Origin of the sequence: Stenotrophomonas sepilia (assembly GCF_003244875.1) — a bacterium.
In the GTDB taxonomy this organism is placed as follows: domain Bacteria; phylum Pseudomonadota; class Gammaproteobacteria; order Xanthomonadales; family Xanthomonadaceae; genus Stenotrophomonas; species Stenotrophomonas sepilia.
The window spans coordinates 1-41,291 of record NZ_LXXZ01000085.1; the positions used below are offsets into that span (position 1 = coordinate 1).

Consider the following 41,291-nt stretch of genomic DNA (forward strand, 5'->3'; position numbering starts at 1 on the left):
TTGCGGGGGTGTCAGCCGCATGGGCCCGAGGCATGCCTCGGGCGGGTTGGGCAGGACGCCCAACCCCGGTCTTGCCGTTTGCGCAGGACAGCGCAAACACGCAAGCGCGGCCAAGCCTACACGGACGTACTTGCGGCGTCCCCCGCAATCCCCACTCGCCTGACCCACCCCATGACCGGCTCTCCGCGGCCAACCGCAACGCGTTCCCCTATGCTCCAACGCACACCCCTCGGACACCCCGCATGCCGCCCCTGCTGAAGATCCGCACCGAGCGCGGGCAGATGTCGGCCATCGAGCGCCGCATCGCCGACTTCATCCTCGACAACGCCCACCTGCTGCGCGACTACTCGTCGCAGCAGCTGGCCAGTGCGCTGGGCATCAGCCAATCCAGCGTGGTGAAGTTCAGCCAGAAGCTCGGCTTCAAGGGCTACCCGGACCTGAAGTACTCGATCGGCCAGGACGTGGCTCGCGTCGGTGCCGATCCACAACAGCCCCCCAGCGAACCCGACAGCGGCGATGACTACCTGCGCCTGGGCGAGGCCCTGCGCCGCAGCAAGGCGCAGGCCGAGGAGGAAACACGCCAGGCCAATCCGCGCGAGGAGATCGAGCGCATCGTGCAGCTGCTCGACGGCGCACCCAAGCTGTTCGTCCATGGCCTGGGTGACGACGGCCTGTATGCCCGCGAGTTCGCCATGCGGCTGTCGCTGCTCGGGCTGCTGGTGGTGCCGCACACCGACCCGATCCTGATGCTGGCCAACCTGTCGGCCGCACGCCCCGGCGATGCGCTGCTGGTGTTCTCCGAATTCGGCAACCTGCCACAGCTTTCGCAGCTGTCGCGGCAGTTCCAGGACATGGGTGGCAAGGTGATTTCCATTACCCGCCACACTGCCAACCCGCTGCGCGCGCATGCTGATGCGGCACTGGTGGTCTGCGCGCACGACCGCACGCCGCAGGTCGCGCAGCTGCTGTACCGTAGCGCCATGCACGCCCTGCTCGATTTCCTGTTCGTGCTGCTCTGCCACACCAATCCGGACCGCCAGCAGCAGCTGGCGGTGAACCTGGAGCGGATCGACCACCTGCTGGATTCCTGACCGGAGCACCTGTTGATGAAATCGCTGGTTCGCCTCGCTACCGCTGCGCTGCTGCTTGCTGCGACGGTGTCCGTTCACGCGGCGCCGCTGGATGGCGCGCGCCAGCTGATCGTGGTCACCAGCGAAGGCTGGGACAGCACCCAGGGGCAGCTGCAGGCCTATGTGCGCGATGGCAAGGGCTGGCACGCACATGGACAGGCGTTCCCTGTGGCGCTCGGCCGTACCGGCAGCGCCTGGGGCCTGGGCCTGCATCCGGCGCAGGCCGACGGCCCGCAGAAGCAGGAAGGCGATGGCCGCAGCCCGGCGGGCGTGTTCGCGCTCGGCAGCGCGTTCGGCTATGCCGTCACACGCCCCGGCACCGCGATGCCTTACCAGCCGATGCTGAACAGCAGCTACTGCATGGACGTGCCCAGCTCGCCGTTCTACAACCGCATCGTCGATGAGAAGAAAGTCGGCAGCGCAGCGGTCAAGGGCTCCACCGAGCCGATGCGGCTGGATCTGCACAACAAGGGCGACGTGCGTTACCAGGAAGGCTTCGTCATCGCCCACAACCCGGACAACCAGCCCGGCAAGGGCAGCTGCATCTTCGCCCATCTGTGGCGCCAACTCGGTGAGGCCACGGCCGGCTGCACCGCCATGCCGCAGGCCCGCATGCAGGCGCTGCTGGACTGGTTGCGGCCGCAGGATGCGCCGCGCTTCGTGCTGCTGCCGCGCGCCGAGTACACGCGCCTGCAGGCCCAGTGGCAACTGCCCGCACTGCGCGGAGACGCCCGTTGAGCGCGCAGGACGAACCGCAGCTGCAGCGCGCGGTCAGCCGCTGGCAGATCGTCGGCCTGTCGATCAACGATGTGATCGGCAGCGGCATCTACCTGCTGCCGGCCGCCACCGTCGCCCTGCTCGGCCCCTTCAGCCTGTGGGGCGTGGTCGCCGCCGGTATCGTCGTGGCGCTGCTGGTGCTGTGCTACGCGCAGGCCGCCAGCTATTTCGACGAGCCCGGTGGCAGCTACCTGTATGCACGCGAGGCGTTCGGGCGCTTCGCCGGGTTCGAGATCGGCTGGATGATCTGGCTGACCCGCATCAGCTCGGCGGCCGCACTCAGCAACGCGCTGGCCGATGCGGTCGCGCGCTTCTGGCCATGGGCCGGCGCCGGCATGGGCCGCATCGCGGTGATCGTGGTGTCGCTGGGCTTCCTGACCGGCGTCAACATCATCGGCGTGCGCTCGGCCGCGCGCACCGGCGTGGTACTGGTGATCGGCAAGATGCTGCCGCTGCTGCTGTTCGTGGCTGTCGGTGCGTTCTATATCGATCCACAGCTGGCCTTCTCCGGCCAGCGCCCGGACCCGCATGACCTGCAACGGATGGGCGAGGCCGCCTTGCTGCTGCTGTACGCCTACGCCGGCTTCGAGAACATCCCGGCCGCCGCCGGCGAGTACCGCAATCCACGCCGCGATATTCCGTTCGCGCTGATCACCATGATCATCACCGTCACCGTCATCTATGGCGCGGTGCAGGTGGTGGCGCAGGGTACGCTGGCCGGCCTGGCCAGCTCGGCCACGCCGCTGGCCGACGCCGCAGCCGGTTTCGGCGGCGAGGCCCTGGCACTGATCCTCACCATCGGCGCGACCATCTCCATCCTGGGTACCAACAGCAACACGATGATGATGGGCCCGCGTTTCCTGTTCGCACTTGCCCGCGATGGCTATGGGCCGAAGATCCTGGCGCAGGTGCATCCGCGCTTCCACACGCCGGCCGCGTCGATCCTGTGCCAAGGCCTGATCGCGCTGGGCCTGGCCCTGTCCGGTTCGTTCGTGCAGCTGGCCCTGCTGTCGATGACCACGCGCCTGTTCGCCTACATCGGAACGGCCGCTGCGGTACTGGTGCTGGCCAAGCGCTATGCGGACCGGCCGGGCGCACTGAAACTGCCGGGTGGCCCGCTGATTCCGGTGCTCGCGCTGCTGCTGTGCCTGGCCCTGTTCGCCAGTGCCAGCTGGCAGAACATCGCCGCGGCACTGGTGGCGTTTGCCATCGGCGCGGTGATCTACAAGCTGCCGCGCAAGGACGCCGACGCCGGATGACCGGTAGCGCCGGGCCATGCCCGGCGGATTGATCTGGCGATCACGCTGCCGGACCGGGCCGTTAACCGCCACACAGGCAGGATCAGGCTTCGTCCACAACGGAGCCTTCCATGACCGAGTACCAGATCCCCGGCCGCGTACCGGACGACAGCACGCCGCGCGATGCGGTCAGCAGCTACTGGCGCGAGCGCTACACCGCCGAGCCGTACTACGACGACCAGCTGTTCTTCGAGGACTACGAGCCGGCCTACCGGATCGGCCACGCCGCGCGCGCGCAGGACATGATCCGCGCGTACGAGCAGGTCGAAGCCGAACTGGAATCGCGCTGGGCCAACGAACGTGGCCGCAGTCGCCTGGACTGGGCGCAGGCACGTAACGCCGTGCGCCGCGGCTGGGACGAAGCGCAGCTGGCAGATCCGCGCTTGAAGCGATAGCGCCAGGCTGCTGTAGAGCCGAGCCTACGCTCGGCTCCCGCACCACGTCTGTAACGTCGAGCCATGCTCGACTGAGCCGAGCATGGCTCGGCTCTACACCGGCTCGATCATTCCTGTTCCGGCAGCGGCGGCACGATCGCGCTGCGCTTGCGCTCGCCACCACCGGCGGCGATCAGGTCGCGGGTGTTCTTCTGCACAGCCACTGCACCGAACAGCGACAGCGCATATGCCATGCCGTAGAAGCCCTTCTCGCTCGGTGCCAGCGTGGCATTCCACAGGCCAATCAGCAGCAGCATCAGCGCCGACAGCAACGCGAACCAGCACAGCGCGTAGTACAGGCCACTCACCGGAATGCCTTCGACGCGGTCGCGCACGCTCTTCTGCAGCGACACCGCCGCGAACAGGCCGAACAGCAGCAGGGTCAGGTAGTAGCCCTTCTCGTTGAGCGCCATCGTGGCATTGAACAGGCCGATCAGGTACGCCGCCGCACCCAGCAGCAGGGCCACCCACGAGGCAGCGATGAAGGCGGTGGAGGGCTTGTGGGGCATGGCAGTATTCATTGCAGGTCCTTGGCAGGCAGACGGGCATGCTTTGCCCGGGCGTGCCCACCCTAGACGATCCCGCCGCTGTCGCACAGGGGGGCGCAGGACCTTCGGGCCACGACGGTCACGGCTGCGGTGGTATACAAGGGGCAGCCCGGCCATCCGCATCCCCGCCCTGGAGATACCCATGACCCGTACGCCCCTGCTGCTCGCCCTCGGCCTCGTGCCGATCCTCGCCACCTCCGCCTGCAACGCCGCCGATCCTGGCGCCAACGGCGCCCAGACCGCAGCGCCCGCAGCCTCCTCCGCCGCCGACCAGCGTCCGTTCACCGCCACCGAAGTCAGCCGTTTTGACCAGCCTTGGGCGATGACCTTCCTGCCTGACGGCAGCCTGCTGGTCACCGAGAAGCGCGGCAAGCTGCAGCACCTGGATCTGGCCAGCGGCCAGAAGCATGAGATCACCGGCGTTCCGAAGGTCGCCTACGGTGGCCAGGGTGGCTTCGGCGACATCATCCTGCACCCCGACTTTGCCCGGAATCACGTCGTTTACCTCAGCTATGCCGAGGAAGGCACGCTGGATACCCGCGGTGCGGCCGTGGCCCGGGCCACGCTGGCGCTGGATGCGAACGGGGGTGGCCAGCTGAAGAACCTGAAAGTGATCTGGCGGCAGAGCCCCAAGGTCAGCGGCGAGGGCCACTACGGGCATCGCCTCGCGTTCGGCCCGGACGGCAAGCTGTGGATCAGTTCCAGCGAGCGCCAGAAGTTCGATCCGGCCCAGGACATGGGCGGCAACCTCGGCAAGATCATCCGCCTCAACGACGATGGCAGCCTGCCCGCCGACAACCCGTTCGCCTCACAGGGCGGGGTTGCCGCACAGGTGTGGTCGCTGGGCCATCGCAACATCCTGGGCATGGCCTTCGACGCCAACGGCAAGCTGTGGGCGCATGAGATGGGGCCCGCCGGTGGCGACGAGTTGAACCTGATCGTGCGTGGCGCCAACTACGGCTACCCGATCGTTTCCAACGGTGACCACTACGACGGTCGTCCGATTCCCGACCACGACACCCGCCCGGAATTCGCCGCCCCGAAGGTGACCTGGACGCCGGTGATCTCGCCGGCCGGCTTCATGATCTACAGCGGCAGCCTGTTCCCGCAGTGGAAGGGCAGCGGCTTCATCGGCGGCCTGTCGTCGACCTCGCTGGTGCGCGTGGCCTTTGATGGCGACAGCGCGCGCGAAGCCGAACGCTTCAACATGGGCGAGCGCATCCGCGAAGTGGAACAGGGCCCGGATGGCGCCCTGTGGCTGCTGGAAGACGGCAGCAAGGCGCGCCTGTTGAAGCTGACGCCGAAGGCATGAGGTGCCGCCGGCCGCTGGCCGGCACGTTTTTCCGCGACGGCCCCGCGTGCGGGGCCGTCTGCGTTCACTGGATGGTGATGACCTTCACCTCGGTCTGCGTGCAGGCCTTGTCCAGGCACTTTCCGTTCAACCACACCTGTCCATCGCCAATCATCACGCCCTGCTGGTTGACGAAGACCTTGCCGAAGTCCTGCCCGGACACCGCCTTGACCACCGCCGGGGTGATGATCTTCTCGTAGTTGCGCTGGAACTCACCGGGGCCGGAGATCTTCTTTCCGCCGCTGATGTTCAACGGGAAGCGCACTTGCTCGACCACCGCAGCACGATCACCGCCGACCACGGCGGTCTTGAACGCGTTGAAGACCTTCTCGAACTGCGCGGCATCGCCGAGCAGCGATTCGATGCGCGCACGCGCGTCCTCGGCGGGCGCCTCCGCGGCCGGTGCCGCCGGTGCGGCGGCGGCAGGTTCGGCGGCCGGCGCCGCCGGCTCAGCGGCAGGCGTCGCTGCCGCGTTCGCTTCCATCGGCGGCGGCGCATCCGCCGCAGGCTGCGCCGGGGGCTCAGGCTGCGAACAGGCCGCCAGCAGCAGAGCGGGAATCAGGTAGGCCATCCGGCGCATACGCGCACTCCATCGAAACAGGAAGCCCGATGGTAGCGCCGCCGCAGTGACGGCAACAAAAAGGGGACGGAGGGGATCAAGTCGTTAGTGGCACAAACGACTTGATCCCCTCCGTCCCCTTTTTCTGATCAGGCCTTCAGCAGTTCGAACTGCACGGCTTCGCCGGCGGCCGACGAGGCGCAGACCCACAGGTCGAACTGGCCCGGTTCGGCACGCAGCACGCCATCGCGGCCGGTGAACGCCAACTGCTCGCGGGTCAGGGTGAACACCACGTCGGTCGACTCGCCCGGCTGCAGTGCCACCTTGCGGAAGTCCTTCAGTTCGCGCACCGGACGCACGCGGCTGGCCACGCGGTCGTGGATGTACAGCTGCACCACTTCCTCCCCGGCCACATCACCGCTGTTGGTCAGCGTGGTGGTGATGGTCAGGGTGTCGTCCCAGCCGAGCTGCACAGCACTCAGCTGCGGCACGCCGTAGGCGAAGGTGGTGTAGCCGATGCCGTGGCCGAACGGGTACAGCGGCTCGTTCGGAATCTCGCGCCAGCGGGCCTTGAACTCCGACATGGTCGGCAGCTCCGGACGGCCGGTGCGCGGGTGGTTGTAGAAGTACGGCTGCTGGCCGGACACCTGCGGGAAGCTGACCGGCAGGCGGCCGGACGGGCTGTAGTCACCGAACAGCACATCGGCCACGGCATGGCCGGTCTGCGTACCCAGGTACCAGGTCACCGCCACGGCCTGCGCATTGCGCACCGCGCCCTGCAGCGCCAGCGCGCGGCCATTGCGCAGCAGCACCACCAGCGGCTTGCCGGTCATCGCCACGGCCTCGGCCAGTGCCTGCTGTGCCGGCGGCAGGGTGATCTCCACGCGCGATTGCGCTTCACCGCTGTAACGCTGCGGTTCGCCCAGCGCCAGCACCACCACATCGGCGCGCAGCGCGGCAGCCACCGCCGCTTCGGTACCGCCCGGAATGGCCGCTTCCAGTTCGCAGCCCGGCACGATTTCCAGCAGCGCTTCGTCGCCGATGGCGGCACGCACGCCGGTTTCCAGGTCGACGTAACGCTGCTTGTCGCCGAACAGCGTCCAGCAGCCTTCGATGTTCTCGCGGTCCTGCACGAACGGGCCGATCAGCGCGATCTTCTGCCCGGTCTTCTGCAGCGGCAGCACGTTGTCGCGGTTGTTCAGCAGCACGATCGAACGGCGCGCGGCATCGCGCGACAGTTCATCATGCGCAGCGATATGCGAGGTATCCGCTTCGCGCGCCGGGTCCAGCGAACGGTACGGGTCGTCGAACAGGCCGATGGTTTCCTTCAGCCACAGGATGCGGCGCACGCCTTCATCCAGCACCGCCATCGGCACTTCGCCGCTCTCGACCAGGCCCGGCAGGTGCTCGGCGTAGAAGCCGCTCTGCATGCTCAGGTCCAGGCCGGCGGTGAACGCCTTGGCGGTGGCATCGCGGTCGTCGGCGGCATAGCCGTGCGCGACCAGCTCCATGTCGGCGGTGTAGTCGGAGATCACCACGCCCGGGAACTTCCATTCGCCGCGCAGGATGTCGGTCAGCAGTTCGGCATTGGCGCTGGCCGGCACGCCGTTGATGTCGTTGAACGAGGACATCACGGTGATCGCGCCGGCCTCGAAGGCGGCCTTGAACGGCGGCAGGTGCACATCGCGCAGGGTCTGCGGCGAGATGTCCACCATGTTGTATTCCATGCCGGCCATCACCGCGCCGTAGGCGGCGAAGTGCTTCGGCGTGGCCAGCAGCGAATCGGCGGCGCGCAGGTCGCTGCCCTGGAAGCCACGCACGCGGGCGGCAGCGAACGCACAACCCAGCACCACGTCCTCACCGGCACCTTCGGCGCCACGGCCCCAGCGCTGGTCGCGGGCGATGTCCACGGCCGGGGCATAGGTCCAGTGCAGGCCGGCAGCGGTGGCTTCGATGGCGGTGGCGCGCGCGGTGCGCTCGGCCAGGTCCGGCTCGAAGCTGGCGGCCTCGCCCAGCGGGATCGGGAACACGGTACGCATGCCGTGGATGACGTCGGCGGCCAGGATCACCGGGATGCCCAGGCGGCTCTCCTCGGTGGCGACCTGCTGGATGCGACGGCCCAACTCGGCGCCCACGCCATTGAACAGCGAGCCGACCTTGCCCTCGCGCACCTGCTGCAGCACCTGGTCGGCATTGCGCACGTTGGCTTCCGGGTTCACGTCCGGGGCGAACGGGCGGACCATGTCCGCGAAGACACCCAGCTGGCCGACTTTTTCCTCGACGGTCATCTGGGCAATGAGGGATTCGATGCGATCGGAGGCCACCGGCAGTCCTTGATGAAAACGTTTACAAGCCCGGCATTCTAGCGATCCCGAGCCATTTGGCGAGAGGTTTCTTCGTTCAGTTTCAGCCAACAGCGGGGCCCGTATGGTCCCGCCGGGGGCACCGCAGCTTACTCCGAGCCGGCCAACTGGCGCTGCCCGGCCATCAACATGGCGTCGCTGGAGGCCTGGAACACCCGCAAGCCAAACGCCGGCAGAATCGCCAGCAGGTGGTCGAAGATGTCCGACTGCACGGCCTCGTACTCGCTCCAGGCGGTGCTGCGGGTGAAGCAGTACAGCTCCAGCGGCAGGCCTTCGGTGGTGGGCTGCAGCTGCCGCACCAGCAGGGTCATGTCGGTATGGATGCCCGGATGGCTGCGCAGGTAACGCTCCACATAGGCACGGAAGGTACCCAGGTTGGTCACCCGGCGGCTGTTGACCTCGGCCACGCCCTGCTCGCGCAGGCGCCCGTTCCACTGCCCCAGTTCCTGCTCCTTTTCACGCAGGTAGTCACGCAGCAGCGCGAATTCGCCGAGAAAGGCCAGGTCGCCGTCGTCGAGGAAACCGACGCTGTGCTGGTCCAGGTACAGCGCGCGCTTGATCCGGCGGCCACCGGCCTCCTGCATGCCGCGCCAGTTCTTGAACGACTCGGTCACCAGCTTCTTGGTCGGGATGGTGGTGATGGTCTTGTCGAAGTTCTGCACGGTGATGGTGTGCAGGGCGATGTCGATGACGTCACCGTCGGCGTTCTGGCTGGGCATCTCGATCCAGTCGCCGATGCGCACGCGGCCATCGCCACTGATCTGCACGCTGGCCACCAGTGACAGGATGGTGTCCTGGAAGATCAGCATCAGCACCGCCGTGGCCGCGCCCAGGCCAGTCACCAGCGGGCCCAGCTTCACCCCAAGCAGGGTGGCGACGATGGACAGGCCGGCGGCCACGAACACCACGATCTTGACCACCTGCAGGTAGCCCTTGATCGGCTTGTTGCGCGCATCGGGCTTGCGCTCGTACAGGCTGTTGGCCGCGTCCAGCGCATGCGAGAACGCCATCGACACCGTCAGTACGGCCCACACGATGCACAGCTTGATGATGACGTTGACCAGGCTGGGCGGCAGGTCGGGGATGAGGGTGATGCCCGAGGCGATCACCTGGCTGGGTACCACGTTGGACAGGCGCGAAATCACCCGCATCAAATGGCTGCCACGGCCGGACTCGGCACCTGGCAGGCGCTGCAACAGGCGCCGCAGGCCACGCAGCAGGATGCGCTTGGTCACCCAATTGGCCAGGCCGGCGGCGATCAGCAGCGCCGAGATCATCAACGCCAGGTAGGCGCCGGGATAGGGTTCCAGTGTGTTCTGCAGCCGTTCCAGCCACTGTACCGCCACCACCGCGTCCACCATCAGTTGTCTCCTGTCTGTTTCGTTGTTGCCAAGGTTGCCGGCCAGCGGCCGGCACTACCGGGGTTTCCGGCCGGCGGCCGGATTTACCGGGTCATTCCCGCGTGCGTTCGATGATCACACCCACCGCGCGCGCGCCGCGCACCGCGCCCGGCTTGCTCAGCTTCAGGCGCAGCCACTTCACGTCGAATTCGTCCAGCACGATCTGCGCGCAGCGCTCGGCCAGCGTCTCGACCAGGCCGAACTCCGACTCGCGCACGAACTGCTCCAGGCGCTTGCTCACCGCCTTGTAGTTCAGGGTGTGGGCGATGTCGTCGGTGGCCGCAGGGCGACGGTTGTCGAAGCCCATTTCCAGGTCGAACACCAGGTCCTGGCGGATCCGTCGCTCCCAATCGTAGATACCGATCAGGGCGTCGATCGTCAGCCCCTCGATGAAAACCTTGTCCATTCCGGTTACCAGCGCCAATACAGGCGGCCATGGTAACGGCACGGCGGTGACCCTGCCCGGAACGGGCGACGGGTGGCCGGCACGGGGCGGCCCGGAAAAAACAAAGGGCCCCGCTAGCAGGGCCCTTTGGTACTACCGTTTGTCCCCGGGGGGAGCTGTTGAACAGCCGCGGGTCCGGTGGCGCAGGCTTTGAAATTGAAGCAGGTCAGGCCTGCTGATCAAGAGGCGATTACGACTGTGCCGGTGTCTCAAAAGACAAAGGGCCCTGCTAGCGGGGCCCTTTGGTACCTCTCAACGTCCCCAGGGGAAGCTGGAATCCAGCCGCGAGTCCCGGAGCACACGCCGCAAGGTTAGGAGTGCCCCCCAGACCAGTCAATTGGCAAATGCGTCACGGCAGACGACCGGCCGAAAAACCGAGCCGATCCACGAAAAAACACTGACGATCATGATGCCGTTTTCTGATGTTCCTGCCTCGTTCCCAGGGTCAACGTGAAACCACGTTCCCTGGGAGTGAGTTGATGAAGGAAAGCAGGATCCTGCAGGCAGCACTATCCCGGCAGAGATGGTCGACCTACGAGCGCATCGCTTCTCGTTGCGTATCCGATCCCGCCACGCTCTATGCCTGGAACATGCAGATGTGTGCTGCTCTCCTGCCACCGTTGCACATCTGTGAAGTTGTGATCCGCAATGCAGCCGCTACGGCGCTGGTGCATCGTTATGGTCGATGCTGGCCCTGGCATCCAGCGCTGCTGCGCAGCCTTCCTGCCGAAGGCGCCCTTGCCTCGCTATGCAAAGTCCGCGGCAGCGCCGGAGCTCCGCGGGATGTACCGGAGGTCATCGCCAAACTGCGATTCGGCTTCTGGCAGCAATTGTTCGCTCGACGGTTCGAGCATTCGATCTGGGCCGGGACCATGGGCCTGGCGCTGCCACACGCACCCTCGGTGCCGCTGTCCGTCCTTCGTCGGTCCATCCATGCCGACCTCGACCGCATCCGCCACCTGCGCAACCGCATCGCCCATCACGAGCCCATCCTCGAGCGCGACATCGGCGCCGATCTGGCCGCGATCGGGCGGCTGATCCATGCGCGCTGCCCGCACACCCTGGGGTGGCTGCAGCGCCATGAGCGGGCGACAACCGTGCTGGCGACCTCGCCGTTGGCTGGTCGTCCGTAAAGCGTCCGCCGGGCGTGGCCCGGCGCCACCGGTTCACACCGCGGGCAGGGTCGCCATGTCCCAGCGCGGGGTCACATCCACCTTCGGCGGGCTGTGCTGGCCAGCCTGCAGCCGCAGCGCCCCAGCAAAGGCGATCATCGCGCCGTTGTCGGTGCACAGTGCAGGCCGCGGGAAGCAGGCGCGGCCGCCGAGGCGCTCGGCCATCTGCTGCAGGCGCGCGCGCAGGCGCTTGTTCGCGCCGACACCGCCGGCCACCACGATCACATTGGTCCCGGCCGCTTCCAGCGCGCGCTCGCACTTGATCGACAGGGTCTCGACCACCGCGTCCTCAAAGCCCCGGGCAATGTCGGCGCGGGTCTGCTCGCTCTGGTCGCTGTCGCGCCAGGCCATCAGGACCTGGGTCTTCAGGCCGGAGAAGCTGAAATCCAGCCCCGGGCGGTCGGTCATCGGCCGCGCGAAGCGGTACACGCCCGGCGTGCCCTGCTCGGCCAGCCTGGCCAGCTGCGGGCCGCCGGGGTACGGCAGGCCCATCAGCTTGGCAGTCTTGTCGAAGGCCTCGCCGGCCGCATCGTCCAGGGTTTCGCCCAGCAGGCGGTACTGGCCGATCGCATCCACCGCCACCAGCTGGGTATGGCCACCGGACACCAGCAGCGCCACGAACGGTGCTTCCGGCGGGTCGTCTTCCATCAGCGGAGCCAGCAGGTGGCCTTCCATATGGTGTACGCCGACGGCCGGTACCTCCAGCGCCCAGGCCAGCGATCGGGCCACGCCGGCGCCGACCAGCAGCGCGCCAACCAGGCCAGGACCGGCCGTGTAGGCCACCCCATCGATGTCGCCTACACCCAGACCGGCTTCGGCCAGGGTCTGGCGCACCAGCGGCAGCAGCTTGCGGACGTGGTCGCGGCTGGCCAGCTCGGGCACCACGCCACCGTATTCGGCGTGCAGGGCGATCTGGCTGTAGACCGCATGGGCGCGCAGGGCCGCGCTGCCGGCCAGGTCGGTGTCATACACCGCCACGCCGGTCTCATCACAGGAAGATTCGATGCCAAGGACTCGCATGCCTGCTATTATGACGCCCCTGCCGTCCCCTCGGGGGACGTGCAGGTCTCACTGCTTTCGAACCGCCGGCCCGTATTCAGGGTTGGCCGCTTGCAGTTTGTCGATTCGCCGCTATAATGTGCGGCTCGCCGGGCGTGACCCGGTTCTACTGTGTCCCGGAGATTCCATGCCCAGCGTCAAAGTCCGCGAGAACGAGCCCTTCGAGTTTGCTCTTCGCCGCTTCAAGCGCACTTGCGAAAAGGCCGGTGTGCTGGCCGAAACCCGCAAGCGCGAGTTCTACGAAAAGCCGACCCAGGAGCGCAAGCGCAAGGCCGCCGCTGCTGTGAAGCGTCAGCTGCGCCGCTCGTCGCGCGACGTCACCAAGCGTCAGCGCCTGTACTGATCGGACGCATCTTCATTGCGGCGGGCCTGCCCGTCGCGATGGAGCCGAAGCCGGCACGCGCGAGCGTCGCCGGCTTTTTGCGTTTCCGGGTTCGGGCATCCGCCCCGCCCCACCTACCACCACGAGGTTCCTCATGAGCATGAAGCAGCAGCTCACCGAAGACATGAAGGCCGCCATGAAGGCGGGCGAGAAGCACAAGCTGGGCGTGATCCGCCTGATCAATGCCGCCATCAAGCAGCGCGAAGTGGACGAGCGCATCGAGCTGGATGACACCGCCGTGATCGCCGTGCTCGACAAGATGGTCAAGCAGCGCAAGGACTCGGTCAGCCAGTACGAAGCGGCCAACCGCGAAGACCTGGCCGAGATCGAGCGCGCCGAGATCGTGGTCATCGAAGCCTATCTGCCGGCCAAGATGGGCGAAGCCGAGATCGTGGCCGCCATCCAGGCCACCATCGCCGAGACCGGCGCCTCCGGCCCGGCCGACATGGGCAAGCTGATGGGCGCACTGAAGCCCAAGCTCGCTGGCCAGGCCGACATGGGCCTGGTGTCCAAGCTGGTCAAGCAGCAGCTGGCGTAATCCGGCACACGGGGGCGGATCCCTTTCGCAACGCGAAAGGGCTCTGACCCCATTGATGCACCCGCTTCACCGCACCTTCGTTGGCCGCCTGCTACAACCACACCCATGGTTGAACCCGAGCCCAACGTTCCCGTGTCCCTGCACAAGTACCTCAAGCGCCTGCAGGACAGCTTTCCGATGGCGGTGGCCAAGCGCTTCATCGACGTCGACGTGCTGACCCAGGCCGCCTCCGTTTCCTTCTACGCCCTGCTGTCGATGGCCCCGCTGCTGGTGCTGCTGCTGTGGTTGACCGCTTCGCTGTACCCGCCGGCACAGCAGGCGCTGATCGACCAGATCAGCTCGGTGGCTGGCAGCAGCGCGGCTACGGTGGCCGAAACCGTCCTGAAGAACGCCGACAACCAGCCCGACGTCGGCTCGCTGGCGGGGCTGTGGAGCACGCTGCTGCTGTTCGTCGGCGCCACCGCCGTGTTCGCGCAGCTGCAGAACGCGCTCAACCTGATCTTCCGCACCAGTGGCGAGCGCCTGGAGGGCATCAAGGCCTGGCTGCGCAAGCGTGTGTTCTCGTTCGGCGTGGTGCTGGCCCTGGGCTTCCTGCTGATCCTGTCGATGACTGCCACCACGGTACTGCAGGTGGCCTTCGCGCAACTGCCCTCGATCCTCCCCGCGCTGGGGTACGTCACCAGCCTGCTGCTGTACGCGGTGGGGTTCGCCTTCATGTACCACTACCTGCCCGACCGCCGCGTGGCATGGCGCCAGGCCTTCATCGGCGGCGTCATCACCTCGGCACTGTTCGCACTGGGCCGCTACGGCATCGGCGTCTACATCGCCACCGTGGCCCCCGGCAGTGCCTACGGCTCGATGGGCGCGCTGGTGATCTCGCTGGTCTGGATCTATTACGCGACCGTGGTCTTCTTCGTTGGCGCGCTGATGACCGCGGTGATCGATGAGCGCCTGCGCGCGCGCCATCACCTGGCCGCCGCCGGCATCGATCCGGCCACCGCCAGCCAGGTGCCCGACAGGGGGTAAACTAGGGCAACCGCCCCCGGTTCCGTCGCGTGGTCCTGTACCGCGCCCTGCCCTGTTGCCCATGGCCCGTATCCCCGACGCTTTCATCGACGACCTGCTGGCCCGCACCGACATCGTCGAGGTGGTGGGCAGCCGCGTGCCGTTGAAGCGCCAGGGCAAGGAATACGCCGCACGCTGCCCGTTCCATGACGAGCGCTCGGCCTCGTTCACGGTCTCGCCCACCAAGCAGTTCTATCACTGCTTCGGCTGCGGCGCGCACGGCACCGCGATCAGCTTCCTGATGAACTACGACCGCCTCGAGTTCCTCGACGCGGTGGATGAACTGGCCAAGCGTGCCGGCATGGACGTGCCGCGCAACGAAAACCCGCGCAGCCCCCAGCAGCAGGACGACAGCCGCGAGCTGTACTCGGCGCTGGACGCCGCCACCAGGTTCTTCCAGAAGAATCTGGAAGGCAGCGAGAAGGCACGCGCGTATCTGGAAAGCCGTGGCGTGGACGAAGCGAACCGCGCGCGCTTCCAGATCGGCTACGCACCGGATGGCTACAGCGGCCTGCGCGATGCGCTGGGCAAGGACGAGCGCCGCATGAAGCTGCTCGACCGCGCCGGCCTGTTCTCCAAGAACGATCGCGGCCACGTCTACGACAAGTTCCGCGACCGGGTGATGTTCCCGATCTTCGACCGTCGTGGCCGGGTGATCGCCTTCGGCGGCCGCGTGTTCGAGAAGGACGACGGCCCCAAGTACCTCAACTCGCCCGAGACCGCGCTGTTCCACAAGGGCCGCGAGCTGTACGGCCTGTGGCAGGTGCGCCAGGCCAACCAGAAGATCGAGCGGTTGATCGTGGTCGAGGGCTACATGGACGTGGTCTCGCTGTTCCAGTTCGGGGTTACCCACGCGGTGGCGACGCTGGGCACGGCGACCACGCCGGACCATGCCGAGCTGCTGTTCCGCAACGCGCCGGACGTGTTCTTCTGCTTCGACGGCGATGCCGCCGGCCGCCGCGCCGGCTGGAAGGCCCTGGAGTCGGTGCTGCCGCGCATGAAGGATGGCCGCCAGGCGTTCTTCCTGTTCCTGCCCGATGGCGAGGACCCGGACAGCATCGTGCGCAAGGAAGGCGCCGAGGCCTTCAACGAGCGCCTGAAGCAGGCCACGCCGCTGTCGCAGTTCTTCTTCGATGAACTGACCCGCGAGATCAACCTGGGCACGCTGGACGGCAAGGCACGCCTGGCCGAACGCGCAAAGCCGATGCTGGCGCAGATTCCCGACGGTGCCTTCGGCGACCTGATGAAGCAGCAGCTGGCGCAGCTGACCGGCCTGGGCGGCACTGCCCAGGCCACGCGCGCGCCGATGCCGCAACGCCAGCCACAGCGGACGATCCAGCCGGTGGCCAAGCGCAGCCTGGTGCGCGGCGCGATCGCCGTGCTGCTGCAGCAGCCGTCGCTGGCGCTGACCCTGGGCGGAAAGCATCACTTCCAGGGCCTGCGACTGCCGGGCGTGGAGCTGCTGCTGGAACTGCTGGGGCTGGTCGAACAGCGCCCGGACATCAGCACCGGCGCCCTGCTGGAACACTTCGACGGCCGCGAGGAACAGGCGTCGCTGCATACGCTGGCCGCTCAGACGCTGCCCGGCACCGAGGCCAGCTGGACCCAGGAACTGCACGACGCGGTGGCACAGCTGGAGAAACAGCTGCTGGTGCAACGTCTGGAGGAGTTGTTGGCAAAGCAGCGCCAGCAGGGCCTGGACGATACTGACAAATACGAACTGCGCGAGCTGCTGAAGGCCCGCGCCGGGCTGCGCCTGTAGCGGCAGAACGTTTTCACGGAGAGGACCATGCTGCTGCGCCTGACCTGCCTGCTGTTGTTGTCGCTCTGCCTGCCACTGGCGGCCCTGGCCACAGATGGCCCGCTCAATGAAGTCCGCCCGGGCCTGTATGCCGGCGGCCAGCCCTCCGCCGCACAACTGCGCGAACTTGCCGCGCAGGGCGTGCGCACCGTGATCGACCTGCGCCAGCCCGGCGAGGACCGGGGTTTCGACGAAACGCGCGTTGCCGAATCATTGGGCCTGCGCTACGTGCGCATTCCGGTGGCCGGTGCCGAGGGGCTCGATGCCGCCAACGTGCGCGCCGTGCACCAGGCCCTGCGGCAGAGCCAGGGGCCGGTGCTGCTGCACTGTGCGTCCGGCAACCGCGCTGGCGCCGTGCTCGGCCTGGTCAACGCACGCTACGAACATGCCAGCCCCGAACAGGCCCTTCAGCTGGGCCAGCGTGCTGGCCTGACCTCGCTGGAAGCCGCCACCCGCCAACGCCTGGCCACGCCGGTCATCTCGCCCTGAACTCTCCGCACCAAGGACTCTGCCCACCATGACCCGCTGGTGGTCGCGCCTGCGACCGGACAACTTCACCCTCGCCCTGCTGTGCACGGTTGGCCTGGCCTCGCTGCTGCCGATGAAGGGCGCCGCCGCCATCGTCCTTGATGACGTCACCACCGTCGCCATCGCCGCGCTGTTCTTCCTGCACGGCGCGCGCCTGCCGCGCGAGTCGATCATTGGCGGCATGCTGCACTGGCGGCTGCACCTGACCATCCTGGCCTGCACCTTCCTCCTGTTCCCGCTGCTGGGGCTGATGTTCAAGCCGCTATCGGGCTGGCTGCTGACCCCGGAGCTGTACCTGGGCGTGCTGTTCCTGTGCACCCTGCCCTCCACCGTGCAGTCGTCCATCGCGTTCACCTCGATGGCGCATGGCAATGTGCCCGCAGCGGTGTGCAGTGCTTCGTTGTCGAGCATCCTCGGCGTATTCCTGACGCCGCTGCTGCTGACCGCGCTTGCGGGCACCTCCGGTGGCGTGCACGACCCGCTGCATGCGATCGGCGGCATCATGCTGCAGCTGCTGGTGCCGTTCGTGGCCGGCCACCTGCTGCGGCCGTGGATTGCCGGTTGGGTGGAAAAGCAGCGCGCGCTGCTGCGTTACACCGACCAGGGCACGATCCTGCTGGTGGTGTATTCGGCGTTCGGTGAAGCGGTGACTGAAGGCCTGTGGAGCAAGACGCCGCTGCTCTCGCTGCTGGCCGTGGCGGTCGTGGCCGCCGTGCTGCTGGGCATCGCCATGCCGCTGATCACCTTCATCGCCCGCCGCCTGCGTTTCAACCGCGAGGACGAGATCGCCATCGTGTTCTGCGGCTCGAAGAAGAGCCTGGCCACCGGCGTGCCGATTGCCAAGGTGCTGTTCGCCGGCGGCAGCCTCGGCGCCATCGTGCTGCCGGTGATGATCTACCACCAGATCCAGCTCATCGTCTGCGGCGTGATCGCGCAGCGGTACGCGAAGCGCGCGCCCTGACCCGACGGGAGGACATCCACGCATGGCGTGGATCTACTGTAGAGCCGAGCCCGCGCTCGGCTGACACCTGTGATCCGGAGTAGATCCACGCCATGCGTGGATGGTTTGCCTGACGCTACGGATCCACCAGCGTCCCGACGCTCAGTTCCGGCATCCATACCCATAGGTCGTACGGCCGTTCCGCACCGGCAGCGACCCGCGGCCCCGTGGCAACCTGCTCTCGAAGTGGCCGCGCCATGCAACCGCCCGCGCATCCCCACGTCTGACCACGTTGCGCGCCCAACCGTACGCTGTAGATATCCAAGTCCCGCAGCTGCGACGCCATCGGATGCATCTGCATTTCTGGCGGCATACCTTGCGGCCTTTGCAGCATCGCGTGCACGTTACCAGTCAGCACCAGCATGCGCGCATTGGCCGGTAGGCCTCGATAGAGCCGCCGCAACTCGGCTGCCATGAGGTCATCGCGTACCTGGTTTCCGCCCTTGCTGGCGTTGACGTCATAGCCAACGACGTCGATCACACGTCCCTGCGACTTCAGCACGCGCAGGCTTTCGATCATTGCCAGCATGTCGCGGCTGCGACGGCCGTCATGCTGGTCATCGCGCAGGGTCCAGAACGCACGCCCGCGCAGATGCTGGCGTGCCTTCTCCCCGCCATCGGAAGCCAGGTAATCGCGCAGCGTGGGGGTTTCCCCGCGTGGCAGTTCCAGCGCCAGCAGGACCGGCCCGGTGCGGCTGTAGCCGTCCACCAGCTGCCGCACCAGCAGCGGCGTCTCGCGGGTTCCATGGAATTCGCCCAGCACCAGCAGGCGATGGTCAGCGGCGTATTGGCGGATCTGCGCGGTAGTGTCGTCGGCATGCGCGGTCACGGCCATGCCCAGCGCCAGCATCAGCGCGGTGGTCCAACGGAAGAACGAGTGCATCCCTGCTGCTTCCTTTCCCTGGGGTCAGGAACAGCAATGGCGACGCCACTGGAAGAGATCAAGTGTAGAGCCGAGCCCACGCTCGGCTGCTCTTCCAATCCCCCCTCAGCCGAGCATGGGCTCGGCTCTGCAGGTGGCGCTTCACAACCAGGGCAGGATCCAGTGGTCGACCAGCAGGAAGGCGAACAGCGCCATCAGGTACACGATGGAGTAATAGAACATCTTCATCGAGAACAGCTCATCCGGCGGGTTGAGCATGCGCCAGGCATACCAGAGGAACACCGCGTTGAGCACGATCGCGCCGCCCAGGTAGAACGCACCGCTCATGCCCACCAGGTACGGCAGCAGGCAGACCAGCGCCAGCACCACCGAATACACCATGATCTGCTTGCGGGTATGCACCACGCCGTGGGTCACCGGCAGCATCGGGATCTCCGCCTTGGCGTAATCCTCGCGGCGGAAGATCGCCAGCGCCCAGAAGTGCGGCGGCGTCCAGATGAAGATGATCAGCACCAGCAGCGACGAGTACGCCCAGTCCGACGAGCCCTGCATGCCGGTCACCGCAGCCCAGCCCAGCATCGGCGGCATCGCGCCGGCCAGGCCACCGATGACGATGTTCTGCGAGGTCGCGCGCTTCAGGTACACGGTGTAGATCACCGCGTAGCCGATCAGCGAGGCGAAGGTCAGCACTGCAGTGATCAGGTTCACCCACAGCACCAGGATGGCCATCGACAGCACGATCAGCACGCCGGCGAACACCAGCACCTGCCATGGCTTGACCTTGCCGACCACCAGCGGGCGCCACGACGTGCGTGCCATCTGCGCATCGATGTGCGCATCCAGCAACTGGTTGATCGCGGCGGCCGCCGAAGCGGCCAGCCAGATGCCGAGGAAGCCGAGCAGGCCGGCGCGCACCTGCTCCCAGCTGGGCACGCCCGGAATAGCCAGGACCATGCCGACCAGGGCAGTGAAGACAATGAGGGCGACGACCTTGGGCTTGGTCAGGTCCCAGTACTGGCGGTAGTTGGAAAACATGGAATCAGTCCGGGGCGCGCAGGCGGGCCAGCAGGCTGACCAGCACGAACAACAGGGCAACGGCCACGCCGTTGTGGGCCACGGCCACTTCCAGTGGCAGCGCCAGCTTCACATTGAGGATGCCGAGGGTGACCTGCAGCACCAGCAGCGCGATCAGCGCGCTGGCCCAGCCGCGCATGCTCGGCAACCGGAACAGGCGCACGCCCAGCCACAGCAGGTAGATGGCCACCACCGCCGCGAACAGGCGGTGCGCCATCTGGATGGCGATACGCGAGGCGCCATCCAGCACGCCGCCTTCGTAGTCCACGCCGATGCCACGCCACAGGGTGAAGCCTTCAACGAAGTTGTGCTGCGGCCACCACTGGTTGGCACAGCGCGGGAAGTTGTCCAGCGATGCACTGCCGCCGCCGCAGGCCAGCGCCGCGTAGTTGGCACTGACCCAGCCGCCCAGTGCGATCTGGGTGACCAGCACCGCCAGGCCGATGCGCAGCAGCCACTTCAGCTTCGGTGCCTCGGCCAGGGTGATCGGCATGTGCGTCGCACGCCAGGCCATCCAGGCCAGCAGCGCGAACATCAGCATGCCGCCCAGCAGATGGCCCATCACCACGATGGGTTTGAGCAGCAGGGTCACCGTCCACATGCCCAGCAGGGCCTGGAAGATCACCACCGCCAGGGTCAGCAGTGCAGCGCGTGCCAGGTCGATGTTGCTCCAGCGCAGCGCGGCGATCAGCAGGATCGCCTCGCCGACCAGAGCCAATGCGCTGGCGGTGCCATGCCAGCCCATCATGTACAGCGGTATGCCAGCGGCCACCAGTACGCAGGCGGTCACCACTGCCGTGGTCCCAAAGCGGCGCTTGCGCGTGGCCAGCAGGGCCAGGGTCAGGATCTCGATGCCCAGCGCGCCGGCCAGGAAGCGGTGCACCTGCTCACGCCAGGCCTTGTGGGTCTCCAGCGGGCGGATCTCCGCCGCCGGGTGGCCGATGGTCTCTTCCACGTGCTGCGGCCAGGTGGCCTGGCCATAGCAGGTCGGCCAGTCCGGGCAGCTCAGGCCGGCATCGGACAGGCGTACGAACGCGCCGAACATGATCGTGCTCGCGGTCATGATCATGGCGAACCACGCCAGGCGGTGGAAATTGCGGTGCAGCGCCGGACGCGCGGAAAGGCTCATCAAACGGGACTCACTTCAGTTTCAGCAACGTGGCCATGTCCTTGCGCAGGCCACCCAGGTCACTGCCGGGGGCATGGCGCATGATCACGAAGCCGTTCGGATCGATCACGTAGACCGGCAGTCCCGCCGGATCATCGACGCCCGGCAACGCCGCGCGCAGGGCTGGCGACGGAGCCAGCGGCCGCAGCGCGGGCAGCGAGGCGATCGACGCCGGTGGCGTACCCAGCCACAGGATCTCGACATTATCGGCGTTATGGCCGAACAGCTGCCACACCTTGCCCAGCCCCTGCGACAAAGTGACGCACTGCGCGTCGCAGGCACCGGCCGGTGCCACCAGCAGGCGCCAGGTGCGGGCCTCGGGGTTCCAAGGATAGGGCTGGCCACTGGCCAGGGTCGGCGCCTGCTGGCGCAGATCGACCGGCGGCTTCAGCAGCTGTCCCGCATTGCGGTGGCCGGTGGGCTGCCAGCCGGAGAAGCGCAATACCGCGGCCAGCGCCATCGCCCCGAAGAACACGGCAAACAGCAGCACCAGGGTCCGGCGGCCGGAGCCGCGCGCCTGCGGGGACGTAGCAGTGTTCATGCGGGGCATTTTCTCATGGTTGGGTAAACGATGCCGGTAGTGCCGGCCGCTGCCCGGCATCCAGGAATCCGGGAATCCGGGGATTGCCGGCCAGCGGCCGGCACTACCGGGCGATGGGCCGTCTCCTGCGCCGCTCCAGCACCAGCGCCACCACCAGCACGGTCAGGGCCAGGCCGAACCACTGCACGGCGTAGCCCAGGTGTCGCTGAGGCGGCAGCGTGTTCGGCAGCAGGTCCAGATCGCGCTCGTCGCCGAAGGGCAGCGCCGGGTCCAGTCGCAGGACCCGCTCGGGCAGCGTTGGCAGGCCCAGCGCTGCGGCGAGGCCCTCGGCCGGCAAGCGGCTGGCCAGCCAGCGCCCGGCCTCACCGGTGGCGGAGAACGCCGGGCCCAGTACCAGCCCCGCCGAAGGCGGTGGCGCCAGCAACCCGCGCACCGCCACCGGCGAAGGCGGCGCCGGTATGTCCGGCAGCGTGCGATCCGGCGGCAGCGCGCGCCAGCCAAGATCGACCAGCAGCACGCTGCCTTCGTCACTGCGGAACGGGCGATAGATCTTTACGCCGGCACGGCCATGCCGGGTCTGGTTGTCCAGCAGCACCACGCCAGGCAGGAAGCGGCCGTGATCGGCCACACCGTGCAACGCGCCGGGGGCTGCCAGGGCCTGCGCCAGCGGCAGCGCCTGAGCCACCGCTGGCCCCTGCGCATCCAACATTGACTGTTTGGCATGCATGCGCTGCAGCTGCCACAGCCCCAATGCAGTGAAACCGGCCATCGCCAGCACGGCCAGCAACCATCCGATCACGCGTGTGTGCTGGCGCATCATGACAAGTCCGCGCAAACGCGGTCAGATAGGCGCACCCACCCTGCCCTCGAGCCGCGCATGAGTGATTCGCTGAAGACCCTGCTGGTAATCGCGTTTCTGATCGTCATCGTCTGGAACCTGGGCGCCGGCCTGTATTACCTGCTGGTCGACCGCGGCCAGACCAAGCGCACGGTCAACGCACTGACACGTCGCATCGCGGTGTCGGTGGCGTTGATCGTACTGGTGATCGTGAGCATCTACATGGGCTGGATCAAGCCGCACGGCGTCGGCGGCTGAGGCCACCGATGCGTGCGTGGTCAAAGCACGTAGACGAACAGGAACAGCATCAGCCACACCACGTCGACGAAGTGCCAGTACCACGCGGCCGCTTCGAAACCGAAATGGTTGTCGCGGGTGAAGTGTCCCTTGGCCGAACGCAGCCACATCACGATCAGCATGATCGTGCCCAGCAGCACGTGCGCGCCGTGGAAGCCGGTCAGCATGAAGAATGTCGAACCGTAGATACCCGAACCGAGCGTCAGGTTCAGTTCCTTGTAGGCGTGGATGTACTCCTCCGCCTGCAGGGTCAGGAAACCGAGGCCGAGCACCACAGTCAGGCCCAGCCAGATCAGCAGCTGGCGGCGGTTGCCGGCCTTCAACGCGTGGTGGGCGATGGTCAGGGTCACGCCGGAGGTGAGCAGGATCAGCGTATTGATCAGCGGCAGGCCCCAGGCCGGGATGGTCTGGAAGGCACCACCGATCGCCGCAGGGCCATTGGTCGGCCATCCGGCGGAGTAGCCCTGCCAGAGCAGCTCGTTGGTCATCACCCCGCGGCCTTCGCCGCTCAGCCACGACAGGCCCAGGTTGCGGGTGTAGAACAGCGCGCCGAAGAACGCGCCGAAGAACATCACCTCGGAGAAGATGAACCAGATCATCCCCATCCGGAACGAGCCATCGACCTGGTGGTTGTAGTTGCCGGCCTGCGATTCGCGCACCACGTCGCTGAACCACCAGAACAGGGTCAACACCAGCATCGCGATGCCGATGTAGAACGTCCAGCGCCCCCAGCTGGCGTCGTTGAGCCAGCTGGCCACGCCCACCATGGTCACCATCATCGCGATGGAGCCCACGAAGGGCCATTTGCTCTGGGCCGGGACGAAGTACACGTTGGCGTCGGTCGGTGTCTGGGCCATGTCGGTATCCGGGTCAGGGTGCGGCGTGCGCGCCGTCCGAGGTGGCGGCCGGGGCCAGCCGATCGGACAACGCGTCGTTGCGGTAGAAGGTGTAGGACAAGGTGATCGTCTTGATTTCCGGCGGCAGGTCCGGATCGACGATGAAGCGCACCGGCATGTCGCGCTTCTCGCCGGCCTGCAGCGTCTGCGCGGTGAAACAGAAGCACTCGGTCTTGCTGAAGAAGCCCGACGCGCGTGCCGGCGCCACCGAAGGCACCGCGCTGCCAACGACTGCCTGCTGGCTGTCGTTGCGGGCGAAGTAAAGCGCCTCGTTGAGTTCGCCGGGCACCACGTCCATGGTCAGCTGCTCGGGATGGAACGACCACGGCAGGCGCGAATTGACGCCGCCATCGAACTCCACCCGCACGGTGCGCTTGCCAGCTGCGGCACCCGTACTGGCTTCACCACCCGGGCCGCGTTCCAGGCGCACGCCGAATACCTTCTCGCAGGCAATGCGGTACAGCGGCACCAGCGAGAAGGTCAGCAGGAACACCGCCACTGCCACGCCGATCAGGCGCGGCAGCCCGGCACTGGGTGACCGCGTGCTGGCCGGTGCCTCGCTCATCGGCCGATCACCCCGCTGAGGATGAAGCCGACGTAGACCAGCACCGCGATGGCGCCGACCCACATCGCCGTGCGCCGGGCACGCTGGCGCTGCTGTTCGATGCTTCCGCCCTGGTAGAGCCGACCGCTGGTCGGCTGCTCTTCGTAGTTGTAGAGCCGAGCCATGCTCGGCTGCTTTTCGTCAGCCGGGCATGGCTCGGCTCTGCAGGTCTGTAGTGGGCTCTCGTTATGCATGCCCCACCTCAATGCGTGATGTCGTCATGCGCCAGATCCCCCGGACGGATGGTCGGCGGCGTGGTGAAGGTGTGCGCCGGTGCCGGCGATGGCAGCGTCCACTCCAGCCCGCGTGCACCTTCCCAGCTGCGTGCTTCGGCCTTCTCGCCGTTGCGCAGCGAGGACAGCAGGATCGCGGCCATCATGAACGGCGTGACGAACATGCCGAACGCACCGATCGAGCTGATCAGGTTCCAGTCGGCAAACGCTACGCTGTAGTCCGGAATGCGGCGCGGCATGCCGGCCAGGCCGAGGAAGTGCTGCGGGAAGAACAGCAGGTTGACGAACACGATCGACCACCAGAAGTGCACCTTGGCCCACTTCTCGCTGTACATGCGCCCGGTCCACTTCGGCCACCAGTAATACACCGCCGCGATCAGCGCGAACACCGCGCCGGTCACCAGCACGTAGTGGAAATGCGCAACCACGAAGTAGGTGTCGTGGTACTGGAAGTCGGCCGCCACGATCGCCAGCATCAGGCCGGAGAAGCCACCGATGGTGAACAGGATGACGAAGGCCACCGACCACAGCATCGGCGCCTCGAACGTCAGCGAGCCCCGCCACATGGTGCTGACCCAGTTGAACACCTTCACGCCGGTCGGGATCGAGATCAGCATGGTGGCGAACATGAAGTAGATCTCGCCGCCCAGCGGCATGCCCACGGTGAACATGTGGTGGGCCCAGACGATGAACGACAGGAACGCGATCGCGGCGGTGGCGTACACCATCGCCTGGTAGCCGAACAGCGGCTTGCGGCTGAAGGTCGGGATGATCTCGCTGACCACGCCGAAGGCGGGCAGGATCATGATGTAGACCTCGGGATGGCCGAAGAACCAGAAGATGTGCTGGTACATCACCGGGTCACCGCCACCGGCGGCGTTGAAGAAACTGGTGCCGAAGAACTTGTCGGTCAGCAGCATGGTCACCGCACCGGCCAGCACCGGCATCACCGCGATCAGCAGGAAGGCGGTGATCAGCCAGGCCCAGCAGAAGATCGGCATCTTCAGCAGGTCGATGCCCGGCGCGCGCATGTTCAGCACGGTGGCGATGATGTTGATCGCACCCATGATCGAGCTGATGCCGGCCACGTGGATTGCGAACACGCTGAAGGCCACGTTGTAGCCGCCCTGCAGCGACAGCGGCGGATACAGCGTCCAGCCACCGGCCGGTGCACCACCCGGCAGGAACAGCGTCAGCAGCAGCAGGCTGAAGGCCACCGGCAGCAGCCAGAACGACCAGTTGTTCATGCGCGGCAGCGCCATGTCCGGCGCACCGATCTGCAGCGGGATCATCCAGTTGGCCAGGCCGACGAACGCCGGCATCACGCCGCCGAAGATCATCACCAGCGCATGCACGGTGGTCATCTGGTTGAAGAACTCGGGCTTGACGAACTGCAGGCCCGGCTGCGCCAGCTCGGCGCGGATCACCACGCTCATCGCCGCACCGATGATGAACATGATGAAGCTGAAACCCAGGTACAGCGTGCCGATGTCCTTGTGGTTGGTCGAGAAGAACCAACGCTCGAAGAAGCTCTGGTGGTGATGGTGATCGTCGTGCCCAACTGCCGAGTGCGCCATTGCAAAACACCTCTCAGAATCGGTTGTCACCGCGGCCGCGAGCGGCCGCGGGCTTTACATCACGCGCCGCTGGCCGCAACCGCAGGTGCGCTGCCGGCTTCGGCAGCAGCAGGTGCCGCCGGTGCTTCGATCGCAGGGGCAGCCGGTTCTGCAGGTGCCGCAGGGGGGGCGGGTTCGGCAGCCGGCGCCGGCTTGCGCTGCGCCAGCCACTGTTTGAAGTCCTCCTTGGACACCGCCTCGACCACGATCGGCATGAAGCCGTGGTCCTTGCCGCACAGCTCGGCGCACTGCCCGCGGTACACCCCGGGCTGCTCGATGCTGGTCCAGGCTTCGTTGATGAAGCCGGGGATGGCGTCCTGCTTCCAGCCCAGCGCCGGTACCCACCAGGCGTGGATCACGTCGTCGGAGGTGATGACGAAACGCACCTTGGTATCGACCGGCAACACCAGCCGGTTGTCGACGTCCAGCAGGTAGTGCGGATGGCTTTCGCGGGTCGGCACGATGCCACTTTGCCGCACGCGGTCGGACTCGCGGTCCAGGCGGCTGGTGAAGGTGACGTTCTCGCCGAGGTATTCGTACTTCCACATCCACTGGTAGCCGGTGACCTTGACCGTCATCTCGGCATCGCGGGTGTCGTACATCTTGATCAGGTTGGCCGTGGCCGGCCACGCCATCACGATCAGGATGATCACCGGGATCACCGTCCAGATGATCTCGGCCTTGGTGTTGTGGCTGAAGGTGGCCGCGACCGCGCCCTTGGATTTGCGGAACTTGAAGATGGCGTAGGCCATCGCCCCGAACACGATGACGCCGATCACCGTGCAGATGATCAACGACAGGTTGTTCGATTCCCAGGCCAGGCGCGAGGTCTGGGTCACCCCCTTGCCCATGTTCAGCTGCCACGGCTTGGGATCGGCCGCCTGGGCCCAGGCCGACGCCGGAATCAGTCCCCCGGTCGCCAGCATCGCGGCGACCGCGTTCACGCACTTCGTGCCCCACCTGCTGCTTTGCTTCATTGCCTAGACCCTTAGCGTCGTCGGTTGCCGCCATCGCTGGCGGCGAGCAAGCTTTCAAGTGTCTCTGCGAGCGTCTGGCGTTCGGCCGGCGCGAGGAAACTCCCCACCTCCACCTGCCGGCCGCTGGATGCCAGCCGGACCCTCTCATCGTCGGTGAGCAGGCGCACCCAGTGCGGGTGGGCCCGGAACACCGGCGATCCACCGGGTACGGGGATGACCTCCACGTACGCCGGCACTACCCGGATCTCCTCCTGCCGTTCACCGCTGCGCCACAAGGCACGCAGCGCCGCTGCCAGCACCAGGCTGTACAGCAGCGCGAACAGGGGGGCGAATGCATTGCCGGCCCACCACCCGAGGGCGGACACCAGCCACATCGCACCCGACAACACGGTGAACAACAGGACGAACTGCCGGGCATCGAGCGCCCGTGGGGGACGCAGCCGCAGCTGCGTACCTGACCCATCCGGAGCTGGAAGCACCTCGATCATGTCGCAACCGCGTTCCTGCCGCGGGAAACGTCTCGATGGTAGCCCCGCCCTCTCGCAGGTAGCAAGGGTGCATTCACACATTTTCCGATGCTGCAACACAGCATGAGGTCGGCGGCACGAATGACGAATTCAGCACAAATTTTTCCGGGTTTGCTGAACACGCCGAATCCACCACGGTTAATAGCTATCAGCCCTTCATGAAGGTGTCTGCGGGGCACTTCCGGAACCCGCAAAATTGATTAAAATCGCCAAGTTTTCCACTGGCCGGACCGGCATGAACGCACCTTCCTCCTCCCCTGCCGCCCACGACGCCCCGCGTCCGGGCGCGCTGCTGTCGCCGGAACTGCCGGCGCCCCCCAACCCGTTCCGCCAGGCCATCACCGATGCCTGGTTGAAGGACGAGGCCAACCACGTCCGCGAGCTGCTGGCGCAGGCGCGCCTGCCCGCCGAGGAACAGGCCAGGGTGCAGGCGCTGGCCGCCGACCTGGTCGGCCGCGTGCGCGTGCGTGCCAAGGACCAGGGCGCGATCGAAGCCTTCATGCGCCAGTACGACCTGGGCAGCGAAGAAGGCGTGCTGCTGATGTGCGTGGCAGAGGCCCTGCTGCGCATTCCGGACCAGGACACTGCCGACAAGCTGATCCGCGACAAGCTGGCCGATGCCGACTGGGAAAAGCACCTGGGTGGCAGCGACTCGGTGCTGGTCAATGCCTCCACCTGGGGCCTGATGCTGACCGGCAAGCTGGTGCAGATGAACGACGCCACGCGCGCCGATGCGCCCAGCGCATTCAAGCGCCTGGTCGGCCGCGTCGGTGAGCCGGTGGTGCGCCTGGCCGTACGCCAGGCGATGAAGATCATGGGCCACCAGTTCGTGATGGGCCGCACCATCAGCGAAGCGCTGTCGCGCTCGCACAAGGGCGACAACGCCAGCTACCGCTACTCGTTCGACATGCTCGGCGAAGGCGCGCTGACCATGAAGGATGCACTGCGCTACCTGGAAGACTACCGTCGCGCGATCCACGCCATCGGCAGTGATCACAAGGCCCGCGGCGGCCGCCCGGACGGCGACGTCAACAACGCTCCGGGCATCTCGATCAAGCTGTCGGCGCTGTACCCCCGCTACGAGCACGCCAAGCGCGAGCGCGTGCTGAAGGACCTGGTGCCGGGCGTGCTGGAACTGGCACAGCTGGCCAAGAGCTACGGCATCGGCTGCACCGTCGACGCCGAAGAGTCCGACCGCCTGGAACTGTCGCTGGACATCATCGAGCAGGTGTTCTCCGACGCCTCTCTGGCTGGCTGGGATGGCTTCGGTGTGGTCGTACAGGCCTACCAGAAGCGCACGCCGTACACGATCGACCACCTGGCCGACATGGCACGCCGTGCCGGTCGCCGCCTCCAGGTGCGCCTGGTCAAGGGCGCCTACTGGGATGCCGAGATCAAGCGTGCGCAGATCGAAGGCTACCCGGGCTACCCGGTGTTCACCCGCAAGCAGAACACCGACGTGTCCTACCTGGCCTGCGCCAAGCGGCTGTTCACCCATGCGGACGCGATCTACCCGATGTTCGCCACGCACAACGCGCACACGATCGCGGCCGTGCGCAGCATCGCCAACGGCGGCGTGTACGAGCACCAGAAGCTGCACGGCATGGGCGACGACCTGTACGCCGAAGTGGTGCCGGCCGACCGCTTGAACCTGCCCTGCCGCGTGTACGCCCCGGTCGGTTCGCACGAAGACCTGCTGCCGTACCTGGTGCGCCGCCTGCTGGAAAACGGCGCCAACTCCAGCTTCGTCAACCGCATCACCGACGAGCGCGTGCCGATCGCCGACCTGATCCGCGATCCGGTCGAGATGGTCGCCTCGTTCGAATCGATTCCGCATCCCAAGATCCCGCTGCCGGTTGACCTGCTGCGCAGCCAGAACCGCGACAGGAAGAACTCCATGGGCGCCAACCTCGCCAACGACAACGAACTGCGCGCCCTGGCCGAGCAGCTCAACGCCGCCGTGAAGCCGTGGCAGGCCTCGCCGCTGGTACCGGGTGCCAACCCGGCCGGCGCCGCGCTGCCGGTGACCAACCCGGCCGACACCCGCGAGGTGGTCGGCCAGTGGCTGGCCGCCGATGCCGCCACCGTGCAGAAGGCCCTGGCCAACGCCGTGGCTGCGCAGCCGGCCTGGAACCGCACCCCGGCCGCCAGCCGCGCCGCCATCCTCGAGCACGCTGCCGACCAGCTGGAAGCGCGCATGCCGGAGTTCATGGCGCTGTGCGTGAAGGAAGCCGGCAAGAGCCTGCCCGACAGCATCGCCGAAGTGCGCGAAGCCGTGGATTTCCTGCGCTACTACGCCAAGCAGGCGCGCGAGCAGTTCAGCCACGCCGAGAAGCTGCCCAGCCCGACCGGTGAATCCAACGAGCTGCAGCTGCACGGCCGCGGCGTGTTCGTCTGCATCAGCCCGTGGAACTTCCCGCTGGCGATCTTCCTGGGCCAGGTCGCCGCTGCTCTGGCCGCCGGCAACAGCGTCATCGCCAAGCCGGCCGAGCAGACCAACCTGATCGGCTACTACGCGGTGAAGCTGCTGCACGATGCCGGCGTACCGGCCGAGGTGGTGCAGTTCCTGCCGGGCGACGGCGCCACCGTGGGTGCGGCGCTGACCGCCGACCCGCGCGTGGCCGGCGTGGCCTTCACCGGCTCCACCGAGACCGCCCGTGCGATCAACCGTGCGATGGCCGCGCGTGACGCCGCCATCGGCGTGCTGATCGCCGAGACCGGTGGCCAGAACGCCTTCATCGCCGACTCCTCGGCGCTGCCGGAACAGCTGGTCAAGGACGCGATCGGTTCGGCCTTCACCTCCGCCGGCCAGCGTTGCTCGGCCGCGCGCGTGCTGTTCGTGCAGGACGACATCGCCGACAAGGTGATGACCATGCTGGCCGGCGCGATGAAGGAGCTGAAGGTTGGCAACCCGGGCCTGCTGTCTACCGACGTCGGCCCGGTGATCGATGCCGACGCGCTGAAGATCCTGCAGGACCACGCCGAGCGCATGGACCGCGAAGCGCGCCTGATCGCCGCCGCCGAGCTGTCCGCCGAAGCCGCCAATGGCACCTTCTTCGCACCGCGCGCGTATGAACTGAAGGACCTGGGCCAGCTGCAGAAGGAAGTCTTCGGTCCGGTTCTGCACGTGATCCGCTGGAAGGGCGACCAGCTCGACGCGGTGATCGACCAGATCAACGCCACCGGCTACGGCCTGACCCTGGGCGTGCATTCGCGCATCGACGAGACCGTTGACCGCATCAGCAACGGCGTCCATGTCGGCAACGTGTACGTCAACCGCAACCAGATCGGCGCGGTGGTCGGCGTGCAGCCGTTCGGCGGCCAGGGCCTGTCCGGCACCGGTCCGAAGGCCGGCGGCCCGCACTACCTGCTGCGCTTTGCCACCGAAAAGACGGTGACGGTGAACACCACCGCCGCCGGCGGCAACGCCTCGCTGCTGACCCTGGGCGACTGATCGCCTGCTTGATGCGGCAAACAAGAAACCCCGCGAACGCGGGGTTTTTTGTGCTTTGCTTCCTGTAGAGCCGAGCCCACGCTCGGCTTTTCCGGCACAGCCGAGCGTGGGCTCGGCGCTACAGAGGCAGGGCCACACTGAACCGGTTGTCCGCCCGCTTCGCCAGCTCACGCTGTACGCGCGCGATGCGCGTCTCCAGATCGCCTTCCAGCAGCACGTATTCGACGCCCCGCGCCTGCAGCTCGCGCACGTACCACGCATGCTGCTGCGCCCGGAATGCTTCGCCCACCCGTGTGCCGTCCTGATCGAACGGAATATCCGGCGCGCACACGAACAGCAGGTCATATGGCCGCAATGCAGCCTGCCGCAGTGCCTCCGGCGCCGTACCAGACATCCAGCCGCTGTAGCCCAGCGTCACCAGCGGCGTGGTATCGCAGAACAGCCAGCGATGCGCCCGCCGCGCGCCCTCGTCTTCATGCTGCGGCTGGGTCATTGCGATGTGAAGCAGATCATCCGGCATCAGGTCGCCGCCCTGCTGCTCCCAGAGCGTGCGGCCATACTCCGGCACCCAGGCGGTCTGCAGGCGCTCGGCCATCACCCGCGCCAGCGTGGTCTTGCCACTGGACTCGCCACCAATGAAGGCCACGCGCTGCACGTATCCGGCGTACACCTCCGGTGCGAGACCATGGCGGTGCGCGTGCGGATCGGCGCGCAGCTGGGTGCCGCACGCCTGCCCGGCGTCCAATGCGCGTTCGAGCCGCTCATGGCGTACCGGCGCACCGAAGTGCGTGGCCAGCGCCTGCGCGAAGCCGTCACCGTAGTCCTCGCCAGTGAATACCGCCTGCACCGGGCCACCGAACAGGTGCTGGCACAGCCAGGCGGTGAACTCGCGCTGCACGTACTCGCTGTCGCTGTCGTGCGGCAACACGCGTGGCGGCACGCCATGTTCGGCACACAGCGCTGCCAACCGCGCATCATCCAGCACCGCCACCGTTGCCCGGGGGAAGCGCGCACGCAACCAGCGTTCGCGGCGAGCAGCGCTGTAACCGGCAAAACCCGGCTGCGACCAGCCGATCACCAGCAGCTGCGTGCAGCGCGTGGCGGCGAAGTCGATCAGGCGTTCGTGGCCGAGGTGCAGCGGGCAGAACTTGCCCACCACCAACCCCCGCGCGACGCGCTCAGGCGGCGGCATCGGCTGCCTTGGCCTCGGTCCGCATCAGATGGCGCCAATGGCGCAGGGCGACCAGCGCGTTTATCCAGAAACCGATGTAGAGGATCGAGGTCAGATGCAGGCCACGGCTGTAGTACAGCGGCACTGCCACGGTGTTCACCAGCAGCCACACCCACCACGATTCCAGCTTGCGCCGCATCATCAGGATCTGCGCGATCACGCTCAGCACCAGCACCGCCGAATCGATGTAAGGCGCATAGGCGTTGGTCAGTCGGGTCAGCATCCAGCCGTAGCCGAACGTGGCCACCATCGCCAGCGGCGCCAGCCAGGCCCACGCACGCGGCCGCAGCGCAGTGATCGGCAGCGGCGCGCCATGGTCGCCGCGCAGCCACTGCCACCAGCCCAGCACGCTGATGGCGATGAAGAAGAACTGCAGCACCATGTCTGCATACAGGTGCGAGCGCTCGAACACGGCCGCAAACAATGCGCAGCCGACGATGCCCAGCCACCAGGTGTGCACGTTGTTGCGACCAGCCAGCAGGATCGAGCCGGCGACGGCGATATTGGCGGCCAGCTCCAGCTGGAAGTTCGGGTCGGACAGGTTCATCGCACCATTGTCGCGTAGATCCACGTCCTGCGTCGTCGGACCCGTAGATCCATGCCATGCGTGGATACCCTCCGCAAAAAGAAAGCCCCGCTTGCGCGGGGCTCTCCTCGTACTGCTTCAGGCAATCGCCCGAATCAGAACTTGTACTGCATCGACGCCGCCAGCACGTCGCCGCTCACCTTGTACTTGCCGGTCACGGTGTTGGCAGTGGCCGAGGTCGAGGTGATGTTCGGATCCTTGGTGAACAGGTGGGTGTAACCCACGCTGTATTCCATCTTGTCCGAAGCGGCGTAGGTCAGGCCCAGCGACAGCCACTTGCGGGTGGTGTCCGGCACGCGCACGTCACGGTGGGCGTCGGTGGTCGGGGTCTGGTCGTACGCCAGGCCGCCACGCAGGGTCAGCTTGTCGTTCACGCGGAAATCGGTACCGATCGACGCGAAGGTGGTGTCGCGGTAGTGGAACGGCAGCACGCTGTCCGGCTGGTTGGAGTCATAGTCGACGGTGACCTGGTCGAACTTGCTCCACGCCGTGCGCGTGACCTCGGCCATGATCTGCCACTGGTCGTTCACGCGGTGGGTGAAGCCCATGGTGGCGCTGGCCGGCAGGGTGATGGTGGCGCGGCCGTTGCTGTCGATGAAGGTACCCGGGGCGGCAGTGGCCAGGAAGGCGGCAGCGTTCTGCGGGATGGTGAAGTCGGCCTTGCCGTCGGTGATCTTGTGCTCGACCTTCGAGCGGTAGCTGAAGGCGATGTTGGTGCCTTCCACCGGGGTGACCGTCATGCCCAGGGTGTAGCCGACCGACACTTCGTCGCCCTTGATGCGCAGGTAGCCATCGGCGGTGCCCGGCGAGAAGCCGAGCTGGGCGGCCTGGCGTGCAGCGGCCTGCGACGCCGCCGCAGCCTGGGCTGCGGTGCCGCCTGCAGCCAGCACACGCGCCGCAGCGGTGCGCTGGGCCGTGGCGTTGATCGCGGTGCCGGTATCGACAGCGTTGGTCAGGTCGACGTTCAGGCGCTCGGCGAACACCGAAGCACCGAACGACAGGTACGGGTTGACGTCATAGGAGAACGCCACGCCCAGGTCGATGGCCTGCAGCTCGGTCTTGACGCCGTTGTAGCGGCCGACCCAGTCGCGGTCGTATTCGGTCTTGAAACCGAACGGCACGGTCAGCGAAGCACCGAAGTGCATGTTGTCGTTCTCGCCGAACGGCACGTGGAAGTACGCGGCCGGAACCGGGGCGATCATGCCGGCGTCGCCGCCGTTGCCACCGGAAATCGGCGCGCCGTTGCCGTACTGGCCCTGGCCGCGGAACTTGGCGCCGAAGCTGATGGCGCTGACGTCGCCCTGGACCAGGGTGCCGTCGAGCAGGCGCATGGAGGCCGGGTTGGTGGCGATGACCGAGGCGTCACCTTCGGTCGAGGTGGAGCCGGCGAACGCGCGGCCCAGGCCCTTGGCGCTGTTTTCCTTCAGCTGGAAGGCGGCAGCATTGGCATCGGCGGCGGCCAGCGCACCGGCAACGCCGACGGCCAGCAGGGTCAGTCGGGCAATGGTGGAAGCGGTTTGCATCGTAGTTCTCTCTCTCCGGTAAGCGGTGATGGTGCTCTGAGTGCGCCTGCGCCCGCCGGGTCCTGGGACCCATCGGAGCGCGCCGGATTCCCCTCCCGACATACGACGCCGTATGCGAGTATTACCCAGACCTGTTAATGAAACAATAACAGCGCAGGCGGTTTTTTCGTCTCAAAAGCTGAACAGGACCATCCCCACCGAAAGTGGCCGCACGCTAGGCTATTGGCATGTTCGTCTCGCTCCCGTCCCGCAAGAAGGCGGCCCTGCGCTGGGCCACGCCCGTGCTGTTCGCGTCATTGTGGCTGGCATTCCTGTGGTCGATCTCGCGTCCGGACGATGCCCGCGGCAGCCTCTGGCTGGACTGGGGCGCCCTGTCCACCGGTCTGACCCACCCGCTGGACTGGTGGGCGACCCTGCAGGACGGCAGCGTGCTGCGCCTGTTCACCGCCCTGTTCCTGCACGCCGACTGGTCACATCTGCTGGGCAACCTGGTGTTCCTGCTGATCTTCGGCCTGCCCGCCGAGCGGGTGCTGGGGCCGTGGCGGCTGCTGCTGCTGTTCCTGGTCGGCGGCGCAGTGTCGAACCTGGTCGCGATCTACACCATGGGCAGCCCGGACCAGATCATCATCGGCGCCAGCGGCGCGGTGTCGGCCCTGATCGGCGCCTATCTGGCCCTGTTCCCGGGCGCGCGGCTGGGCGTGGTGATCCCGCTCGGCCTGTTCCTGGAGTTCGTGCGCGCCCCGGCGTACCTGCTGATCGGCGTCTGGGCGGCGCTGCAAGTGGTGTTCGCCCACATCGGCCCAAGCTTCGGCATGGTGGCCTGGTGGGCGCACATCGGCGGCTTCGTGTTCGGCGTCGTGTACGGGGTCTATGTACGCGCCGCGATCGCGCGCCGCCTGCGCAAGCGGCACGGCTTCTGATCCAGGTAGAGCCGGCCGCTGGCCGGCTCCACGCTCACCCGCTCGTTCGTAGACCAGGAATCAAGGGTTGGCCGGCACAGGAGCGGGCTTGGCTTCCGGCGTGCTGTCTGCCTTCGGTTCGACCTTCGCCTCCGGCTTGGCTTCGGGCTTCACCGCAGCGGCCTTCGCGGCCTCGGCCTTCAACCGTGCGGCCACCGAACCGGGGTTCTTCAGCTCGGCCAGCGCGTCGTTGATCGGGCCGTCGCCCGGCAGCACCGCACCGGCGTGGTAGCCCTCGGTGCCTTCGTCATCGCCGCGCAGATGGCCCGGCAGTGTCGCTTCGCTGTAATCGCTCAGACTGGCCGGCAGGGCATCCTCCGCCGGAGTGGCGGCGGGCTTCAACTCAACATCCGGCACGATGCCGGTGGCCTGGATCGACTTGCCGCTGGGCGTGTAGTAGCGCGCGGTGGTCAGCTTCACCGAATCGCCGTTGTCCAGCGGCAGCACGGTCTGCACCGAGCCCTTGCCGAAGGTGCGGCTGCCCACCACGCGGGCGCGCTTGTTGTCGCGCAGCGCGCCGGCCAGCACTTCCGAGGCGCTGGCCGAACCGGCATCGGCCAGTACCACCACCGGTGCGCCCTTCAGCAGGTCGCCCGGGGTCGCGTCGAACCGGGCATCGCTGATGCTGATGCGGCCACGGGTGCTGACGATGTTGCCCTTGTCGAGCAGATCGTCGGCGACCTGCACGGCGGCCGTCAGCAGGCCACCCGGGTTGCTGCGCAGATCCAGCACCAGGCCCTTGAGCTGGCCACCGGACTGCTTCTGCAGCTGCTGCACGTGCTTCTGGAAGTCCGAGCCGGTATCGGCCTGGAAGGTGCTCAGGCGGATGTAGCCATAGCCCGGCTCGAGCAGGCGGCTGCGCACGCTGGTCACGCGGATGGTCTGGCGGGTCAGGCTGACATCGAACGGCTTCGGCTTGCCGTCACGCACGATGGTCAGCACCACCTTGCTGCCGGCCGGGCCGCGCAGCGGTTCACTCGCATCGATCGCGCTGATCGGCTTGCCGTCGATGGCGATGATCAAATCGCCGGCAAGGATGCCGGCCTTGGCTGCCGGCGTGTCGTCGATCGGCGCGATCACCTTCATGCTGGCGTTGTCCGGCTGCTGCTGCAGCTCCACGCCGATGCCCTCGTAGGCACCGTTGGCCTGCTCGTCGAAGGCCTGCGCGTCTTCCTTGTTGAAGTAGGTGCTGTGCGGATCAAGGTCGAGCAGCAGGCCACGCACGGCTGACTGCATCAGCTTCTTGTCATCGACCGGGTCGACATAGGCGGCGCGCACCGCGTTGTACACGGCCACGAAACGGCGGATTTCCTCCAGCGGCACCTTCGAGGTCACCGCCTCCTCGCTGTTCGCTGCCTGCCCGCTGGTTTCCTGGCTTGGGGCGGGCGCGGTCTGCTGCGCCCAGGACAGCGCTGGCAACAGGGCCAGCAAGAGGGTGGCGGTACGGGCTGCGCGCATGGATCACTCCTGTCGACGGTGGCATGGTGCCCAAGGCACATGCACCGATTATGCGCGAAGCACAGCTAAATTCCCGTTGAATCCGGCCCGCATTCGGCGGGCCAGGATTCAGCGCCGCTGCAGCCAGCTGTCCGGGTTGACCGGCTGCCCGCCACGGCGCAGCTCGAAGTACAGCGCGGTGACGCCCTGGCCGCCGGAATTGCCGACCTTGGCCACGGCATCGCCGCGGCTGACCCGCGCGCCAGCATCCTTCAGCAGGGTGTCGTTATGCGCGTAAAGGCTCATGTAGCCGTTGCCGTGGTCGACGATCAGGATCATGCCGTAGCCGGTCATCCAGTCGGAGAACACCACGGTGCCATCGGCCACGGCCGTGACCGTGCTGCCGGCTGGCGCGCCGATCAGCACACCGTTGCTGGTGCGCCCATCGGGCAGCTTGCCGCCATAGCGGGCCAGCAGGTTGCCGGACAACGGCCAACCCAGGCCGCCGACCTTCGGCGCCGGTGCCGACGCCACCGCAGGTGGAACCTTGGAGGGCGGCGGTGGACGGCCCTGCGCGGCGGCCTGGCGTGCGGCGCGCTCGGCAGCGGCTTTCTCGGCGGCGGCCCGGCGTGCAGCGGCGCGCCGCTCGGCTTCGGCCCGCGCGGCAGCGGCACGCAGGTTGGCCAGCAGCGTTTCCAGTGCTTTGGCGTCCTGGCCCAATGCCTGTTCCTTCTCGCGCTGGTCCTTGAAGCGCTCTTCCAGCGAGGCAACGGTCTTTGCGCGATCGCGGCGGTCCGCTTCCAGGGCGGCTGCCTGCTGTTTCTGGTCCTGCTGCGTCCCCTGCAGCTTCTGCTTGCGCTCGGCGATCTGCGCCTGCAGCGCTTCCAGTTCCTTCAGGTCGGCGGTCAGCGTGGTGATCCGCTGCGCACGCTCGCGCTGCAGGTAGCGATGGTAGGCCAGGGCGCGGTTGGCATCGGCCACCGTGTCCTGCGACAGCAGCAGCTTCAGTGGTGCGTGGTTGCCCAGCTGATACGCCGCGCGCAACAGCCCGGCCAGTTCGCGGTGCTGCTGGGCCAGGTTGCCCTGCAGCGTGCTGCGGCGCTGCTCGGCTTCGGCCAGGGCGCGGCCCTGCTCACGCAGCGCGGCTTCCGTCTGCGCAAGTGCACGGCCAGTGCGGGCTACCTTCTCGTCGGCCTCGCGCAGCTGCCGCGATGCCTGCCCGCGCTGGCCCTCGATCTGCCGTCGCTCCTGCGCCACGCCCTTCAGTTCGGTACGCAGTTTCTGCAGCTTGCGCTCGGTCTCGCGGGTGGTCTGCGCACCGCTGGGCAGCGGCAGGGCCAGCGCCAACGCCAGCCCCAGCAGCAGGCAGCGACCGCCGCGGGCAGCGGCGATGTGATGTCGGCGTGATGGGAAGACGTTGTCGCGCAAGGGCTTTCCAGTGACTTCAGGCAGTTGCGGGGGTTACCGGGGAATGGTGACATCTCCGCACGCGGCCTGCCAGCCGCACATCCATCGAGGTCGCCATGAAAACTCTTTCCATTCCGCTGCTGTTGGGCGTACTGCTGGCCACCGGGCCGGTCTGTGCGCAGGAGAACATCAGCAAGGTCAACGGCAGCATCAGCGCCGAACCCGGGCAACGCTACGGCAAGCTGGACACCGTCAACGGCGGCATCCGCGTCGGCGAGGGCGTCGAGACCGGCAGCATCGACACCGTCAACGGCGGGGTGAAGGTCGCCGACCGCGCGCGCACCGGCAAGATCGAAACGGTCAACGGTGGTGTGCGCCTGGGTCGTGAAGTGATCGCCAGTGGCGGCGTCAGCACCGTCAACGGCAGCATCTTCACCGATCGCGGCAGCCAGATCGAAGGCGGCGTCGAGACCGTCAACGGCGGCATCGGCCTGGTCGAGAGCCGCGTCGGCAAGGACGTGGAGACCGTCAATGGTGACATCACCGTCGGTATCGGTTCGCAGGTCAACGGCGGTGTGCATGTGCGCAAGCCGAACTTCAGTGTCTCGCTGACCGCCAGCCGCAAGCCGCGCGTGATCATCGGCCCGAATGCGGTGGTCACCGGCCCCCTGCAGTTCGAACGCGAAGTGGTGCTGTACGTGCATCGCTCCGCTCGCATCGGCCCGGTGACCGGCGCCGAGCCAATCCCGTTCGACACCGATACCGCCCCGGCGGACTGAACCCGCCGGACCTGCCGGTTCGGTAATACTCACTGTTACCGGTCGCGCATCAGGTGCGGCCGCCCTTTGTTCTCCAGGAATCGACGATGCCCCGCAAACTCCTCCTGTGCCTGGCCGCCGCGGCCGCGCTCAGTGCCTGCAAAGGCGAAAACACGCCCGCCGCCGCGCCGGCCACCGACACCGCTGCGGCGAAGCCGGCCGCCCATTCGTTCTCCCCGGAGATCAATGCCGGCGACTTCGCCGAGATGGTCAAGACGCTGGCCTCGGATGAGTTCGAAGGCCGCGCGCCGGGCAGCAAGGGCGAAGAGCTGACGGTCAACTACATCCGCGACTAGATGCAGCGCATCGGCCTGCAGCCCGGCAACGGCGACAGCTGGTTCCAGGATGTGCCGATGACCGAGACCACGGCCGACGAATCGACCGTGCTGAAGATCACCCAGGGCGGCAAGACCACCGAGCTGAAGTTCGGCACCGACATGGTGGTGGGTACCCGCACCGGCCAGGCCGAGGTAAAGGTCGATGCCAGCGACCTGGTGTTCGTCGGCTATGGCGTCGATGCGCCGGAGCAGAAGTGGAACGATTACGCCGGCCAGGACTGGAAAGGCAAGACGGTCGTCATGTTCGTCAACGACCCGGGCTTCCACGTCGAGGACGAGAAGCTGTTCGACGGCAAGCGCATGACCTACTACGGCCGCTGGACCTACAAGTTCGAGGAAGCCGCGCGCAAGGGCGCCGCTGCTGCACTGATCGTGCACGACACCGCCGGCGCCTCCTACGGCTGGGACGTGGTGAAGAACTCCTGGGCGGGCCCGCAGTACGACCTGCCGGCCAAGGATGACCCGGAAGCGCGCATTCCGGTGCAGGGCTGGCTGAGCGCCGACGCGGCCAAGGCACTGTTCGCCGGTGCCGGCCTGGACCTGGCGCAGGCCTACAAGGACGCCAGCAAGCGCGGTTTCAAGCCGGTGCCGCTGAAGGCCACCGCTGCGGTCGACCTGAAGAGCCAGATCGCACAGAAGCAGTCGCGCAACGTGGTGGGTGTGCTGCCGGGTAGCAAGCGCGCTGACGAGGCGGTGCTGTACATGGCGCACTGGGATCACCTGGGCAAGCATGAGGGCGAGACCGGCGACAACATCTACAACGGCGCCGTCGATAATGCGACCGGCGTCGCCGGTATTCTCGAAGTGGCCGAAGCCATGGCCCACCAGGACCCGAAGCCGGAGCGTTCGGTGGTGTTCCTGGCCGTGACCCTGGAAGAATCCGGCCTGCTGGGTTCGAAGTACTACGTCGCCCACCCGACCTTCCCGCTGGACAAGATCGCCGGCGTGATCAACATCGATGCCATGTCGGTGGCTGGCCGTGCCAAGGACGTGACCGTCACCGGGTTCGGCAGCTCGGAGCTGGAGGACATCCTCAAGCCGTTGGCCGCCGCCCAGGACCGTACGCTGCACGGTGAGACCTCGGTGCAAAGCGGCTTCTACTTCCGCTCGGATCACTTCAACTTCGCCAAGGCCGGTGTGCCAGCCCTGTACGCCGATGGCGGCGAGGACCTGCGCGAGGGTGGCGTGGAAGCGGGCCGCAAGGCCGCGGCGGACTACGGCGCCAACCGCTACCATGGCCCGAAGGACGAGTTCGACGCCGCCACCTGGAAGCTGGATGGCACCGTCGAAGACCTGCAGCTGATGTACGGCGTGGGCAAGGAACTGGCCGGTGGTGATCGTTGGCCGAACTGGTATGCAGGCAACCCGTTCAAGGCGGCCCGCGACGCGATGATGAAGGACAAGGCTTCGGCCAAGTAAAGTCGGGCCATGCTCGACTGAGCACTCTTGAGAGCAGAGCGGCGCCCCACGGGGCGCCGCTTTTCTTTTGCGTACCGTCGGCGGCAGATCCACGGCTGGTGTGGATCTGCCGGTAGTGCCGGCCGCTGGCCGGCAATCGATTGGTAGCGGCCAACCTTGGTTGGCGCCATGCTTCCTCGTGGACGGCATCCACGCAGGGCGTGGATCTAGCGGGCGATGTAACGCCATCGGGTTGCCGGCCAGCGGCCGGCACTACCCACGTTTCCTGCGCCCAAAGAAAAACCCCGCTGCGTCAGCAGCGGGGTTTTGGGTGTAAACCCTGGCGATGACCTACTCTCGCATGGCTTGAGCCACACTACCATCGGCGCAGCTGCGTTTCACTTCCGAGTTCGGGATGGGATCGGGTGGTTCCACAGCGCTAATTTCACCAGGGAGACGGTTGCAGCAGCGCTTGCAGCGCCAGCTTCGCGATCTTGCCCATGGGCGGAAGGTATCCAGAAAAGCAATGCCTTCACTTAATAAGAAAAACCCCACTGCGCCAGCAGCGGGGTTTTGGGTATAAACCCTGGCGATGACCTACTCTCGCATGGCTTGAGCCACACTACCATCGGCGCA

General features: G+C 67.0%; 38 protein-coding genes, 1 rRNA gene and 1 pseudogene. 17 read left to right on the plus strand and 23 right to left on the minus strand.

The features are described from left to right. The first annotated feature begins 242 nt into the window (after window positions 1-242). The 4 genes from A7X97_RS17055 to A7X97_RS17070 all read left to right on the plus strand — a co-directional run bounded on the left by A7X97_RS17055 (window position 243) and on the right by A7X97_RS17070 (window position 3,600). The gene (locus tag A7X97_RS17055; RefSeq protein ID WP_088496620.1) at window positions 243-1,091 is read left to right on the plus strand and encodes a MurR/RpiR family transcriptional regulator; all 849 of its coding nucleotides are present in this window, start codon (window positions 243-245) and stop codon (window positions 1,089-1,091) included. 15 nt (window positions 1,092-1,106) lie between these two features. Then, on the plus strand, window positions 1,107-1,868 hold the full coding sequence (locus A7X97_RS17060; RefSeq protein ID WP_088496621.1) for a L,D-transpeptidase family protein: 762 nt from the start codon (window positions 1,107-1,109) through the stop codon (window positions 1,866-1,868). Continuing rightward, entirely contained in the window at window positions 1,865-3,166 is a 1,302-nt protein-coding gene (locus A7X97_RS17065) for an APC family permease (protein ID WP_061478555.1), read from the plus strand. The genes A7X97_RS17060 and A7X97_RS17065 overlap by 4 nt, the downstream gene beginning before the upstream one ends. Before the next feature lie 110 nt (window positions 3,167-3,276). Further along, on the plus strand, window positions 3,277-3,600 hold the full coding sequence (locus A7X97_RS17070) for a hypothetical protein (protein WP_088496622.1): 324 nt from the start codon (window positions 3,277-3,279) through the stop codon (window positions 3,598-3,600). A gap of 107 nt (window positions 3,601-3,707) precedes the next feature. On the opposite strand, the gene yiaA is transcribed toward A7X97_RS17070, so the two are convergent. Then, a complete protein-coding gene (gene yiaA / locus A7X97_RS17075) occupies window positions 3,708-4,160 on the minus strand; it encodes an inner membrane protein YiaA (RefSeq protein ID WP_088496623.1) in 453 nt (150 codons plus the stop codon). Between the two features lie 169 nt (window positions 4,161-4,329). Between yiaA and A7X97_RS17080 the strand changes: the two genes are divergently transcribed. Further along, window positions 4,330-5,499: a PQQ-dependent sugar dehydrogenase gene (locus tag A7X97_RS17080; protein WP_111008234.1), complete on the plus strand. Its 1,170-nt coding sequence runs from the start codon at window positions 4,330-4,332 to the stop codon at window positions 5,497-5,499. 64 nt (window positions 5,500-5,563) lie between these two features. Here A7X97_RS17080 and A7X97_RS17085 read toward each other — a convergent pair whose 3' ends face one another. From A7X97_RS17085 to folB, 4 genes are all read right to left on the minus strand, one after another. Further along, window positions 5,564-6,118: a hypothetical protein gene (locus A7X97_RS17085; RefSeq protein WP_088496625.1), complete on the minus strand. Its 555-nt coding sequence runs from the start codon at window positions 6,116-6,118 to the stop codon at window positions 5,564-5,566. A 128-nt stretch (window positions 6,119-6,246) separates the two neighbouring features. Further along, window positions 6,247-8,421: a glycoside hydrolase family 3 N-terminal domain-containing protein gene (locus A7X97_RS17090; RefSeq protein WP_053498698.1), complete on the minus strand. Its 2,175-nt coding sequence runs from the start codon at window positions 8,419-8,421 to the stop codon at window positions 6,247-6,249. Window positions 8,422-8,549: 128 nt separating this feature from the next. After that, the gene (locus A7X97_RS17095) at window positions 8,550-9,821 is read right to left on the minus strand and encodes a mechanosensitive ion channel family protein (protein WP_072169029.1); all 1,272 of its coding nucleotides are present in this window, start codon (window positions 9,819-9,821) and stop codon (window positions 8,550-8,552) included. Window positions 9,822-9,912: 91 nt separating this feature from the next. After that, on the minus strand, window positions 9,913-10,266 hold the full coding sequence (folB, locus tag A7X97_RS17100; RefSeq protein ID WP_088496626.1) for a dihydroneopterin aldolase: 354 nt from the start codon (window positions 10,264-10,266) through the stop codon (window positions 9,913-9,915). A gap of 518 nt (window positions 10,267-10,784) precedes the next feature. Here folB and A7X97_RS17105 point away from each other — a divergent pair. Then, window positions 10,785-11,438 carry a hypothetical protein gene (locus A7X97_RS17105; RefSeq protein ID WP_088496627.1) on the plus strand — a complete coding sequence of 218 codons (654 nt, stop codon included), beginning with the start codon at window positions 10,785-10,787 and terminating at the stop codon, window positions 11,436-11,438. A 33-nt stretch (window positions 11,439-11,471) separates the two neighbouring features. Here the strand turns inward: A7X97_RS17105 and tsaD are convergent, their stop codons facing one another. Further along, on the minus strand, window positions 11,472-12,497 hold the full coding sequence (gene tsaD / locus A7X97_RS17110) for a tRNA (adenosine(37)-N6)-threonylcarbamoyltransferase complex transferase subunit TsaD (RefSeq protein WP_088496628.1): 1,026 nt from the start codon (window positions 12,495-12,497) through the stop codon (window positions 11,472-11,474). Between the two features lie 166 nt (window positions 12,498-12,663). Between tsaD and rpsU the strand changes: the two genes are divergently transcribed. The 6 genes from rpsU (at window position 12,664) to A7X97_RS17140 (ending at window position 17,811) form a co-directional block, all read left to right on the plus strand. Beyond that, complete coding sequence (gene rpsU / locus A7X97_RS17115) at window positions 12,664-12,879, plus strand: 30S ribosomal protein S21 (RefSeq protein ID WP_002808376.1); 216 nt, start codon at window positions 12,664-12,666, stop codon at window positions 12,877-12,879. Window positions 12,880-13,012: 133 nt separating this feature from the next. Further along, the gene (locus tag A7X97_RS17120) at window positions 13,013-13,456 is read left to right on the plus strand and encodes a GatB/YqeY domain-containing protein (RefSeq protein ID WP_088496629.1); all 444 of its coding nucleotides are present in this window, start codon (window positions 13,013-13,015) and stop codon (window positions 13,454-13,456) included. A gap of 105 nt (window positions 13,457-13,561) precedes the next feature. Continuing rightward, window positions 13,562-14,482, plus strand: a complete 921-nt coding sequence (locus A7X97_RS17125) for a YihY/virulence factor BrkB family protein (RefSeq protein ID WP_005415012.1) — start codon at window positions 13,562-13,564, stop codon at window positions 14,480-14,482. Between the two features lie 61 nt (window positions 14,483-14,543). Beyond that, a complete protein-coding gene (gene dnaG / locus A7X97_RS17130; protein WP_088496630.1) occupies window positions 14,544-16,283 on the plus strand; it encodes a DNA primase in 1,740 nt (579 codons plus the stop codon). 27 nt (window positions 16,284-16,310) lie between these two features. Then, a complete protein-coding gene (locus tag A7X97_RS17135) occupies window positions 16,311-16,811 on the plus strand; it encodes a protein tyrosine phosphatase family protein (RefSeq protein WP_088496631.1) in 501 nt (166 codons plus the stop codon). 28 nt (window positions 16,812-16,839) lie between these two features. Further along, complete coding sequence (locus A7X97_RS17140; RefSeq protein WP_065179432.1) at window positions 16,840-17,811, plus strand: bile acid:sodium symporter family protein; 972 nt, start codon at window positions 16,840-16,842, stop codon at window positions 17,809-17,811. Between the two features lie 115 nt (window positions 17,812-17,926). On the opposite strand, the gene A7X97_RS17145 is transcribed toward A7X97_RS17140, so the two are convergent. The 5 genes from A7X97_RS17145 to A7X97_RS17165 all read right to left on the minus strand — a co-directional run bounded on the left by A7X97_RS17145 (window position 17,927) and on the right by A7X97_RS17165 (window position 22,336). Next, window positions 17,927-18,733 carry a calcium-binding protein gene (locus A7X97_RS17145; RefSeq protein WP_088496632.1) on the minus strand — a complete coding sequence of 269 codons (807 nt, stop codon included), beginning with the start codon at window positions 18,731-18,733 and terminating at the stop codon, window positions 17,927-17,929. 141 nt (window positions 18,734-18,874) lie between these two features. Then, window positions 18,875-19,768, minus strand: a complete 894-nt coding sequence (gene cyoE, locus A7X97_RS17150; RefSeq protein WP_088496633.1) for a heme o synthase — start codon at window positions 19,766-19,768, stop codon at window positions 18,875-18,877. A 4-nt stretch (window positions 19,769-19,772) separates the two neighbouring features. Beyond that, entirely contained in the window at window positions 19,773-20,936 is a 1,164-nt protein-coding gene (locus tag A7X97_RS17155) for a COX15/CtaA family protein (RefSeq protein WP_065179434.1), read from the minus strand. 10 nt (window positions 20,937-20,946) lie between these two features. Next, on the minus strand, window positions 20,947-21,516 hold the full coding sequence (locus A7X97_RS17160) for a hypothetical protein (protein WP_069140018.1): 570 nt from the start codon (window positions 21,514-21,516) through the stop codon (window positions 20,947-20,949). Between the two features lie 103 nt (window positions 21,517-21,619). Beyond that, on the minus strand, window positions 21,620-22,336 hold the full coding sequence (locus tag A7X97_RS17165; RefSeq protein ID WP_072169022.1) for an SURF1 family protein: 717 nt from the start codon (window positions 22,334-22,336) through the stop codon (window positions 21,620-21,622). Between the two features lie 57 nt (window positions 22,337-22,393). On the opposite strand from A7X97_RS17165, the gene A7X97_RS17170 reads away from it, so the two are divergent. Next, window positions 22,394-22,612 (plus strand): twin transmembrane helix small protein, encoded by a 219-nt coding sequence (locus tag A7X97_RS17170; RefSeq protein WP_049416782.1) that lies wholly within the window; start codon window positions 22,394-22,396, stop codon window positions 22,610-22,612. Window positions 22,613-22,632: 20 nt separating this feature from the next. On the opposite strand, the gene A7X97_RS17175 is transcribed toward A7X97_RS17170, so the two are convergent. The 6 genes from A7X97_RS17175 to A7X97_RS17200 are packed head-to-tail and all read right to left on the minus strand — an operon-like array spanning window position 22,633 to window position 27,465. Next, window positions 22,633-23,508 (minus strand): cytochrome c oxidase subunit 3, encoded by an 876-nt coding sequence (locus A7X97_RS17175; protein ID WP_005407793.1) that lies wholly within the window; start codon window positions 23,506-23,508, stop codon window positions 22,633-22,635. A 13-nt stretch (window positions 23,509-23,521) separates the two neighbouring features. Continuing rightward, window positions 23,522-24,112 carry a cytochrome c oxidase assembly protein gene (locus A7X97_RS17180; protein ID WP_053498717.1) on the minus strand — a complete coding sequence of 197 codons (591 nt, stop codon included), beginning with the start codon at window positions 24,110-24,112 and terminating at the stop codon, window positions 23,522-23,524. After that, window positions 24,109-24,345: a hypothetical protein gene (locus A7X97_RS17185; protein ID WP_088496634.1), complete on the minus strand. Its 237-nt coding sequence runs from the start codon at window positions 24,343-24,345 to the stop codon at window positions 24,109-24,111. Before A7X97_RS17185 ends, A7X97_RS17180 begins: the two co-directional genes overlap by 4 nt. Window positions 24,346-24,353: 8 nt before the next feature. Continuing rightward, complete coding sequence (gene ctaD, locus A7X97_RS17190; RefSeq protein WP_005407790.1) at window positions 24,354-25,961, minus strand: cytochrome c oxidase subunit I; 1,608 nt, start codon at window positions 25,959-25,961, stop codon at window positions 24,354-24,356. Window positions 25,962-26,020: 59 nt separating this feature from the next. Then, window positions 26,021-26,977 (minus strand): cytochrome c oxidase subunit II, encoded by a 957-nt coding sequence (gene coxB, locus A7X97_RS17195; protein WP_111008235.1) that lies wholly within the window; start codon window positions 26,975-26,977, stop codon window positions 26,021-26,023. Window positions 26,978-26,988: 11 nt separating this feature from the next. Next, on the minus strand, window positions 26,989-27,465 hold the full coding sequence (locus A7X97_RS17200; protein ID WP_021202927.1) for a DUF2244 domain-containing protein: 477 nt from the start codon (window positions 27,463-27,465) through the stop codon (window positions 26,989-26,991). Between the two features lie 274 nt (window positions 27,466-27,739). Between A7X97_RS17200 and putA the strand changes: the two genes are divergently transcribed. Then, entirely contained in the window at window positions 27,740-30,958 is a 3,219-nt protein-coding gene (putA, locus tag A7X97_RS17205; RefSeq protein ID WP_111008236.1) for a bifunctional proline dehydrogenase/L-glutamate gamma-semialdehyde dehydrogenase PutA, read from the plus strand. A 118-nt stretch (window positions 30,959-31,076) separates the two neighbouring features. On the opposite strand, the gene A7X97_RS17210 is transcribed toward putA, so the two are convergent. From A7X97_RS17210 to A7X97_RS17220, 3 genes are all read right to left on the minus strand, one after another. Beyond that, window positions 31,077-32,150 carry an AAA family ATPase gene (locus tag A7X97_RS17210; RefSeq protein WP_111008237.1) on the minus strand — a complete coding sequence of 358 codons (1,074 nt, stop codon included), beginning with the start codon at window positions 32,148-32,150 and terminating at the stop codon, window positions 31,077-31,079. Beyond that, entirely contained in the window at window positions 32,137-32,736 is a 600-nt protein-coding gene (gene pnuC, locus A7X97_RS17215) for a nicotinamide riboside transporter PnuC (protein ID WP_072169014.1), read from the minus strand. The genes A7X97_RS17210 and pnuC overlap by 14 nt, the downstream gene beginning before the upstream one ends. Before the next feature lie 134 nt (window positions 32,737-32,870). After that, window positions 32,871-34,298: an outer membrane protein transport protein gene (locus tag A7X97_RS17220; RefSeq protein WP_111008238.1), complete on the minus strand. Its 1,428-nt coding sequence runs from the start codon at window positions 34,296-34,298 to the stop codon at window positions 32,871-32,873. Window positions 34,299-34,525: 227 nt separating this feature from the next. Here A7X97_RS17220 and A7X97_RS17225 point away from each other — a divergent pair, with 227 nt between their 5' ends. Next, complete coding sequence (locus A7X97_RS17225) at window positions 34,526-35,218, plus strand: rhomboid family intramembrane serine protease (RefSeq protein ID WP_053498727.1); 693 nt, start codon at window positions 34,526-34,528, stop codon at window positions 35,216-35,218. A gap of 60 nt (window positions 35,219-35,278) precedes the next feature. Here the strand turns inward: A7X97_RS17225 and A7X97_RS17230 are convergent, their stop codons facing one another. Next, complete coding sequence (locus A7X97_RS17230) at window positions 35,279-36,715, minus strand: S41 family peptidase (RefSeq protein ID WP_088496637.1); 1,437 nt, start codon at window positions 36,713-36,715, stop codon at window positions 35,279-35,281. 108 nt (window positions 36,716-36,823) lie between these two features. After that, on the minus strand, window positions 36,824-38,122 hold the full coding sequence (locus tag A7X97_RS17235) for a murein hydrolase activator EnvC family protein (RefSeq protein WP_088496638.1): 1,299 nt from the start codon (window positions 38,120-38,122) through the stop codon (window positions 36,824-36,826). Between the two features lie 95 nt (window positions 38,123-38,217). On the opposite strand from A7X97_RS17235, the gene A7X97_RS17240 reads away from it, so the two are divergent. Both A7X97_RS17240 and A7X97_RS17245 read left to right on the plus strand, forming a co-directional pair. Further along, entirely contained in the window at window positions 38,218-38,880 is a 663-nt protein-coding gene (locus A7X97_RS17240) for a DUF4097 family beta strand repeat-containing protein (RefSeq protein ID WP_088496639.1), read from the plus strand. A gap of 86 nt (window positions 38,881-38,966) precedes the next feature. Further along, window positions 38,967-40,676 (plus strand): annotated as a pseudogene (locus A7X97_RS17245) (M28 family metallopeptidase). Between the two features lie 317 nt (window positions 40,677-40,993). On the opposite strand, the gene rrf reads toward A7X97_RS17245, so the two are convergent. Next, window positions 40,994-41,108 (minus strand): 5S ribosomal RNA (gene rrf / locus A7X97_RS17250). Window positions 41,109-41,291: the final 183 nt, after the last annotated feature.

Bases quoted from the DNA above. Each gene is read 5' to 3' on its own strand.
- pnuC (WP_072169014.1), bottom strand. From the start codon at position 32,736: ATGAACCTGTCCGACCCGAACTTCCAGCTGGAGCTGGCCGCCAATATC.
- A7X97_RS17055 (WP_088496620.1), top strand. From the start codon at position 243: ATGCCGCCCCTGCTGAAGATCCGCACCGAGCGCGGGCAGATGTCGGCC.
- A7X97_RS17105 (WP_088496627.1), top strand. From the start codon at position 10,785: ATGAAGGAAAGCAGGATCCTGCAGGCAGCACTATCCCGGCAGAGATGG.
- tsaD (WP_088496628.1), bottom strand. From the start codon at position 12,497: ATGCGAGTCCTTGGCATCGAATCTTCCTGTGATGAGACCGGCGTGGCG.
- A7X97_RS17225 (WP_053498727.1), top strand. From the start codon at position 34,526: ATGTTCGTCTCGCTCCCGTCCCGCAAGAAGGCGGCCCTGCGCTGGGCC.
- A7X97_RS17145 (WP_088496632.1), bottom strand. From the start codon at position 18,733: ATGCACTCGTTCTTCCGTTGGACCACCGCGCTGATGCTGGCGCTGGGC.
- folB (WP_088496626.1), bottom strand. From the start codon at position 10,266: ATGGACAAGGTTTTCATCGAGGGGCTGACGATCGACGCCCTGATCGGT.
- rpsU (WP_002808376.1), top strand. From the start codon at position 12,664: ATGCCCAGCGTCAAAGTCCGCGAGAACGAGCCCTTCGAGTTTGCTCTT.
- putA (WP_111008236.1), top strand. From the start codon at position 27,740: ATGAACGCACCTTCCTCCTCCCCTGCCGCCCACGACGCCCCGCGTCCG.
- A7X97_RS17200 (WP_021202927.1), bottom strand. From the start codon at position 27,465: ATGATCGAGGTGCTTCCAGCTCCGGATGGGTCAGGTACGCAGCTGCGG.
- A7X97_RS17240 (WP_088496639.1), top strand. From the start codon at position 38,218: ATGAAAACTCTTTCCATTCCGCTGCTGTTGGGCGTACTGCTGGCCACC.
- A7X97_RS17140 (WP_065179432.1), top strand. From the start codon at position 16,840: ATGACCCGCTGGTGGTCGCGCCTGCGACCGGACAACTTCACCCTCGCC.
- ctaD (WP_005407790.1), bottom strand. From the start codon at position 25,961: ATGGCGCACTCGGCAGTTGGGCACGACGATCACCATCACCACCAGAGC.
- yiaA (WP_088496623.1), bottom strand. From the start codon at position 4,160: ATGAATACTGCCATGCCCCACAAGCCCTCCACCGCCTTCATCGCTGCC.
- A7X97_RS17120 (WP_088496629.1), top strand. From the start codon at position 13,013: ATGAGCATGAAGCAGCAGCTCACCGAAGACATGAAGGCCGCCATGAAG.
- A7X97_RS17160 (WP_069140018.1), bottom strand. From the start codon at position 21,516: ATGAACACTGCTACGTCCCCGCAGGCGCGCGGCTCCGGCCGCCGGACC.
- A7X97_RS17080 (WP_111008234.1), top strand. From the start codon at position 4,330: ATGACCCGTACGCCCCTGCTGCTCGCCCTCGGCCTCGTGCCGATCCTC.
- dnaG (WP_088496630.1), top strand. From the start codon at position 14,544: ATGGCCCGTATCCCCGACGCTTTCATCGACGACCTGCTGGCCCGCACC.
- A7X97_RS17175 (WP_005407793.1), bottom strand. From the start codon at position 23,508: ATGGCCCAGACACCGACCGACGCCAACGTGTACTTCGTCCCGGCCCAG.
- coxB (WP_111008235.1), bottom strand. From the start codon at position 26,977: ATGAAGCAAAGCAGCAGGTGGGGCACGAAGTGCGTGAACGCGGTCGCC.
- A7X97_RS17210 (WP_111008237.1), bottom strand. From the start codon at position 32,150: ATGCCGCCGCCTGAGCGCGTCGCGCGGGGGTTGGTGGTGGGCAAGTTC.
- A7X97_RS17165 (WP_072169022.1), bottom strand. From the start codon at position 22,336: ATGATGCGCCAGCACACACGCGTGATCGGATGGTTGCTGGCCGTGCTG.
- A7X97_RS17135 (WP_088496631.1), top strand. From the start codon at position 16,311: ATGCTGCTGCGCCTGACCTGCCTGCTGTTGTTGTCGCTCTGCCTGCCA.
- A7X97_RS17060 (WP_088496621.1), top strand. From the start codon at position 1,107: ATGAAATCGCTGGTTCGCCTCGCTACCGCTGCGCTGCTGCTTGCTGCG.
- A7X97_RS17125 (WP_005415012.1), top strand. From the start codon at position 13,562: ATGGTTGAACCCGAGCCCAACGTTCCCGTGTCCCTGCACAAGTACCTC.
- A7X97_RS17155 (WP_065179434.1), bottom strand. From the start codon at position 20,936: ATGAGCCTTTCCGCGCGTCCGGCGCTGCACCGCAATTTCCACCGCCTG.
- A7X97_RS17185 (WP_088496634.1), bottom strand. From the start codon at position 24,345: ATGCATAACGAGAGCCCACTACAGACCTGCAGAGCCGAGCCATGCCCG.
- A7X97_RS17230 (WP_088496637.1), bottom strand. From the start codon at position 36,715: ATGCGCGCAGCCCGTACCGCCACCCTCTTGCTGGCCCTGTTGCCAGCG.
- A7X97_RS17085 (WP_088496625.1), bottom strand. From the start codon at position 6,118: ATGCGCCGGATGGCCTACCTGATTCCCGCTCTGCTGCTGGCGGCCTGT.
- A7X97_RS17220 (WP_111008238.1), bottom strand. From the start codon at position 34,298: ATGCAAACCGCTTCCACCATTGCCCGACTGACCCTGCTGGCCGTCGGC.
- A7X97_RS17070 (WP_088496622.1), top strand. From the start codon at position 3,277: ATGACCGAGTACCAGATCCCCGGCCGCGTACCGGACGACAGCACGCCG.
- A7X97_RS17170 (WP_049416782.1), top strand. From the start codon at position 22,394: ATGAGTGATTCGCTGAAGACCCTGCTGGTAATCGCGTTTCTGATCGTC.
- A7X97_RS17180 (WP_053498717.1), bottom strand. From the start codon at position 24,112: ATGAGCGAGGCACCGGCCAGCACGCGGTCACCCAGTGCCGGGCTGCCG.
- A7X97_RS17095 (WP_072169029.1), bottom strand. From the start codon at position 9,821: ATGGTGGACGCGGTGGTGGCGGTACAGTGGCTGGAACGGCTGCAGAAC.
- cyoE (WP_088496633.1), bottom strand. From the start codon at position 19,768: ATGTTTTCCAACTACCGCCAGTACTGGGACCTGACCAAGCCCAAGGTC.